Annotated in this window: 54 protein-coding genes, 1 tRNA gene and 1 pseudogene (1 of these 56 only partly in view); 30 read left to right on the top strand and 26 right to left on the bottom strand. The window is 64.7% G+C overall.

The window, feature by feature from the left end:
• Together uvrB and ACOI1H_RS08995 are read left to right on the top strand one after the other, a co-directional pair.
• Window positions 1-935: the 3' portion of an excinuclease ABC subunit UvrB gene (gene uvrB / locus ACOI1H_RS09000; protein WP_422436791.1), read on the top strand. It extends 1,276 nt beyond the left edge of the window; the window shows 935 of its 2,211 coding nt (coding positions 1,277-2,211); its start codon lies beyond the left edge, outside the window; the stop codon is at window positions 933-935.
• Between the two features lie 81 nt (window positions 936-1,016).
• Window positions 1,017-1,424: a DUF1428 domain-containing protein gene (locus ACOI1H_RS08995; protein WP_422436789.1), complete on the top strand. Its 408-nt coding sequence runs from the start codon at window positions 1,017-1,019 to the stop codon at window positions 1,422-1,424.
• A 55-nt stretch (window positions 1,425-1,479) separates the two neighbouring features.
• Here the strand turns inward: ACOI1H_RS08995 and ACOI1H_RS08990 are convergent, their stop codons facing one another.
• On the bottom strand, window positions 1,480-1,794 hold the full coding sequence (locus ACOI1H_RS08990) for a GlsB/YeaQ/YmgE family stress response membrane protein (protein ID WP_422436787.1): 315 nt from the start codon (window positions 1,792-1,794) through the stop codon (window positions 1,480-1,482).
• A gap of 109 nt (window positions 1,795-1,903) precedes the next feature.
• On the opposite strand from ACOI1H_RS08990, the gene ACOI1H_RS08985 reads away from it, so the two are divergent.
• Window positions 1,904-1,979 (top strand) — tRNA-Ala (locus ACOI1H_RS08985).
• Window positions 1,980-2,037: 58 nt separating this feature from the next.
• On the opposite strand, the gene ACOI1H_RS08980 is transcribed toward ACOI1H_RS08985, so the two are convergent.
• Window positions 2,038-3,759: a methyl-accepting chemotaxis protein gene (locus ACOI1H_RS08980; protein ID WP_422436785.1), complete on the bottom strand. Its 1,722-nt coding sequence runs from the start codon at window positions 3,757-3,759 to the stop codon at window positions 2,038-2,040.
• Window positions 3,756-4,058 (bottom strand): hypothetical protein, encoded by a 303-nt coding sequence (locus ACOI1H_RS08975; RefSeq protein WP_422436783.1) that lies wholly within the window; start codon window positions 4,056-4,058, stop codon window positions 3,756-3,758. Before ACOI1H_RS08975 ends, ACOI1H_RS08980 begins: the two co-directional genes overlap by 4 nt.
• Window positions 4,059-4,351: 293 nt before the next feature.
• On the opposite strand from ACOI1H_RS08975, the pseudogene ACOI1H_RS08970 reads away from it, so the two are divergent.
• Window positions 4,352-5,353 (top strand): annotated as a pseudogene (locus ACOI1H_RS08970) (hypothetical protein).
• An 89-nt stretch (window positions 5,354-5,442) separates the two neighbouring features.
• Here the strand turns inward: ACOI1H_RS08970 and ACOI1H_RS08965 are convergent.
• On the bottom strand, window positions 5,443-5,856 hold the full coding sequence (locus ACOI1H_RS08965) for a VOC family protein (protein WP_422436781.1): 414 nt from the start codon (window positions 5,854-5,856) through the stop codon (window positions 5,443-5,445).
• 79 nt (window positions 5,857-5,935) lie between these two features.
• Between ACOI1H_RS08965 and ACOI1H_RS08960 the strand changes: the two genes are divergently transcribed.
• Complete coding sequence (locus ACOI1H_RS08960) at window positions 5,936-7,228, top strand: O-acetylhomoserine aminocarboxypropyltransferase/cysteine synthase family protein (RefSeq protein ID WP_422436779.1); 1,293 nt, start codon at window positions 5,936-5,938, stop codon at window positions 7,226-7,228.
• 40 nt (window positions 7,229-7,268) lie between these two features.
• Here the strand turns inward: ACOI1H_RS08960 and ACOI1H_RS08955 are convergent, their stop codons facing one another.
• Window positions 7,269-7,997, bottom strand: a complete 729-nt coding sequence (locus ACOI1H_RS08955; RefSeq protein ID WP_422436778.1) for an SIMPL domain-containing protein — start codon at window positions 7,995-7,997, stop codon at window positions 7,269-7,271.
• A 146-nt stretch (window positions 7,998-8,143) separates the two neighbouring features.
• Between ACOI1H_RS08955 and ACOI1H_RS08950 the strand changes: the two genes are divergently transcribed.
• Together ACOI1H_RS08950 and ACOI1H_RS08945 are read left to right on the top strand one after the other, a co-directional pair.
• Window positions 8,144-10,831: a hypothetical protein gene (locus ACOI1H_RS08950; protein ID WP_422436776.1), complete on the top strand. Its 2,688-nt coding sequence runs from the start codon at window positions 8,144-8,146 to the stop codon at window positions 10,829-10,831.
• Between the two features lie 86 nt (window positions 10,832-10,917).
• Window positions 10,918-12,837 (top strand): cation:proton antiporter, encoded by a 1,920-nt coding sequence (locus ACOI1H_RS08945; protein WP_422436775.1) that lies wholly within the window; start codon window positions 10,918-10,920, stop codon window positions 12,835-12,837.
• Here ACOI1H_RS08945 and cobT read toward each other — a convergent pair.
• Window positions 12,834-13,850 (bottom strand): nicotinate-nucleotide--dimethylbenzimidazole phosphoribosyltransferase, encoded by a 1,017-nt coding sequence (cobT, locus tag ACOI1H_RS08940; protein WP_422436774.1) that lies wholly within the window; start codon window positions 13,848-13,850, stop codon window positions 12,834-12,836. The genes ACOI1H_RS08945 and cobT overlap by 4 nt on opposite strands.
• 77 nt (window positions 13,851-13,927) lie before the next feature.
• On the opposite strand from cobT, the gene ACOI1H_RS08935 reads away from it, so the two are divergent.
• A complete protein-coding gene (locus ACOI1H_RS08935; protein ID WP_422436772.1) occupies window positions 13,928-14,689 on the top strand; it encodes an adenosylcobinamide-GDP ribazoletransferase in 762 nt (253 codons plus the stop codon).
• On the opposite strand, the gene ACOI1H_RS08930 is transcribed toward ACOI1H_RS08935, so the two are convergent.
• Window positions 14,686-15,462, bottom strand: a complete 777-nt coding sequence (locus ACOI1H_RS08930; protein ID WP_422436770.1) for an FG-GAP repeat domain-containing protein — start codon at window positions 15,460-15,462, stop codon at window positions 14,686-14,688. The genes ACOI1H_RS08935 and ACOI1H_RS08930 overlap by 4 nt on opposite strands.
• Window positions 15,462-15,785 (bottom strand): 2Fe-2S iron-sulfur cluster-binding protein, encoded by a 324-nt coding sequence (locus tag ACOI1H_RS08925; protein ID WP_422436768.1) that lies wholly within the window; start codon window positions 15,783-15,785, stop codon window positions 15,462-15,464. The genes ACOI1H_RS08930 and ACOI1H_RS08925 overlap by 1 nt, the downstream gene beginning before the upstream one ends.
• A 154-nt stretch (window positions 15,786-15,939) precedes the next feature.
• Here ACOI1H_RS08925 and ACOI1H_RS08920 point away from each other — a divergent pair, with 154 nt between their 5' ends.
• Window positions 15,940-16,446, top strand: a complete 507-nt coding sequence (locus ACOI1H_RS08920; protein WP_422436767.1) for a peptidoglycan-binding domain-containing protein — start codon at window positions 15,940-15,942, stop codon at window positions 16,444-16,446.
• Between the two features lie 61 nt (window positions 16,447-16,507).
• Here ACOI1H_RS08920 and ACOI1H_RS08915 read toward each other — a convergent pair whose 3' ends face one another.
• From ACOI1H_RS08915 to rpiA, 6 genes are all read right to left on the bottom strand, one after another.
• The gene (locus ACOI1H_RS08915; protein WP_422436765.1) at window positions 16,508-18,088 is read right to left on the bottom strand and encodes a Do family serine endopeptidase; all 1,581 of its coding nucleotides are present in this window, start codon (window positions 18,086-18,088) and stop codon (window positions 16,508-16,510) included.
• Between the two features lie 78 nt (window positions 18,089-18,166).
• Window positions 18,167-18,364, bottom strand: coding sequence for a DUF2065 family protein (locus ACOI1H_RS08910; RefSeq protein ID WP_422436764.1), 198 nt, complete (start codon window positions 18,362-18,364; stop codon window positions 18,167-18,169).
• Window positions 18,365-18,369: 5 nt separating this feature from the next.
• A complete protein-coding gene (hflC, locus tag ACOI1H_RS08905) occupies window positions 18,370-19,350 on the bottom strand; it encodes a protease modulator HflC (RefSeq protein ID WP_422436762.1) in 981 nt (326 codons plus the stop codon).
• Complete coding sequence (gene hflK / locus ACOI1H_RS08900) at window positions 19,350-20,546, bottom strand: FtsH protease activity modulator HflK (RefSeq protein ID WP_422436761.1); 1,197 nt, start codon at window positions 20,544-20,546, stop codon at window positions 19,350-19,352. Before hflK ends, hflC begins: the two co-directional genes overlap by 1 nt.
• A 76-nt stretch (window positions 20,547-20,622) precedes the next feature.
• Entirely contained in the window at window positions 20,623-22,113 is a 1,491-nt protein-coding gene (locus ACOI1H_RS08895; protein ID WP_422436760.1) for an FAD-dependent oxidoreductase, read from the bottom strand.
• 161 nt (window positions 22,114-22,274) lie between these two features.
• On the bottom strand, window positions 22,275-23,063 hold the full coding sequence (gene rpiA, locus ACOI1H_RS08890) for a ribose-5-phosphate isomerase RpiA (protein ID WP_422436759.1): 789 nt from the start codon (window positions 23,061-23,063) through the stop codon (window positions 22,275-22,277).
• A gap of 153 nt (window positions 23,064-23,216) precedes the next feature.
• Between rpiA and ACOI1H_RS08885 the strand changes: the two genes are divergently transcribed.
• The 6 genes from ACOI1H_RS08885 to ACOI1H_RS08860 all read left to right on the top strand — a co-directional run bounded on the left by ACOI1H_RS08885 (window position 23,217) and on the right by ACOI1H_RS08860 (window position 28,897).
• Window positions 23,217-24,317 carry a type III polyketide synthase gene (locus ACOI1H_RS08885; RefSeq protein WP_422436757.1) on the top strand — a complete coding sequence of 367 codons (1,101 nt, stop codon included), beginning with the start codon at window positions 23,217-23,219 and terminating at the stop codon, window positions 24,315-24,317.
• A complete protein-coding gene (locus ACOI1H_RS08880) occupies window positions 24,314-24,832 on the top strand; it encodes an isoprenylcysteine carboxyl methyltransferase family protein (protein ID WP_422436755.1) in 519 nt (172 codons plus the stop codon). The genes ACOI1H_RS08885 and ACOI1H_RS08880 overlap by 4 nt, the downstream gene beginning before the upstream one ends.
• Window positions 24,833-24,882: 50 nt before the next feature.
• Window positions 24,883-25,551: a glutathione S-transferase family protein gene (locus tag ACOI1H_RS08875; protein WP_422436753.1), complete on the top strand. Its 669-nt coding sequence runs from the start codon at window positions 24,883-24,885 to the stop codon at window positions 25,549-25,551.
• Complete coding sequence (locus ACOI1H_RS08870; RefSeq protein ID WP_422436751.1) at window positions 25,551-26,924, top strand: L-serine ammonia-lyase; 1,374 nt, start codon at window positions 25,551-25,553, stop codon at window positions 26,922-26,924. Before ACOI1H_RS08875 ends, ACOI1H_RS08870 begins: the two co-directional genes overlap by 1 nt.
• A 69-nt stretch (window positions 26,925-26,993) precedes the next feature.
• The gene (locus tag ACOI1H_RS08865) at window positions 26,994-27,941 is read left to right on the top strand and encodes a DMT family transporter (RefSeq protein ID WP_422436749.1); all 948 of its coding nucleotides are present in this window, start codon (window positions 26,994-26,996) and stop codon (window positions 27,939-27,941) included.
• Window positions 27,938-28,897 (top strand): DMT family transporter, encoded by a 960-nt coding sequence (locus ACOI1H_RS08860; RefSeq protein WP_422436748.1) that lies wholly within the window; start codon window positions 27,938-27,940, stop codon window positions 28,895-28,897. Before ACOI1H_RS08865 ends, ACOI1H_RS08860 begins: the two co-directional genes overlap by 4 nt.
• Here the strand turns inward: ACOI1H_RS08860 and ACOI1H_RS08855 are convergent.
• Window positions 28,788-29,450, bottom strand: coding sequence for a thiamine diphosphokinase (locus tag ACOI1H_RS08855; protein WP_422436746.1), 663 nt, complete (start codon window positions 29,448-29,450; stop codon window positions 28,788-28,790). The genes ACOI1H_RS08860 and ACOI1H_RS08855 overlap by 110 nt on opposite strands.
• Before the next feature lie 139 nt (window positions 29,451-29,589).
• Between ACOI1H_RS08855 and ACOI1H_RS08850 the strand changes: the two genes are divergently transcribed.
• A complete protein-coding gene (locus tag ACOI1H_RS08850; protein ID WP_422436744.1) occupies window positions 29,590-32,034 on the top strand; it encodes a hypothetical protein in 2,445 nt (814 codons plus the stop codon).
• Between the two features lie 89 nt (window positions 32,035-32,123).
• Here ACOI1H_RS08850 and ACOI1H_RS08845 read toward each other — a convergent pair whose 3' ends face one another.
• Entirely contained in the window at window positions 32,124-32,360 is a 237-nt protein-coding gene (locus ACOI1H_RS08845; RefSeq protein ID WP_422436742.1) for a DUF2842 domain-containing protein, read from the bottom strand.
• Window positions 32,357-33,652: an adenylosuccinate synthase gene (locus ACOI1H_RS08840; protein WP_422436740.1), complete on the bottom strand. Its 1,296-nt coding sequence runs from the start codon at window positions 33,650-33,652 to the stop codon at window positions 32,357-32,359. Before ACOI1H_RS08840 ends, ACOI1H_RS08845 begins: the two co-directional genes overlap by 4 nt.
• Before the next feature lie 176 nt (window positions 33,653-33,828).
• Here ACOI1H_RS08840 and secG point away from each other — a divergent pair, with 176 nt between their 5' ends.
• Together secG and ACOI1H_RS08830 are read left to right on the top strand one after the other, a co-directional pair.
• A complete protein-coding gene (gene secG / locus ACOI1H_RS08835) occupies window positions 33,829-34,185 on the top strand; it encodes a preprotein translocase subunit SecG (protein ID WP_422436738.1) in 357 nt (118 codons plus the stop codon).
• 162 nt (window positions 34,186-34,347) lie between these two features.
• The gene (locus tag ACOI1H_RS08830) at window positions 34,348-35,991 is read left to right on the top strand and encodes a CTP synthase (protein ID WP_422436736.1); all 1,644 of its coding nucleotides are present in this window, start codon (window positions 34,348-34,350) and stop codon (window positions 35,989-35,991) included.
• Window positions 35,992-36,110: 119 nt separating this feature from the next.
• Here ACOI1H_RS08830 and ACOI1H_RS08825 read toward each other — a convergent pair whose 3' ends face one another.
• Entirely contained in the window at window positions 36,111-36,863 is a 753-nt protein-coding gene (locus ACOI1H_RS08825) for a MipA/OmpV family protein (RefSeq protein WP_422436735.1), read from the bottom strand.
• Between the two features lie 102 nt (window positions 36,864-36,965).
• On the opposite strand from ACOI1H_RS08825, the gene rlmJ reads away from it, so the two are divergent.
• The 9 genes from rlmJ (at window position 36,966) to ACOI1H_RS08780 (ending at window position 45,195) form a co-directional block, all read left to right on the top strand.
• Window positions 36,966-37,748 carry a 23S rRNA (adenine(2030)-N(6))-methyltransferase RlmJ gene (rlmJ, locus tag ACOI1H_RS08820; protein WP_422436733.1) on the top strand — a complete coding sequence of 261 codons (783 nt, stop codon included), beginning with the start codon at window positions 36,966-36,968 and terminating at the stop codon, window positions 37,746-37,748.
• Between the two features lie 45 nt (window positions 37,749-37,793).
• Window positions 37,794-38,228 carry a TerB family tellurite resistance protein gene (locus ACOI1H_RS08815; RefSeq protein ID WP_422436731.1) on the top strand — a complete coding sequence of 145 codons (435 nt, stop codon included), beginning with the start codon at window positions 37,794-37,796 and terminating at the stop codon, window positions 38,226-38,228.
• A 43-nt stretch (window positions 38,229-38,271) separates the two neighbouring features.
• Window positions 38,272-39,051: an ABC transporter ATP-binding protein gene (locus ACOI1H_RS08810; protein WP_422436729.1), complete on the top strand. Its 780-nt coding sequence runs from the start codon at window positions 38,272-38,274 to the stop codon at window positions 39,049-39,051.
• A 123-nt stretch (window positions 39,052-39,174) separates the two neighbouring features.
• Entirely contained in the window at window positions 39,175-39,900 is a 726-nt protein-coding gene (locus ACOI1H_RS08805; protein ID WP_422436727.1) for a transporter substrate-binding domain-containing protein, read from the top strand.
• Window positions 39,901-39,989: 89 nt separating this feature from the next.
• On the top strand, window positions 39,990-40,874 hold the full coding sequence (locus tag ACOI1H_RS08800; RefSeq protein WP_422436801.1) for an ABC transporter permease: 885 nt from the start codon (window positions 39,990-39,992) through the stop codon (window positions 40,872-40,874).
• Entirely contained in the window at window positions 40,871-41,677 is an 807-nt protein-coding gene (locus ACOI1H_RS08795) for an ABC transporter permease (protein ID WP_422436725.1), read from the top strand. Before ACOI1H_RS08800 ends, ACOI1H_RS08795 begins: the two co-directional genes overlap by 4 nt.
• A gap of 66 nt (window positions 41,678-41,743) precedes the next feature.
• Complete coding sequence (locus ACOI1H_RS08790) at window positions 41,744-42,427, top strand: type 1 glutamine amidotransferase (RefSeq protein WP_422436723.1); 684 nt, start codon at window positions 41,744-41,746, stop codon at window positions 42,425-42,427.
• Window positions 42,424-43,776 (top strand): glutamine synthetase family protein, encoded by a 1,353-nt coding sequence (locus ACOI1H_RS08785; protein ID WP_422436722.1) that lies wholly within the window; start codon window positions 42,424-42,426, stop codon window positions 43,774-43,776. Before ACOI1H_RS08790 ends, ACOI1H_RS08785 begins: the two co-directional genes overlap by 4 nt.
• A gap of 114 nt (window positions 43,777-43,890) precedes the next feature.
• Window positions 43,891-45,195, top strand: a complete 1,305-nt coding sequence (locus ACOI1H_RS08780; RefSeq protein ID WP_422436800.1) for an NAD(P)/FAD-dependent oxidoreductase — start codon at window positions 43,891-43,893, stop codon at window positions 45,193-45,195.
• A 12-nt stretch (window positions 45,196-45,207) separates the two neighbouring features.
• Here the strand turns inward: ACOI1H_RS08780 and phaR are convergent, their stop codons facing one another.
• The 3 genes from phaR to phaC all read right to left on the bottom strand — a co-directional run bounded on the left by phaR (window position 45,208) and on the right by phaC (window position 48,298).
• Window positions 45,208-45,753 (bottom strand): polyhydroxyalkanoate synthesis repressor PhaR, encoded by a 546-nt coding sequence (gene phaR / locus ACOI1H_RS08775; RefSeq protein ID WP_422436720.1) that lies wholly within the window; start codon window positions 45,751-45,753, stop codon window positions 45,208-45,210.
• Window positions 45,754-45,882: 129 nt separating this feature from the next.
• Window positions 45,883-46,332 carry a Phasin gene (locus tag ACOI1H_RS08770; RefSeq protein WP_422436718.1) on the bottom strand — a complete coding sequence of 150 codons (450 nt, stop codon included), beginning with the start codon at window positions 46,330-46,332 and terminating at the stop codon, window positions 45,883-45,885.
• 169 nt (window positions 46,333-46,501) lie between these two features.
• Window positions 46,502-48,298, bottom strand: coding sequence for a class I poly(R)-hydroxyalkanoic acid synthase (gene phaC, locus ACOI1H_RS08765; protein ID WP_422436717.1), 1,797 nt, complete (start codon window positions 48,296-48,298; stop codon window positions 46,502-46,504).
• A 67-nt stretch (window positions 48,299-48,365) separates the two neighbouring features.
• Between phaC and phaZ the strand changes: the two genes are divergently transcribed.
• The gene (phaZ, locus tag ACOI1H_RS08760) at window positions 48,366-49,733 is read left to right on the top strand and encodes a polyhydroxyalkanoate depolymerase (protein WP_422436715.1); all 1,368 of its coding nucleotides are present in this window, start codon (window positions 48,366-48,368) and stop codon (window positions 49,731-49,733) included.
• A gap of 54 nt (window positions 49,734-49,787) precedes the next feature.
• Here the strand turns inward: phaZ and ACOI1H_RS08755 are convergent, their stop codons facing one another.
• From ACOI1H_RS08755 to ACOI1H_RS08745, 3 genes are all read right to left on the bottom strand, one after another.
• The gene (locus ACOI1H_RS08755; RefSeq protein ID WP_422436714.1) at window positions 49,788-50,501 is read right to left on the bottom strand and encodes an alpha/beta fold hydrolase; all 714 of its coding nucleotides are present in this window, start codon (window positions 50,499-50,501) and stop codon (window positions 49,788-49,790) included.
• 75 nt (window positions 50,502-50,576) lie between these two features.
• The gene (locus ACOI1H_RS08750; protein WP_422436712.1) at window positions 50,577-51,923 is read right to left on the bottom strand and encodes an MFS transporter; all 1,347 of its coding nucleotides are present in this window, start codon (window positions 51,921-51,923) and stop codon (window positions 50,577-50,579) included.
• A 70-nt stretch (window positions 51,924-51,993) separates the two neighbouring features.
• The gene (locus tag ACOI1H_RS08745; protein WP_422436711.1) at window positions 51,994-52,734 is read right to left on the bottom strand and encodes an alpha/beta hydrolase; all 741 of its coding nucleotides are present in this window, start codon (window positions 52,732-52,734) and stop codon (window positions 51,994-51,996) included.
• A 210-nt stretch (window positions 52,735-52,944) separates the two neighbouring features.
• On the opposite strand from ACOI1H_RS08745, the gene thrS reads away from it, so the two are divergent.
• Window positions 52,945-54,927 (top strand): threonine--tRNA ligase, encoded by a 1,983-nt coding sequence (thrS, locus tag ACOI1H_RS08740; RefSeq protein WP_422436710.1) that lies wholly within the window; start codon window positions 52,945-52,947, stop codon window positions 54,925-54,927.
• 38 nt (window positions 54,928-54,965) lie between these two features.
• Here the strand turns inward: thrS and ACOI1H_RS08735 are convergent, their stop codons facing one another.
• Window positions 54,966-55,289: an arsenate reductase family protein gene (locus ACOI1H_RS08735; protein WP_422436708.1), complete on the bottom strand. Its 324-nt coding sequence runs from the start codon at window positions 55,287-55,289 to the stop codon at window positions 54,966-54,968.
• A gap of 147 nt (window positions 55,290-55,436) precedes the next feature.
• On the opposite strand from ACOI1H_RS08735, the gene ACOI1H_RS08730 reads away from it, so the two are divergent.
• Entirely contained in the window at window positions 55,437-55,643 is a 207-nt protein-coding gene (locus ACOI1H_RS08730; protein ID WP_422436707.1) for a cold-shock protein, read from the top strand.
• A 264-nt stretch (window positions 55,644-55,907) separates the two neighbouring features.
• Here the strand turns inward: ACOI1H_RS08730 and ACOI1H_RS08725 are convergent.
• Window positions 55,908-56,142, bottom strand: a 235-nt coding sequence (locus ACOI1H_RS08725; RefSeq protein WP_422436705.1) for a hypothetical protein, incomplete at its 5' end; no start/stop codon positions are given.

Genomic DNA, 56,142 nt, shown 5'->3' with positions numbered 1-56,142 from the left:
CGCCGGCGGCGTGGGAATTGGAACAGACCGGCGGCGTCTTTACCGAACAGATCATCCGCCCCACCGGCCTGGTCGACCCGGTGATCGAAATCCGCCCGGTCGAAATGCAGGTCGACGACCTGCTGGACGAGGTGCGCAAGGTCGCCGCCGATGGATACCGCACGCTTGTCACGACGCTGACCAAGCGCATGGCCGAAGATCTGACCGAATACATGCACGAACAGGGCATCCGCGTGCGCTACATGCACTCGGACATCGACACCATCGAACGGATCGAGATCCTGCGCGACCTGCGCCTTGGGGCCTTTGACGTGCTGATCGGGATCAACCTGTTGCGCGAGGGGTTGGACATTCCGGAATGCGGGCTGGTCGCCATTCTGGACGCCGACAAGGAAGGGTTCCTGCGGTCGGAAACGTCACTCGTGCAGACCATCGGCCGTGCCGCCCGGAACGCCGAGGGCCGCGTCATCATGTATGCCGACCGGATCACCGGGTCGATGGAACGCGCCATGAAGGAAACCGAACGCCGCCGCACGCGCCAGACCGCCTATAACGTCGAACACGGGATCACGCCGACGACGGTCAAGAAGAACGTCGAAGATATTCTCGCGGGCCTCTACAAGGGTGACGTGGACATGAACCGCGTCACGGCCAAGGTCGACCGTCAGGGGTCGAACATGAAAGCCGTGCTGGACGGGTTGCGCACCGACATGCGCAAGGCCGCCGAGAACCTGGAATTCGAAGAAGCCGCCCGCCTGCGGGACGAGCTGAAGCGCCTCGAAGCGGTGGAGCTTGCGATTGCCGACGATCCCTTGGCGCGCCAGCAGGCCGTGGACAAGGCGGTGGAGGACTCTGCAAAGGCGTCGGGTCGGTCGACGGGTGGCCGCGGCGGCATGCGCGGCGGCAAGTCGCGGTATGGCGGCAAGAAGCGGTAGTCCGGCACCTGTCGCGCAAGACCCGCCAGCAGTGTTAGGTCAAGGCAAGAATTTGCCTCTTGCGATGCGAGGAAGACGGTCATGCCATTCTGCGACATAACAGTCGTCCCCGTTCCGACAGACAAGAAGCGCGAATATCTGCAATTCACTAAGCGGATGGCAGAGGTCTACCGCGAATGCGGCGCGTCGCGCATCACCGATTACTGGCATGACGCGGACGCGAGCCATGCCGCGGATTTCCACGCCGAGAATGCGATGGATACCTATGATGCCTCTCGCCTTCCCGACTTCCGCAAGCTCGCAGGTGCACTGGACGGTCAGACGGTCGTGGTGTCGATCACCGAATGGCCAAGCCGCGAGCTGCGTGACCTCGGCGTCAAGGCAGTTGCCTCGGACCCCCGCATCTTGGCCACGACGGACGAGGACCCGATATTCGACGGCAGGGACCTGATCGCGGGAGGCTTCACCGTCGAGTTTGACACGACGTGAAAGCGAAAGCGCGGTATGGGCAGACTGATCCGCGCCGTTCTTTTGCTGGCTGGGGTCAGCGCGTTGGTCTGCCCCCGCGCCCTGTCAGTGCCTTGACCAGCACGACCACCAGCACGGCTCCGATCACCCCGATCGCCAAAATCGCCAACAACCCCGCTCCGATCGCAGCCGTCACGCCAAGCAGCGCCAGCACGAAAGGCAGCGCCACGGCACCGACAATCCCGGCCAGCATGAAGGCTAGCTTGTTGCCGCCCGTGATCACGGCCGCGATCAATCCGGCCACCAATCCGATTACCGCGAGGATCGTCACGGCACCCCAGCCAACCACCTGCAAGAACGTGTCCATCGTGCAATCTCCTGTCTGTTTCATGACCCAACCTGCCCCGTCCGCGCCGGTTCCGCAATTGCTCGATGAGGCGCATCGCGCAGACGGCCAATCTTGACAGCGCCTCTGCCGCGCGGCATCTAAGCGGCAAGGTGGGGACGTAGCTCAGTTGGGAGAGCGCGTCGTTCGCAACGACGAGGTCGTCGGTTCGATCCCGATCGTCTCCACCATTGCTGACGTCATCAGCAAGCTGAGACCATGCCGAACTCGGTGCGGGAACGGGGGCAGTCAGGCGACCCGACGGCCTGCTTTGGGCGGGTTTTCAGGCACGAAGGCCGCGATTGTCTGCACAAGGTTCTGCACATTGTGTGCGACGGACGCGCTTGCTGCGGTCGTCTCTTCGAAGGTCGCGGCGTTGCGTTGGGTGACCTGATCAAGCTGGATCAGTGACTTGTCGATGCCGTCGATGACTGCTGCCTGTTGTTCGGCAGAGGTCGCAATGGCCGTCACGCGGGCGGACATGGCGATGATCCGCCCGGTCACACCCTTTAGCGCCTCGCCGGTCCTCTGCACGAGGTCGACACCGCGGCCGACCTGTTGCCCGCTGTTCTCGATCAGGCCCCGAATTTCGCTCGCCGCGTTGGACGACCGTTGTGCCAATGCACGCACTTCAGATGCGACGACGGCAAATCCACGTCCCGACTCCCCTGCGCGCGCGGCCTCTACCCCGGCGTTGAGGGCAAGCAGATTGGTCTGAAAAGAGATGTCCTCGATCACCTTGATGATCGAAGTGACTTTCTGCGAGGAGGCCTCGATCTGACCCATGGCGTCGACAGCGGTGTCGACCAGGGCCGCACTCTTCTCTGTCTCGGCCTGAGTCAGGGCGGCCTCGCTGCTTGTGGTTCGCGCCAGCTTTGCATTGCCGCGGACGTTCTCATTGACCTGAGACACCTGTACCGCGACGCTGGCCAGCATCGTCGCCTGATTTTCCGTGCGGATGGCGAGGTCGGCAGTCGCCCGAGATATCTGGGCCGTCTCGACGCCAATCTGATGGGTGCCCTTCAGCACGGCTTCCATTGCCAGCCGGAGCGACGTCACCGCGCCGTTGAAATCGTGCCGCAGATCGTCGTAATCGGCGGAAAAGACCTGATCCATCTGCTGATCAAGCTGCTTGTCAGACAACTTGCGCAGACCGATCCGCAACTGCGCGACGACGAATGCCACTCGTTCAGCCTGCGCCCTGTCGCGTTCCGCTTCGGCGTGCTGTCGTTCCTGCTCGCGTTGGTTGGCCTGATCCAATTGGCCGATTGCAGTGGCGGATTTCCGCATTTCCACTTCGGCCCGTGCCGTCGCGTCTTCGGCCTGTGCACGCAACGCCTCGCTTTGCCGTTGGCCGTCCCGGGCCTGGCAAAGAGCTCTGTCAGCCTCGGCCATCGCGGCCAGAATGGCGGCCCGGTCGTTGATCGATTGCCGATCGAGCCGCTGACGCGTCAGTATGGCGCGCAGCAACGCAATCGTTTCCAACACGACGGCCAGGCCATGGAACAGGGTGCGTGCCACGTCGGCCGCAAGACCGAATGACGGATAGAGCAAGGCCGGCATCACGACCGAAAGTGCCAGGTGGTGCACGACGATCGCCGCCGCCGTGACAACCGTTGCCGCGCAATCGTTGACCAGCATGCTGCAGGCGAGGACGGCAAAGAACATCATGTGGCTGTCCAGCTGCCAGGCGTGTCCGGCAAGCGCTGCCGTCAGCAGGCTCGTCTGCCCGACAACCGCCAAGCAGACGACCACTGCGCCGGCGCGGTCCTGCATCCGCAGCGCAATCCACCCCATGATCGCGAAGACAAGACCGCCGATCAGGATCGGCAACAGTGGATTTCCGACCGCCCAGGCAACTGCGACTGGGACGGGTGAGGCGCACCATCCACCGATCGCGAGGACTGCTTTGGCCCGGTCGCGTTCCAGCATAATACTGTCGGTCAGGGTCATGTCGTTGGAATCGTTCAACTGAGGCCTCCACACAATGACGAAAACGCACGGCCATCCAGCACCATCACCGCCCCCGACGCGCGAAGTCGCGGCAAGAAGTGGGGGTCGTCGGACACGGCAAGGCTGGCCAGCGGAGCGGTCGACAATCCGATCAGCCGTCCGCCGCTTTGCGCAACAAGGCTTTCACGCGATTTCGCCCCACCCGCCGACAGGACAAGGACAGGTTGCCCGGTCACGGCGACGGACGAGGTCAGCGTGACCAGTCCACCGGTCCCGGTCACGAGCATGAAAAAGACAAAGGTCACAATGTTCTGCAAGATGCTGCCCTTGGACGGATGATGGTTCAGCAATAGGCTGCGAAGTTTTCGAAAGTCTTAACCAACGCCACGAAAATTGAAGACCCAAGGTCTCCGGCGAAAGCATCATGCGATTAGCCTCTGACGGGCAGCGATTGGCCACCGGTCACCGTGTGTCGGCCCGCCGATCAGGCCGAGCCGTTGCTTGCCGGCACGGGCGGCATGGCCACATCTTTGGGTCGCGTTTCCTTGCTGGCTACGCCTTCACGGTATCGTTATGGTCGCGTCAAAGACGCAATCGGGACGCAGTTTTCATGGCAAAGGTGCCGCCGGATGCCCGGCCCTTCAATATCATGATCGTCGGCCAAGGCGGCCGTCTGCAGTTCGAAGCCCTCGTCTTTCTGGCATCCCTGAGAGAGATGTCGCCCGCGTTTTCGGGTCGAGTCATCGTCGCCGAGCCACAGCCCGGTCCGCTTTGGGACCAGGACCCTCGCATGAGCCCTGCGATCCGTGACGCGCTAAACGACATGGGGGCCGAGATCCTGCCGTTCCAGTCGCGGTCCTTCGGCAGCGCCTATCCCTACGGCAACAAGATCGAAGGCCTGTCCGTGTTGCCACCCAAAGAGCCTTTCGTGTTCTTCGATACCGACACGCTGGTGACGGGCGAGATCACATCCGTTGCCTTCGATTTCGCACGTCCCGCCGCGTCGATGCGTCGTGAAGGCACATGGCCGCAAGAGGAACTGTACTGGCCCGGCTACACGGCCATCTGGAAATCGCTTTACGACCGCTTCGATCTCGATTTCTCGTCGAGCCTCGATCTGTCGCAGCCCGACGAATAATGGCAGCGGTATCTCTATTTCAACGCTGGCTGGTTCTTTGGGGCGGACCCTGTCGCGTTCGGCGCGCGGTTCCTCGACTATGCCGTCAGCGTGCGCGATGATACACCGCCCGAGTTGGTGATCCAGTCTCTTGATCCGTGGCTGGATCAGGTGGTGCTGCCGCTGGTCATTCACAGCTTTGGCGGCGGGCGGCCCGGTTCAGCGCTGGACGGTCTCGACGGCGACGTGACATGTCATTACCGCCTGCTGCCGTTGTTCTATGCCCGTGAAAGCGACCATGCGATCCAGGTGATGGAGGCCGTGACGGCACCCAACCGGATCAAGAAGCATCTCAAGGGACACGACGCCTTCAAGCGGATGATCTATCAGGAGCGTGGGCAGAAGGTGCGCGCGATGTTCGACCGCGCCGACCTGCCGAGACGCGAGGCCCAGATCCGCAACCAGATCAAGGCGGCGGGATTCTGGACGCGTTAGCCGATCGCCGTATCCCGTCGCACCGGCAGAACCGGGGGCCTGGCCCCAGACCCCGGGATATTTTCGACCAGAAGAAGCTGAAACCTGGCTTAGCGGGCAAAGATCGCCTCGTCGGCGGCGAAGCCCTTGATCTCGATCGGGTTACCCGCTGGGTCACGAAAGAACATGGTCCATTGCTCGCCCGGCTCGCCCTTGAAACGGACCGAGGGGGCGAGGATGAAGTCGGTCTGACGGTCCTCAAGCCGACCGGCGAGGACGGTCCACTCCTCCAGCGGCAGCACAATGCCGAAATGAGGCATCGGCACCAGATGATCGCCGACGCGGCCTGTCGGCGCGTTGGCGAAGGGCTCGCCCAGATGCAACGATAGCTGGTGACCGAAGAAATCGAGATCGACCCAGGTGTCGGTCGACCGCCCCTCCGTTGCGCCCAGCGCGCCGGTGTAGAACTCCCGTGCCTCGTCCAGATCGGTGACGTGATAGGCAAAATGAAAGGGATGCGGCATGGCAGGGTGTCCTTGGGCGTTGAGTGGCGCTGGCAAAGCACCTAGACCTGTGGTCGAGGAATTCAAAGGGAGAGAAATCATGTCCGACGGCCCAACCTACGGTTTCGACACGTTGCAGATTCACGCAGGTGCCCGCCCCGATCCGGCGACCGGCGCGCGGCAAGTGCCGATCTATCAGACCACCGCCTATGTCTTTCGCGATGCGGACCACGCTGCGGCGCTCTTCAATCTGCAAGAGGTCGGCTACATCTATTCGCGGCTGACCAACCCGACGGTCGCGGCCTTGCAGGAACGCATCGCCACGCTTGAAGGCGGTGCCGGAGCGGTCTGCTGTTCGTCAGGTCATGCGGCACAACTGCTGGCGCTGTTCCCGCTGATGCGGCCGGGCAAGAACATCGTCGCCTCCACCCGGCTTTATGGCGGTACGGTCACGCAATTCACCCAGACGATCAAGCGTTTCGGCTGGTCGGCGACCTTCGTGGATTTCGACGATCTGGACGCCGTGAAGGCCGCCATCGACGACGACACGCAGGCGATCTTTGGCGAGGCGATCGCCAATCCCGGCGGCTACATCATGGATGTGCGCGCGATCGCGGACATCGCCGATGGTGCGGGCATTCCGCTGATCATCGACAACACCACGGCGACCCCCTACTTGTGCCGCCCCATTGAACTTGGTGCCACGCTGGTCGTCCATTCGACGACCAAATATCTGACCGGCAACGGCACGGTCACGGGTGGCTGCGTCGTGGATTCGGGTAAGTTCGACTGGGCTGCCTCGGGCCGCTTCCCGTCACTGTCCGAACCCGAACCGGCCTACCACGGGCTGAAATTCGCGGAAACCTTCGGCCCGCTGGCTTTCACCTTTCACGGCATCGCCATCGGTCTGCGTGATCTTGGCATGACCATGAACCCGCAGGGGGCGCACTACACGCTGATGGGGATAGAGACGCTGTCCCTGCGCATGGCCCGCCATGTGCAGAACGCGGAAAAGATCGCCAAGTGGCTGGAGGACGACCCACGCGTCGACTACGTCACCTACGCGGGCCTGAAAAGCAGTGCGTACTTCGACCGCGTTGCCAAGGTCTGTCCAAAGGGGGCCGGCGGTCTGTTCACGTTTGCGGTGAAGGGTGGCTATGAGGCCTGCATCAAGCTGATCGACAGCCTGGAAATCTTCAGCCACGTAGCGAACCTTGGCGATACACGCAGCCTGATCATCCATCCGGCATCCACAACGCACCGCCAGTTGCAGGAAAACCAGCAGCGCGCGGCGGGGGCAGCCCCCGAGATCGTGCGCGTCTCGATCGGGATCGAGGATGCGGACGACCTGATCGCTGACCTCGATCAGGCGCTGTCGAAAGCCACGGCATGAGGCGCGGGGGCGGGGTTTCCCCCGCCCCTGGCCGAGTCGCCTATTCGCCCAGACCGTAGGCCAGGATCACATTCGCGGTGATCGTGATCTGGCCTGCGGCGACCGGCACCGATTCAGCGGCATCCATCGCCATGCGCATCATCGGCTGCGGCATCCCGTCGCCGACAACGCCTTCGGTCAGGGTCTTGATCGGGCCCAGCGTCACGCCGGCGGCGTCGGCATATAGCCCGGCCTTGTCGGCGGCATCTGCGACGGCGGCGCGGCGCGCCTCGTCCAATGCGGGCTTGCGGTCCTGCAGATCGAAGGTCAGGCCATTCATCTGGTTGGCACCGTCCTGCACCACCGCGTCAAGCGTCTGTCCCAGCGTCGAAAGATCCAGCACACGCACGCTGACATCCGTGACGGCCATGTAGCCGGTCACGCGCGACGACTGCGTCGCCTCGTCATAGGTCTGCTGTACATCGACGCGCAGGTTGCTTGTCTGGACGTCGTCGGAGGATACGCCCGCCGCCGTCAGGCTGGCCAGCACCTTCTCCATGTCGGCGCTCATGGCGCGTACGGCCTCTGCCGCCGTCGCCGCCTGCGCCAGCACGCCAAGCGAGATGCGGGCCATGTCAGGTGCGACCGACACTTCGCCGGTCCCGGTGACAGTGAGGGTTGCCGTCTGCATCTCGGCAGGTGCCGTGACAGGGGGTTGGACGATCTGTGCCGTGGCCGGCAGAGCTTGGGTGCAGAGGATCAGCGCTGCGGCGCTCAGGGTCGATCTCATGTTCTTGGACTTTCCAGAAGAGTTGAAACAGGCAAGCACACGCCGTCGGGATGTCGAACGCCTTGGCCCCGGCGGTTTTCTGCGCTAGCCTTCACCAAAGGAAATTCAGACTTTTCCCGTGATGCGCAGGGACGTATGGCCATTCGATGACACCCAATTTCGCTCTCTCGCTCTCATTCGACGGTATATCCCTGTTGCAGCGCGTGCCAGACGGCTGGCATCTCGTGGGCGAGGTCCCGCTTGACGCGCCCGACCTGCACGCCGCCCTTGCCGACCTGCGGACCAAGGGCCTCAAGCACGACCCGAACGGCCTGCACACGAAGCTCGTCATCCCCGGCGATCAGATCCGCTTCATGACGCTCGACACGGCAGAGGCCGACGATGCGGCGGTGCGACAGGCGCTGGACGGGGCCACGCCCTACGCGCTGGATGACCTCGTCATCGATACGCTGCACGTCGATGGTCGCACCCATATCGCCGCCGTCGCCCGCGAGACGCTTGACGAAGCGGAAGCCTTTGCGGTCGAGCATGACTTCAACCCGGTGGCTTTCGTCGCCGTGCCCGACAAGGGCACGATCACGCAGGAAATCTTCTTTGGCGCGACCAAGGCCGCCGGGGGAGCAAAAGTGGACCGCGACAACCGTCCGGTGATCAAGACCGGCGTGGCTGCGGACCCCGTGACCGGGACCGAAGCACCTGCGCCCGCCAAACCGGACATTGTGCCGGATGCGGTCACGGCATTGGACAGATCCACGCCCGTCTTCGCATCGCGCAGCAAGGTCGCAGCGCCGACCATTGAAGCGGTGCTCAGCCGCTCGAACCGTGCCACGTCGCTGGGCTCCGGCGCCATGCCGGGCGGGACTGCGCCGCAGTCGACCAATGCGCGATCCACACCGCCTGTGCCAGCGCGCACAGCGGCCCTATCGACGACCGGCGCGCAGGGTGCCGTCGTGACGCCGCTTGCCCCACCGGCAGAAGAACCATTGTTCACCCGCCGCAAGGAACCGCCCGCCCCGATCCTCGGCAAGGGGCGCGCCGCATCGCCGGCCGCCACACGGGCAGACAGCGCGACCGATGCACCGGTGTCCGCACTGACGGCTGCGGCGGCACCGATGATCTCGGCCACGCCCCGCACTCCGCCTTCCCAGACATCCTCACCCCAAGACTCCCTTTTGCGGACAGCGGACCGCAGAAAGACGGCTCCGACTGATGCCGCACTTGCGACCTCCGCACGTCGCGGCACGCCGCGCTATCTTGGCCTGATCCTGACCGCGGTTCTGCTGATAGCCCTGCTTCTGGTCGGGCTCTGGGCCTCGACCCTGACGACGGACGGCATTGCCGCATGGTTCCGGGGCGATGAACCGACCGTTGCGGTTACAAGCCCCGCCCCGACCGACACCACCACTGCCGTCGCCGTACCCGTGGCAGAGCCGGAGCCTGTCGCAGAGGCTGTCGCGGCACCGGTCGCAACCGAAGCGACCGCGCCGTCCGCCCTTGCGCCGCAAGAATCCACCGAGGCGCCCCCCCCGCTGCCCATCGTGCGCGCGACCGTCGGTCGCGTCCTGTCGCCGGACGAGGCGGACCGCGTCTATGCGGCGACCGGCGTCTATCAACGTGCGCCCCGGATCGCCACGACGCCCGACAGCACCCCACTCGAGGGTGTCGGAACGATCATCACCGTCGCGGCACCCGCCGAGGTTGCGCAACCGGACATGCCGCCGCTCGACACGGTGGCCCCTGATGCGGTAATCGCTGCGCAGGCGACGCCGCCCGGCCCGGATGTGGTGTTCGCACGCGACACGCGCGGCAACATCCTTGCGACGCCCGAAGGCATCACGACACCGCAGGGTGCGATCGTCGTCGCCGGGGCACCCGATGTACGCCCCGTCCTGCGCCCCGGCACCCCGCGCGTGCCGGCGGCGCCCGTCAGCCCCGTCCTGCGCCCTGCCGATCTCGTCCCTGCGCCGGACCCCGTCACGGACGCATCTCCAGAGGCCGAAGCTGCGACGGAAGCGGCAAATTCTGATCCGGCGGTGCCTGCCGTGGAAACGCCAGCCTCCGATGCCGCGCAAGCCTTTGCCGCCGGCCCGCCACCGCTGCGCCCCGTCCTGCGACCGTCAGAAGCAGCGGCGCTGGCCACCCCCGACGTCGCTGTCACCACTGCGGACTACACCGGCGTGCGCCCGCAGGTGCGCCCGGACGGGCTCGTCGCAGCCCCCGACATGCCCACCGCCGCCCAGACCGTGATCGCGGCCTATACGGGCGCGCGGCCGGTGCTGCGCCCCGCCGACCTTGCACCCGCCACGGCGGATGCCGAAGCCGCGACGGAGGCGGAGCCGGAACCCGTCATCGCCGACATCAACGCCGTGGCGGCAGCCATCGCGGCGGCGGCCCCCGCGTCGTCGTTCAGCAACCGGACGGCCCTTGCGGTCAGCGTCGCCCCGCGCCCGGCCCCGCGTCCACGCAATTTCAGTCAGGTCGTGGCCCGCGCCCAGCAGGCTGCAACGCCGCCGCCTGCCGCCGCCGCGACGCGCACTGCGGCCGTCGCCGCCACACCCGCACCGCCGACCATCGTCGCCCCCAGCGGCAACATCCCCGGCGGCGTGGCCCGGGCCGCCACGATGGACAATGCCATGAACCTGCGGCAGATGAACCTTGTCGGCGTTTACGGCAAACCCAACGCCCGCCGCGCGCTGATCCGCCTTGGCAATGGCCGCTATGTCAAGGTCGAGGTCGGCAGCACCCTCGATGGCGGTCAGGTCACGGCCATCGGGGATTCTGCCCTGAATTTCGTGAAACGTGGCCGGGTCTATGCCTTGACCCTGCCGGGCTGAAACCGCTGCCGCTCCGTGTCCGTTCCGACATGAAGCGTGATCGCCGCGCCATTGCCTAACCCGCGCCCCCTTGCAATAGAGCGGGCATGGAAACCTTTCTGCTTCAGGCGACGATCTACCTTGGTGCGGCGGTCATCGCCGTGCCGTTCGCAGCACGTCTGGGGCTGGGATCTGTTCTGGGCTATCTGGCTGCCGGGATCGTCATCGGCCCCCTGACAGGTCTGGTCGGAACAGAGGCAAAGGACATCCAGCATTTCGCCGAATTCGGTGTCGTCGTCATGCTGTTCCTTATCGGACTGGAGCTGGAACCGCGCGCCCTGTGGGACATGCGCGACCGGCTGATCGGGTTGGGCGGGCTTCAGATCGTGCTCACGACCGCGATCGTCACCGCCGCGGGTGTCGCGTTGAACTACGACCTGCCGACTTCGCTGGCCATCGGCCTGATCATGGCGCTGTCGTCGACCGCCATCGTGCTGCAGACCCTGTCCGAAAAGGGGCTGATGCAGACCGGCGGCGGGCGATCCATCTTTTCCGTCCTGCTGACGCAGGACATCGCGGTCATCCCGATGCTGGCCCTGCTTCCCTTGCTGGCCGTCTCGGGCAACCGCCTGACCATCGCGCCGGACGGATCGTTGCAGCGGACCGGGGCCGAAGACAGCCACGCCGCCCTGTCGCTGGTCGATGGGTTGCCGGGCTGGGGTGTCACGCTGGTCACCATCGGGGCGGTCGCGGCCGTCGTGCTGGCGGGCATCTACCTGACACGGCCGGTCTTTCGCTACATCCATCAGGCCAAGTTGCGAGAGATGTATACCGCCCTTGCCCTGCTGATGGTCGTGGCCATCGCCGTGCTGATGGGCATGGTCGGCCTGTCGCCGGCGCTTGGCACGTTCCTTGCGGGGGTCGTCCTCGCCAACTCCGAATTCCGGCACGAGCTGGAAAGCGACCTCGAACCCTTCAAGGGGCTGCTGCTCGGCCTGTTCTTCATTACGGTGGGCGCCGGCATCAACTTTACCCTGCTGGCATCGCAACCGGTGCGCGTGGCGTCCTATGTCATCGGCCTGATCGTCATCAAGGGCGCGGTGCTTTATGCCCTGTCGTTCCTGTTCAGGATGAAGGGCAAGGATCGCTGGCTGTTCACCCTGGGCCTGGCACAGGCAGGCGAATTCGGGTTCGTCCTGATCTCCTTCTCTTCGCAGCAAGGCGTCCTTCTGCCAGGCCTCTCCGAGATGCTGTTGCTGGTCATTGCCCTGTCGATGCTGGTCACGCCCCTGCTGTTCATCGGCTTCGACTGGCTGACCCAGCGTATGGACGACCAGGAGGATCACGAACATGACGAGGTCGATGAACAGGGCACGGTCATCATCGCGGGGATCGGCCGTTTCGGGCAGATGGCGAACCGGCTGATCCAGTCGGCGGGCTTTTCCACCGTCGTGATCGACAACGACCTGCCTGCTGTGCAAATGATGCGCAAATTCGGGTATCGCGGCTTTTTCGGCGACCCCACGCGGCCCGACCTGCTGGCCGCCGCCGGCATTCAGGATGCGCGCGTGATGCTGGTGGCCGTGGACGACAAGGACACGGCGACGAAACTCGTGGCCTATGTGCGCAAGGTGCGCCCCGACATCCACATCATCGCCCGCGCCCGCGACCGGGTGCATGTCTACGAGCTTTACGCCGCCGGGGCCAACGACATCGTGCGCGAGATGTTCGACAGCTCGCTCCGGGCCGGACGCTATGCCCTTGAAAACCTGGGCCTGACGGATTTCGAAGCGGCAGAGACAGAGACGATGTTCTATCATTCTGACCGGGACATGGTCCGCGAGCTGGCCGAACTGTGGAAACCCGGCGTCGCCGTGGCCGACAACCCGGCCTATGTCGCGCGGGCTCGGCAACTGGACAACGACCTCGAAATCGCCCTCGCCGCCCGCGTTCAGAACCGCGAGGACGAGGAGAACGCGCGCCTTCTGCCCCGCCGCCCCGGCGACACGTCCAACAACAATCGCTAGCCCGCGCTGACGCCCGCATCGGCAAAGGTGGACATGCCGGAATGACAGGCGACGGCGGCCTGCACGATGGCGATGGCCGTCGCGGCACCAGAGCCTTCGCCGAGTCGCATGTTCAGCATCAGCAGCGGTGTCTTGCCCAACCGGTCCAGCAATGCCCCATGCGCGCCCTCCACGCTCAGATGGCCGGCGACGGCATGGTCCAGCGCCCCGGGCACGGCGCGTGCCAGAACGGCTGCGGCAGCACAGCAGATGAACCCGTCGAGGATCACGGGTGTGTGGTCTACACGCGCCCGCGCCATGGCACCGGCCATCGCCGCGATCTCTCGCCCGCCAAGGCAGCGCAGCGCTTCGAGCGGGTCGCCGGTCGCATCGGGATTGGCGGCAAATCCGCGCGCCACGGCGTCGATCTTGCGCGCCAGCCCCGCGTTATCGACACCGGTGCCGCGTCCGGTCCAGTCGGCGGCAGCGCCACCGTACAGCGCGTGGGCCAAGGCGGCGGCGGCGGTCGTATTGCCGATCCCCATCTCGCCCACGACCAGCAGGTCGGTGTCAGCATCGACCGCCTCCCATCCGGCGATCAGGGCTGCGACGACCTCGGCTTCCGTCATCGCGGGGCCCGTGGTGAAATCCCGCGTCGGGGTGTCTAGATCCAGCGGCACCACATCCAACTTTGCACCGAAGGTCCGTGCCAATTGGTTGATCGCCGCGCCGCCAGCCTGAAAGTTGCCGACCATCTGCGCCGTGACCTCTGGGGGAAAGGCAGAGACGCCCTGCGAACACACACCGTGGTTGCCCGCGAAGATCACGATCTGGGGGGCTAGAATGCGGGGCCGGTCGGTGCCCTGCCAGCCCGCGACCCACTGCGCGAGATCCTCCAACCGGCCAAGGGCACCCGGCGGCTTCGTCAACTGCCCGTTCCGGGCAGCCGCCCCGTCGATCGCCACCTGATCGGCGGCGGTTGCCGACGATATCGTTTCGCGAAAGGTGGTCAGGCTGTCGAATGGGGCGGTCATGGGGGTCCTCGTTGCGGTTCGCGTGCGACCTGTCTAACCATGGGCAACGGAATGAAAAGCCTGCAAAGGACGCCTTCGTGGCCAAAGACGACGCCCTTGCGGTGCCATCCGACATTGCCGCGGCACTTGGCCTGCTGACGCGCCTGCCGGTCCGGGTCGACACGGGCCGTGCCATCGCGCGCGGCGCGCGGGCAGCCTGGGCTTGGCCGATTGCCGGTGTCGTCGTGAACGCGCTAGCGGCGGCGGCGGCAGGACTTGCCCTGTGGACCGGCCTGTCCGCCTCGGTCGCGGCGCTGGTGTTGGTCGCGGTTCAAATCACCGTAACCGGGGCCATGCACGAGGACGGTCTGGCTGACAGCCTCGATGGTCTGTGGGGCGGGTGGGACCGCGCGCGGCGGCTTGCGATCATGAAGGACAGCCAGATCGGCACCTATGGCGTGCTGGCGCTGCTGCTGACGATCCTGCTGCGCTGGACACTGTGGACGGCGCTGCTGGCCGTGACGCTGTGGCCGGTGGCGCTAACGGCGGGTGCGCTGTCGCGGCTACCGATGGTCGCGCTGGCATGGGCCCTGCCGCATGCGCGTGACAATGGGTTAAGCCGGGCGGTCGGGCGGCCAGCGGCCACGACACTGACCTTGGCGGGCAGCATCGCATTCGTGATTGGGGTCATCACGCTCGGCTGGTCAACATTGCCGTTGGTACTTGCAGTCGCGCTCGTCACAGGGATCTGGGGACTGATCGTCAAGACGCGGATCGGCGGGCAGACCGGCGACATTCTTGGGGCCAGCCAGCAGATCGCGGAGGTCGTGATCCTGTTGACACTGACCTTGCTGATCTAGGGACAGGTCAAGGCGGCGGCAAAGGCGGCAGGACCGGTATTCGGCCCCAGATCGCGCATCTGCGCCGTGCCGTCGACGATTCGGGTCGCGACGATGCGGGACCAGTCAGCGGTGGCCGTCACCGCCTCGGGCACGCCGCCGCAGGTGCGCAGGCCGCCACTGATCGCCGGGTCGCCGATCCGGTGGTTGGTCAGCCCGTCGACACGGTAGGCTTCGGTCAGTTCCGTGCCATCGAACCGCCAGACTCGCAGTTGTCGCACCAGATGCGGGCGATCGATGTAGGCGATCTCGACCCTGCCGTCGCCGTCGAGATCGCCCACGCCGATGGTCGCAAGCCAGCGGCGCGGCTCTCCGATGTAGGGAGTCGTCGCCAAAAGGGTCCACGCCGCGCCGCGCAGGCCGTAGATCGCAAGCTGCGCGCCCTGCGTCAGACTGGTACGGACGGCGATCACCTCGCCGATGCCGTCGTCATCCAGATCGGCGATGTGCGGAACCGTATCCTCGAAAACGTGACCTTCGCCGGCAGCGATGGTCCACGTCAGGCAGCGGTCCGCATCCATCGGAGTCGTCTCGAGGCGCAGAATCTCTGCCGTGGTAGTCCGGCCCAGAATGGCATGGTCGTAGATCGTCGTCGGTCTGGCATACCAGGCCCGGCTGACGGTCGGACCGGCTGAGACCGCGATTGCACCCACCAATGCCGGTGGCGGGTTGGCGCAGGCTGCCGCATGGGTCGCCAGACCGGTCAGAAGACCGGCCACGACCCATGCGCGCATCAGATCTGCTTTTCCGGCATCTGCACGCGCAGGCCATCCAACGCGTCGCTGACCTTCAACTGGCAGGTCAGGCGCGACCGTTCCGGATCGGGCTTGAAGGCGAAGTCGAGCATGTCTTCCTCCATCGCGTCCTTGGCGGGCAGCTTGTTCACCCAGGTCGCATCGACGTAGACGTGGCAGGTCGAACAGGCGCAGGCCCCGCCGCAGTCCGCCTCGATCCCCGGGATGCCGTTGTCGCGCGCGCCCTCCATCACGGTCATGCCATTGGCGACATCGACGACGTGTTCCTTGCCGCCGTGTTCCACATAGGTGATCTTGGCCATGCCTTCTGTCCTTTCGCGCGCATCCTTGGTTGGCGCATGTCTAAGGGAATGGGGATCACCCTGCCAGTCACAATTGCGCCGCCCTGCTGGCACCGGAACTTTGCGGTTTGACGCTGGCCTGCGACCCATTAAGATGGTCGGAACAGGAGCCCTGATGTCCCGCTTTGTCCCCTTTGCCGTCGCACTGGCGGCCTGCGCGCCGCAGGCCATCCCGCCTGCCAGCCCCCCCGCCGCGATCATCCTGTCCGTCGGCGCGATCGAGACGGACGCCGCCGGTCGCTGCTTTGCCCGGACCGCCGCACCGACGCAGACCAATATCGTCGAAGAGACGATCGAGGTCGTGCCAGAGCTGCGCGGACCCGACGGTGCGGTCGTCAACCCCGCCGTCTTTCGCACCGTCACCCGCCCGCGAACCGTGGTCACAGGCGAAGGCCAGCGGTTCGAGACCGTCTGCCCGCCAGTCTACACCGAGGCTTTCGTCGCCACGTTGCAACGGTCCCTGCTGATCCGGCGCGCCTATGATGGACCGATCACCGGACAATTCGACGATGCGACGCGCCTTGCGGTACAGCAGTTCCAGCGTGCCGACTCGATAGACAGTCCGCTGCTGGCGGTCCGGACCGCCCGCGCGCTTGGCATCCTGGCGGTCACGCGCGGCTAGGCGCAGGCAAGAACGCCGCCCCCTGCGAAGGGGACGGCGTTCATGATTTCTAACGACCGATTTATTGGTCGGCGGCCAAGTCTTCCAGCGACAGCGCAAGGAAGCGCGGGTTGCCGTCGCGCCGCACCAGTAGCAGCAGCGAGGTCTGGCCGGCCTCGACCGCGTTGTCGATGCGCGCCTTCAGATCGTCCAGAGTCGCGACTGCCTGCTGGCCGGCGTCGGTGATCAGATCGCCGGGTGCCAGCCCCTTGGACGCCGCGTCGGAGTCCGGGTCCACCGCGGTGACGACCAGCCCTTCGCGGTCGTCAAGGCTGTATTCTTCCGTCAGTTCCGGTGTCACCGGCGACAGGGTCAGGCCCAGCATATCACCGGTGGGATCAGGCGTTTCCGGCCCGGTGTCAGAGGCCGGGAAGGCTGTCGCCTCATCCGTCTCACGCCGGCCAAGGGTCACGTCGACGGCGACTTCCTCACCGTTGCGCAGCACCTGCAGGGGAATGGTGGCGCCGACCTCGGAATTGCCGACGCGGCGGACCAATTCGCGCGTGTCCGCGACGTCGGCACCGTCATAGGACAGGATCACGTCGCCGGCCAATAGACCCGCTTCCTCGGCCGGGCCGGGGGGCACATCGGTAATCAAGGCACCGCGCGCGCCGTCCAGCCCGTCAATGGCACTGACCATGTCCGGCGTCACGTCCTGGATTCGCACGCCCAGCCATCCGCGGCGGGTTTCCCCGAATTCGCGCAGTTGATCGACGACGTTGATGACCACGGCGGACGACATGGCAAACCCGATGCCGATGGACCCGCCGTTGGGCGACAGGATCGCGGTGTTCACCCCGATCACCTTGCCTTCCATATTGAACAGCGGCCCGCCAGAGTTGCCGCGGTTGATCGCGGCGTCGGTCTGGATGTAGTCGTCGTAGGTGCCCGACAAGGCGCGGTTGCGGGCTGACACGATGCCGGCGCTGACCGAGAAGCCCTGCCCCAGCGGGTTGCCCATCGCCATGACCCAGTCGCCCACCCGCAACCCCATGCCGTTGCTGTCGCCGAATTCGACGAACTTCAACGGCGTCGGGTATTCGACCTTCAGCACGGCGATGTCGACGTTGGGATCGGTGCCGACCAGCGTGGCGGGCAGTTGCTGCGGCGGTTGACCGTCACCCGGAAAGAACTCGACCTCAATTTCGTCAGCGCCTTCGATGACGTGGTTGTTGGTCACGATGAACCCGTCGGCGGAAATCACGAAGCCCGACCCCAGCGCCGACGACCGGCGCGGCTGACCGCCGGGCCCGTTTTCCAGATCGTTGAAGAAATCCTCGAACGGGGACCCTTCGGGCACGATACCCTGCGGCCCGGTGCGTTCCGCAACGGTGGTGGAGGTGGTGATGTTCACGACCGACGGGCTGACCTGCTCGGCAAGGTCGGCAAAGGTCAGCGGACGATCCGCGACGGAACCGGGCAACGCCTGAGTCGTCTCTGCCGTGGTCGTCTCCGGGTCGACCTGAGCCGCGCCGGGCAATGTCTGCGACAGGACCAGCGCGGTGGTCAGTGCAAGTCCCGTCAGCAAATGGCGGGGATCGGCTTGAATGACGGCTTTGGCCTGTGACCTCACGGGAGGGACTCCTTGGTATGTGGCGCGCATCGGCGTGTTCGGACTAGAACCTAGGCCGCAATGGGCGTCGCGCAAAGCCTGAATGTCGACAGTGACCGGATCGTGACATCATGTCCCGATCAGGGCGGCCAGCCAGAGCAGCGCCGCACCGGCCGCCAGCACGGCCAGTCCCACAATGCGCCTGTCACTGATCGACAGCGACCGCAAGGCGGCAAGCATGTCTTCGACAAGCGAAGGGGCCAGTGCGTACACCAGCCCCTCGATCAGCAGGACAAGGCCGAGGCCCGTCAGTGCATAGGCGATCATCGGCGTCAGTTCGAGGCATCCGCCGGCGTCGTCGGCAGCAAGCTTGCCTCCGGCTCTGGCTCCGCGGTGTCTTGCGCGGCCGCCGCGTCGTCCTGGCCTGTGATCGTCAGGTTTGCCACGCGGCCCTGGTCGGATTGCAGGTAATTGAAGAACTCTGAATCCGGGGACAGCACCATCGAGGATCGACCCTGCTCCGCAAAGCGCTCATAGGCCGCCATCGAGCGGTAGAATTCGAAGAATTCCGGGTCCGCCCCGAAGGCTTCGGCAAAGATCGCGTTGCGTTCCGCATCGGCCTCGCCTCGGGTGATCTCGGCGGTCCTCGCTGCTTCCGAGGTCAGTTCGACCACGGTCCGGTCGGCAGCGGCGCGGGTGCGCTGTGCCGCCTCGTTCCCGCGCGCCACCTCGTCGGCCGCTTCGCGTTCACGTTCGGCCATCATCCGTTCGTAGGTGGCATTCAGGTTTTCCGACGGCAGGTCGGTGCGCTTCAGCCTGACGTCGATGACCTCCAGGCCAAGGCTTGCGGCCTGCCGGATCGCGTCGTTACGGATGCGCAGCATCAATGCGGCGCGGTCGACCGACAGAATGTCGTTGCTGGACACGGTGCCCAGCACGTTCCGCGTCACGGTGCGCAGGATGCCGTCCAGACGCTGTGCGGCAAGCTCCTCTCCTCCGGCACCGACGGCCCGGCGGAACTGTTCCACGTCGGAAATTCGGTAGCGCGCAAAGGCGTCGACGATCAGACGACGGTCATCCGACGGCGTGACCTCAAGCGGTTCAAGGTCGCGCGACAGGATGCGGTCGTCATAGCGCGCAACATTCTGGATAAAGGGAATCTTGAACCCCAGTCCCGGAGCTTCCTGCACCTTCACGATCTGGCCGAATTGCAGGACAAGCGCTTTCTGCCGTTCGTCCACAAAATAGACGGACGAGACGCCGACCACGATGAAGACCAGCAGAACCGGCAATAGCAAAACGGATTTACGCATCAGTTCGTCCCTCCGGGTGTGGTCACATTGGTCGTCGCTGCGGCAGGTGCGGCAGATTGACCGGCGGCGCGGCCCGCGTTGCTGCCAAGCTCGTTCAGCGGCAGGTAAGGCACGACACCCTGCCCGGACTCGCCGTCGAGGACGATCGTGTCGATCCCCCCCAGCACGTCTTCCATCGTTTCGAGGTAGATACGCTTGCGGGTCACTTCGGGGGCCTTCTCATATTCGGACAGCACGGCGGCAAAACGGCTCGCCTCACCGGCGGCCTCGTTGACGACGCGGGCGCGGTAGCCTTCGGCCTGCTGGATCAACTGGTCGGCCTGGCCGCGGGCTTCCGCCTCGACCCGGTTGGCGTAGGCGTCGGCCACATTGCGCAGACGGTCGCGTTCCTGCTCGGCGTCCTGCACCTGACGGAACGACGCGATGACCGGCTCTGGTGGATCGGCGCGGTCGAAGTTGACCCGCACGATGTTGATGCCGGCTGCATAGCTGTCGAGCGTCGTCTGGATATCGGTCCAGAGCCTGCTTTCGATGCTGCCACGGTCCCGGTTCAGGATCGGTGCAAGGTCGGTCTGTGCGATGATCTCTCGCATGGCGGATTCAGCCACGGCCTGCACGGTCACGGCTGGATCGGCGAGGGTAAAGAGGAAATCCTCTGCATCCTTCACATTCCAGACCACCTGAAAGTCGATGTCGACGATATTCTCGTCGCCCGTCAGCATCAGTCCGGCCTCTTCTCCCGTGCGGCCTTCACCGACATCGAAGGACCGTTCCGTCGTGACCTGAATGACCTCACGCGTCACGAATGGCCAAGGTGCAAAATTCAGGCCGGGCCCGTTGGTGGACTGGTAGCGTCCGAACAACAGCTCGACCGATTGCTCGTCGGGCTTGACGGTATAAAACGATGCCACGCCCCACAGCACGACCGCTGCCAGCACGCCAAGGCCGATGGTCCCGCGTGTCAGCATCGGGCCGCCGCCGCCGCCGGTGCCGTTCGGTCCCTTGCCGCCCCGACCGCCCATCAGCACGCGCAATTGTTCACGGCCCCGGTTCATCAGTTCGTCGATTTCGGGAATCTGCGGTCCTTCACCCGGCCTGCGCGGTGGTCGCGGCGGAGGAGTCCCACCGTTGCCGCCGCCGTTGCCCCGATTGTCGTCGCCGCCGCCCCCCCAGGGGCCCCCGCCATTGCCTGCCATCGTGTGTCAGTCTTCCTTGATGCTACGACCCTGTTCGGGTCCGTCTTTGTTCAAATCGGGCCACCGGCCCGGAAATTCAAGTTGTGCGTACCGGCTTGCGCATGGTGACAAGCTCTTCGGCCATCGTCGGATGCACGGCACAGGTGCGATCGAAATCCTCTTTCGTTGCACCCATCTTGATCGCGATGGCCGCCATCTGGATCATTTCGGCCGCGTGGTCCGCGACGATGTGACACCCCAGCACCTTGCGGGATTCAACGCTGACGATCAACTTCATCAGCACCCGCTGCGGCGTATCAAGGAATGCGGTCTGCATCGGGCGGAAGGCGGTGGAATAGATCTCCACCTCTTCGCCGCGGGCGATGGCATCGTCCTCCGTCTCGCCCACGGTGCCGAGTTCGGGCTGGGTGAAGACGGCAGAGGCGATGAGGTCGTGATCCACCGGCGACGGGTTGCCCTTGAAGACGGTCTCGACGAAGGCCATGCCCTCGCGGATCGCCACGGGGGTCAGTTGCACCCGGTCGGTCACGTCGCCGATGGCATAGATCGAAGGCACGTTCGTCTGGCTGTATTCATCCACGACGATTTCGCCGTGACGGCCGATGGTCACGCCGGCGTCTGCCAGTCCGAGGCCGTCCGTGTTCGGCGCACGGCCCGTCGCGAACAGGACGTGATCGAAGACCGTCTCGTCCCCGTTCGTCGCCCGGGTCCAGATCGGCCCTGCCGCGTGGCCATCGGTAAAGCTTTTCGGATTGCCGGCCAGCGCGCTGGATTCTCCCGCGGGCGCGCCCATCGTAGCCGTGGCACCGGCGGCGGCGTCCGATCCGGCGGGGGTCGGTCCGCGCGGTGCCTGATCGGCCGGGCAAAGTTCGATCACCGTCGTGCCGGTGTGCAGGTCGATACCGCGATGACGCATGGATTCCGCCAGCAGGCCTCGCGCCTCGTCGTCGAAGCCTTTCAGGATCTGTGCGCCGCGGTGATACATCGTCACCTTCACGCCCAGCCCCGCCATGATGCAGGCGAATTCGCAGGCGATGTAGCCACCGCCGATGATCAACAGCGTTTTCGGCAATTTTTCCAACAGAAACATGTCGTTGGACACGATGCCCAGATCGCAGTTCTCCATCTCGGGGCGCGTCGGATGGCCGCCGGTCGCGATCAGGATATGCTTTGCCGTGACGGTTGTACCGTCGGCCACCGCGACGGTGTGGGCGTCCTTCAGCACCGCACGGCAGTCGTGGATATCGACCTTTGATCCGTTCAGCAGGTTGCGATAGACCTGTTCCAGCCTGTCGAGTTCCTTGTGCAGCTTCGACCGGAACCGGGTCCAGTCAAAGTCGCCGACCGTCGCATCCCAGCCGTAGCCCTGAGCCTCCACCACCTTTTCGGCGTAGCCCGACGCATAGACCATCAGCTTTTTCGGGACGCAGCCGCGGATCACGCAGGTGCCACCCATGCGGGATTCCTCGGCAAGGCCGACCTTTGCGCCCGTCTCGGCCGCCATGCGTGCGGCGCGCACCCCGCCAGAGCCGCCACCGATGACGAAAAGGTCGTAGTCGAAGGACATGAAGGGCTCCGTTCTTGCAAATGCCGCCGTCAACCTAGACGCATCGACCGGGAAAGGCCAACGCCCCTTGCGCAAACGTGTCCGGGGCGCTTTGGCCCATCAGTTGCCGGATCGTCGCCCCCGGTCCACTCATCCGCGCGTGTCATCGCGACGTGCAAACGCTAGTGGTCCGGATCGGCAAAGAGGTTGTCGTCGTCGAGGAAGTCGTAGCGCGTCTCGTCCGTCTGGCCCTTGTTGATGTCCTGCACCTCGACCCGCCCGTCGCCATAGCCGGTGATGACGATGTCGCAGATGTCGATGAACAGCCCGTTTTCGACGACGCCCGGTATCTGGTTCAGCACGAGGCTGAGCTGGCGCGCATTGCCGATCCGGTTGAGGTGCAGATCGAGGATGTGATTGCCTTCGTCCGTGATGAAGGGCGTGTGCCCGTTCATCCGCAGCGACGACGTGGTCCCCAGCACGTCCATGCCGATCAGCGCCTCCTCGACCAGCGCCTTGGATGTCTGCCAGCCGAAAGGGATCACCTCGATCGGCAGCGGGAAGGCCCCGAGCGTCTCGACCTTCTTGGAAATGTCGGCGATCACGATCATCTGATCCGAGGCAGTCGCCACGATCTTTTCCTGCAACAGCGCGCCGCCGCCGCCCTTGATCAGGTTCAGCGCGTGGTCGTATTCGTCCGCACCGTCGATGGTCAGGTCCAGCCACTTCGCCTCGTCCAGAGAGATCACCTGGATTCCCACGTCGCGGGCCAGTTGCGCCGTGCGACTGGAGGTCGGCACGCCCTGAATTTTAAGGCCTTCGTCGCGGACAAGCTCGCCCAGGCAACGCACCAGCCAGGCGGCGGTCGATCCGGTGCCCAACCCCAGCTTCATGCCGGATTGGACAAAGTCGCAGGCACGTTTTGCTGCGACGAATTTCGCCTTGTCGATGGGGGACAGATCTGCGGGCATGGGCTGGCTCCTTGGCTTGACGGGCGCGTTATAACGCAGGACGCGCACCGCGACAGGGGGAAACGGTTCGTGCGGCCAAAGCAGGGGACCGGTGGCACGGAACCCTTCGACTGCGGTTTTCGTTCATTGAACGACGGCCGAAAGGTTTTTTCAATGTTGCAGCAGGTTTCCACCGAGGACAGTGCGCGGGCGGGTGCGCGTCAAGTCACCGTCCTCAAGGGCATCGGCACCGCCGTTCCACCCCATGTGATGACCCAATCCGACGTGCTGGACCGGGCCCGCGCCCTGTTGGCCCCGACATATCCATTCTTCGAAAAATTGGTCCCGGCGTTCGAGAATGCCGGCGTCGACACGCGCTACAGCGTGATGCCGATGGACTGGTATGCACAGGATCACGGCTGGTCCGACCGCGGAGCCGCCTACATGACCGGTGCTGTTGCCTTGTTTGTCGCGGCTGCCAGCGATGCCTTGCAGGCCAGCGGCTTGACCGCCGATCAGGTCGACACCGTCGTGACCGTCTCGTCCACCGGCATCGCCACCCCGACGCTCGAGGCGCAGGCTTCCAAGGCGATGGGCTTTCGCCGCGACGTGCACCGGGTGCCGGTCTTTGGGCTGGGCTGTGCGGGTGGCGTGTCTGGCCTGTCGATCGCACGCCGCCTTGCCGCCGCCGATCCCGGCAGCACCGTTCTGATGGTCGCGGTCGAGACCTGTTCGCTCTCGTTTCGGTCCGATCGCCTGCAAAAGTCCGATGTCATCGCGACAGTCCTGTTCGGCGACGGTGCCGCCGCCGCGGTAATCGGTGCCGGCACCGGCAGCGCAGGCGAGGTTGCACTGCACGAGGGGCACGAGCATCTGTTTCCCGACACCTTGCCGATCATGGGATGGGACGTGGACGACACCGGCCTCGGCGTGATCTTCGACCGGTCCATCCCCGGTTTCGTCACCGCAGAATTCCGGCCCGCCGTCCTGTCCATGCTGCATGAGGCCGGGTTGGACGTGCACCAGGTCGACCGCTTCGTCTGTCACCCCGGCGGCACAAAGGTCGTCGAGGCGATCGAGGCGACGATGGACCTGACGCCCGGGACGCTCGACGCCGAACGGGCCACCCTGCGCGATTTCGGCAACATGTCCGCGCCGACAGCGCTCTTCGTCCTCAAGCATGTGCTGCAAGGCGGTCAGACCGGCCGACTGGCACTCTGCGCGCTCGGGCCGGGATTCACGGCCGCGCTGCTGCCCATGACGGTCGCCGCGTGACGACCGGCACCGTCCTGTTTCTGGCCTTCATCGTCCTGCAGCGGCTGGGCGAGCTGGTCATTGCCCATCGCAACACGGCCCGCCTGATGTCGCGCGGCGCGCGCGAGGTCGGCGCGGGCCACTATCCGGTCATGGTCGCGATGCACACCGCATGGCTGCTAGCGCTTCTCGTGTTCGGCTTTCATCAGACGCTGCACATGGGCTGGCTGGCGGTCTATGCCGTGTTGCAGGTGTTCCGGGCCTGGATCCTCGGCACGCTGGGGGCGCGGTGGACCACGCGCATCATCGTCCTCGACGCACCGATCGTGACGCGCGGCCCCTTCCGGTTCATCCGGCATCCGAACTATGCGCTTGTCGTGGCCGAGATCATCGTGGCCCCCCTGGTGCTGGGTCTCATCTGGGTCGCCGTCGTCTTTACGGTCCTGAACGCGGCGATGCTTTATCATCGTATCGGGGTCGAGGATGCCGCGTTGCGCAACAAGGGCCGTCACGCGGATGGCCAAGCGCGCATCTAGTGTGTCGCTTTCGGACTGACGCCACCGCCGTGGGCGGTTAGTGTCTGCGCATGGAATCCCTCCGCCTGCATTACGCCCCTGACAACGCCTCGCTCTGCGTCCGGCTGGCGCTCGAGTTCACAGCGATGCCCTATGCAACGACGCTGGTGGACCGCGCCAATGCGGGCCAGCGGGATCCCGAATATCTCGCCCTCAATCCCGCCGGCCTGATCCCCACGCTCGAAACACCGCATGGTCCGGTGTTCGAGACGGGTGCGATCCTCCTCTGGCTGGCGGATCAGCGGCCGGGCAAGCTGTTTCCGGCGGCCGATGCGCCTGACCGGGGCCAAGCGCTCAGCTGGCTGTTCTGGATGGCAAACACGCTGCATCCGACGCTGCGCACCCTGTTCCATCCTGAACGGTTCCTGCCGGCCGCACCCTCCAGCCTGCGACACGCCGCGCGGTACCGCATCGCCGAACACCTCGACCTGCTCGAGGCGGAATGGTCCCCGGACCACGTTCTTCAGATGTGCTACCTCGCGCCGATGCTGCGTTGGCCGGCGCTTTACGGCGGACCGACAGAATGGTTCGACCTGTCTCATTGGCCCCGCCTGCATCTGTTCGCGCAGGTGTTCGAGGCGATGCCTGCCGTCCGCCGCGCCGCCGCTGCCGAAGGCCTGGGTTCGACGCCTTTTTCCTACCCGCATCCTGCCGATCCGCCTGAAGGACGCCCCTGCTGATGTTTCTGTCCGTCTTCGACATGTTCAAGGTGGGGGTCGGTCCGTCGTCGTCGCACACCATCGGCCCGATGGTCGCCGCCGCGCGGTTCCTCGATCACCTGCGCGCGCAGCCCTTCGCGGTGGCGGGCGTGCGCGCCTCGCTGCACGGCAGCCTGGCCTTCACCGGGGTCGGCCATGCCACGGATCGGGCAGTCATCCTCGGCCTTGCCGGGATAAGGTCCGACACCTACGACGCCGACGCGGCAGAGGCCGCGCTGGCCGCGGTCAAAGACACCCATACCATCGCGCCCAACGGGCTGCCCGTGCTGCGGTTCCACCCCAAGGACGACCTGATCTTCGATTACGGTCCTGCCCTGCCTGGCCACGTGAACGGCATGATCTTCAAGGGGTTGGACGCGCAGGGTGATACGATTACCCAAGTGACTTACTATTCCGTTGGCGGCGGCTTCGTGTTGACGGACGCCGAACTTGCCGCCGGCAAGGACACCGATCACGGACCGCCGGTCCCCTGGCCGTTCAAGACGGCGGCCGAGATGGTGCAGATGGCTGAGACATCCAACAAGACCATCGCGCGGCTGAAGCGCGAGAACGAGTTGAGCCGTCGCACGGTCACCGACCTTGACGACGGGTTGCAGCGGATCTGGGCGGTGATGAATACCTGCATCGACCGGGGCCTTGCAACCGATGGAATCCTGCCGGGCGGGTTGAAGGTGCGGCGCCGGGCCAAGGGCATTCACGACGCCCTGTTGGCCGAACGCGGCCTGAATCAGCCCGCACCGCATACCATCAACGACTGGATGTCCGCCTACGCCATGGCGGTGAACGAGGAAAACGCCGCCGGCGGTCAGGTCGTCACCGCGCCGACGAACGGGGCGGCCGGCGTCGTGCCTGCGACGATCCGCTACTGGCTCGATCACGTGCCGGGGGCTGCGGCAAGCCGGGTCCCAGACTTCCTGTTGACCGCCGCCGCCATCGGTGGGCTGATCAAGTTCAACGCCAGCATATCCGGTGCCGAATGTGGCTGTCAGGCCGAGGTGGGGTCCGCTGCCGCAATGGCCGCCGCCGGGCTTTGCGCCGTGCTGGGTGGCACACCCGCGCAGATCGAGAACGCGGCGGAAATCGCGCTGGAGCACCACCTTGGCATGACCTGCGATCCGGTCCGGGGTCTGGTGCAGGTGCCCTGCATCGAACGAAACGGCCTGGGGTGCATCAAGGCGGTCTCTGCGGCCAGCCTTGCCCTGCGGGGCGATGGCGTGCATCTGGTGCCGCTGGATGCGGCGATCGAGACGATGCGCCAGACCGGTGCCGACATGAGCGAGAAATACAAGGAGACCGCCCTTGGCGGTCTGGCCGTCAATGTCCCGAATTGCTGAAGGCCCGCGCGGCACACGCGGCCTTGTCCTGAATGTTCGGCGTGGGTTCGGCAGGTGCGTGGCCGATCTATGACCCACACCGACCGCATCCTGCCCGGCATCGTGCTGATGCTCGGTTTCTGCGCCACGGCCCCGCTGATCGACGCGGCGTCCAAGCTAGCGGCGCAGACGCTGCCGGTCGGCCAGATCACGACCGCCCGATTTGTCGTGCAGGCAGCCCTGATGGCTCCGGTGTGTCTGGCGCTCGGTCAGTCACTGCGCTTGCCGCGCGGGTCGGGTTGGGCGCTGATCGCCCGGGCGCTCTGCCTCATCGCCTCGACCTACTGCTTCGTCGCCGCCCTCACCGTCATGCCCATCGCAGACGCGCTCGCCATCGCCTTCGTGGAGCCGTTCCTGCTGCTGATCCTCGGCAACCTGCTGTTTCGCGACCCCGTCGGACCGCGCCGGATCGCCGCCTGCGCCGTGGGGTTCGCGGGATCGCTGCTGATCATCCGACCGAGCCTTGCCGCCTTCGGCCCGCTTGCGCTGTTTCCACTGGGCACTGCACTGTTCTTCGCGCTTTACATGCTGGTCACGCGTAGCTTGTCGCGGCGGATGCATCCGATCGCCATGCAGTATCACACCGCCACGGTCGCCACCGCGATCTGCCTGCCGGTCATGCTGCTGGCCGCTGGACGCGACTGGCCGACGCTGTCGCCGATCATGCCGCAAGGCCTCGCCTGGGTCTGGCTGGCGGGCGTAGGCGCCGCATCGGCCGTGGCGCATCTGATGATGACCTACGCCCTGCGCGCCGCCCCCGCCGCTACACTGGCACCGCTCCACTACCTCGAGATCGTCAGCGCCGTCGCCCTCGGTTATCTGATCTTCGCCGATTTCCCGGACGTTCTGACATGGGTCGGCATAGCCGTGATCGTGGGGTCCGGCCTTTACATCATCGCACGCGAAAGACACACGGCCCGGCAACCCGCGACCGTCGCCATCGCGGTCGGCCTGACCCCGCAAGACCCCACCCCATGAAGCCGGATCGCCCGCTTGCCGGGATGGGGCTGATGCTGCTGTTCTGCCTCGCGGCTCCCTTGGGCGACGGCATGGCCAAGCTGCTGGGCGGCAGCATCGGCCTGCTGGTGCTGATGCTGGCGCGGTTCGCCACGCAGGCGATCCTGCTTGCACCGGTCTGCGTCCGCCACGGCACGTCCCTGCGTCCGCCGCCCGGCACCCGCGCGTGGGTCTGGTTGCGCAGCCTGCTGCATGTCGCCGGCATGGGGCTGATGTTTGCGGCCCTACGTGTCCTGCCGCTGGCCGATGCGCTGGCCATCGCCTTCGTCATGCCCTTCATCGCTCTGCTGCTGGGCTGGTTTCTGCTGTCAGAGGCGGTCGGTGCCCATCGCATCGGAGCCTGTGCCGTGGGCTTTGTCGGCACGCTGCTGGTGATCCAGCCGAACTTCAGCGCGGTCGGTGCGGCGGCGCTGTTGCCGCTGGGGGTCGCCGTAAGTTTTTGCGGGTTCATGCTGGTGACCCGGCATCTGTCGGGGCGGCTTGGCGCGATCCGGATGCAGGCGATCAGCGGCTGGCAGGGCAGCCTTGTCGTGGGGGCCGCACTGCTGGTCTGGCCGGGTCCGGGCCTGACAGCCCTGCCCGTCACCGGGTCCGACTGGACGCTTCTTGCCGTCATGGCCGTCTTGGGGGTCGGGGCCCAGCTTGCGATGACGGCCAGCCTGACGCTCGCCCCGGCGGCAACCCTGGCCCCAATGCAGTATCTCGAGATTCCGTTCGGCGTCGCGATCGGCTGGATCATGTTCCGCGATCTGCCGGACGGTGTGGCGCAACTCGGAATTGCGATCACCGTAGCCGCCGGGCTTTACGTCATCGCGCGCGAACGGCATCTGTCACGACAGCCCATGCCGCCCGTGGCAGGGTCAGCAGCACCGGGCCTGTCACGTCCAGACGCACGACAGGCCGCGCCACCGCGTTAGAACTGCTGACGACCCCGTCCGGTGCCATCCGCCGCGCCGCTAGGTCCCAGCGCAACCCGTCACTCGTCACGCGCGCCGGACCCAACGGCAGCAGGGCCGCGCGGTCGCCCGGCCTCAGATGCCAGACGCTGTTCCCTTCGGGCAACAGGACGCAGACGTCATCTCGCACGATCAGGACGACATGACAGGCCCGCAGCCGCGCCAGCACGCCCAGCACCGATAGCGTGTGATCCAGCCGTCCGCCCAGAAACCCCGCCGCCATGATCAGGGAGGCCTGGATCCGGGTCAGGCATTTCTCGAAATCCGTGGTGTCCTGTTCGTCGATCGGGTGCAGCACATCGGCAAAGGCCTGCCGCGCGGCAGGGCTGGCGGAATCCATGTCGCCGATCACCGCAAGCGGCTGCAATCCCTTGCGCAGGGCGTGATCAGCCCCGCCATCGGCGGCGACAACGGATGGTGCAACCTTTAGGCAGATGTTAAGGTCACTGTCGTCTAGATCGGCACCACCGATCAGCGTGACTGGGGATGCGACGTGAACAATCGTGGTGATCATGGTATATTGTCCCTTTGGGGACGACATTCCTTGAAAGTGACATGGAATCAACCCCTCGCGACCGTTGCACCGTTCCGGTTTGCGAACCAATTGCTGGTAAACAGGCTGTCACTGGGACTGGCAGAAAGCGAGCGAAAGCATGGTTGAGTCGAGCAAGATTCTTACCGTTTCCTACGGCACCTTCTCGTGCACGCTGGAGGGATTCGACGATTCCTTCTCAACGATGAAGGCGATCGCAGAATATTTCCGTGACCTGGCTGCGGGCGACCGGTATTTCGGAGCCGAGCCCCCCACGCCCGATGCCGAGATGTTGACCCGCATCGCAGAACGCGAGATCTCTCGCCGGGTCGAAATGCGGACCAGCGACACCGGGATCGTCCTGCGTGTGTCGGACGCAACACCGCAGACGCAGGTGGCGGCCCAGGCAACCCCGTCCACGGACCAACCGGTTTCGCAAGCTGCGCCACAGTCACAGACCGATCCGGCCGATCAAGCTGGGGCCGCCGATGATGGCGACGCCGCACCCGTCATGCCACCCGCCCCGCGCCGCCCGCAAGGGCGCGACGGGATTCGCGAACAGGCCCGTGCCGTGGCACAGGACGCCGATCTGACGCAGGATGAACCCGCCCGTCCCCGCGCAGAGGTGCCGGCCCACCCGGATTCGGAAAGCGTTGCAGCCAAGTTGCAGCGTATTCGCGCAGTCGTCGGCGGTGTGGTGCCACCCGTGGCGACACCTTCTCCGTTCGTGGAGGATCTGGAAGACCTGCCGGAGGCCGTCGATACGCCGGACACCGCCAGACCCATGGCCGACGCCGTGGCCGATCCCGCAAACTCCGACTCGCAGATGGCCGATGCTGGACAGGACACGGCGCAGGATGCCGATCCAGACGTCACGACGACCGATGACGTGGACGACCGTCCTGAACTGGATGCTGCCCCGTCCTCTGCGCCCTCGATGTCAGACAGCGAGACCGATGCGGTCATCGCGCGGGCGATCGCCGTTTTCGATGGTCTGGACGACGTCGCCAAGACCGAGCCCACGCAGGCGGAGGCCGACGATCAAGCGGTGCTCGCGGAGGACGACGACGACGATGCCGGCACCGACGCAGAAGCGCCGACGCGGGATGCGGATGCGGATGAGACCGACGATCAGATCAGCGCGGTTCTGCGCAATCTGCAGCGCGCCGGCCTGCGGTCGCCTCATCGGGATGCAACGCCCTCCGCTGCGCCAGAAGCCGAGTCTTCCGTCGCAGACCGAACGGTAGATGCGCAGCCCCCGGCGCAGCCGGCACCACGCGGCCGCATCCTGCGGGTGACCCGTCGTCCGCGTCCTATGAATGACGCCGAGGACCAGGCCGCTGCTGCGGAGCCGACACCAGCCGCCGTGCCGGAGCGGGAGACGGCACCGCGCGACGACGCGGCCACCACCACCGCCTCGATCTCGGCAATGCTTGCGAAGAGCCGGCAAACGCAGGGTGACATGGATGCAGCCGCGCCTTCACATGATGCATCCGACCCATTGGATTTCGACACCGCGGGCATCGATTTCGACGACGAAGCCGACGGCCCTATGATCGACGGCCAGATCATCGATGGCCCGATCATCGACGGCGAAGCCGACGGACCGGCCATCGCCAAAGACCAGCCCGAAACCGACCTTGATACCGGCTCTGCGGCGACGACATTCGAGACGTCTGTCGCGGCCCTCGATGGTGCTTCGGACCTGCCCGAATTCGATCGCACCCCTGCCGGCAGCACGTTATCTGAAGAGGACGAGGCGGACCTGCAGCGTACGCTTGCCGCATTGAAGCACGAGGCAGAGATCGTCGTATCGACCGCCGCGCCCTTGGCGACGTCTGCCACGCCACCATTCGATGCGGCCGAGCAGTCACCGAAGATGCGTCGCGACCCGCTGCCCGATCCGTCAGAGGCCGAGATGACGCGGATCATGTCGCAGGCCAACGAAGAGCTTGCCGATCCCGAAGCGAGCCGCCGCCGCAACGCGATCGCGCACCTGAAGGCCGCGGTTGCCGCCACGGAAGCGGCACGGCAGTTGGGCGACAAGGCCGTCACGCCGGTCGCACCTGAAGGAGTCTTTCGTGACGACCTCGAACAGGTGGTGCGCCCCCGTCGCGCACCGCGCGCCGATGCCGCCGTCGAACGCAGCGAACGCCCGCGTCCTGCCCCGTTGAAGCTGGTCGCAAGCCAGCGCATCGATTTGGAAGACGCACCGGCCCCCACACCGGTCCAACCGCGGCGGGTCGCGATGACCAGTCCGGCACCGGCGGAGGATGCGGACAACTTCGCCGCATTCGCTGAAAGCATGGGGGCGACCAGCCTTCAGGATCTGCTGGAAGCGGCTGCCGCCTACACGGCCTACGTCGAAGGGTCGGAGGATTTCTCTCGGCCGCATATCATGCAGAAGGTGCGTCAGACCGTGACCGAGGACTTCAGCCGCGAAGACGGGCTGCGGTCGTTCGGCACCCTGCTGCGGCAAAACCGGATCGAACGATCCCGCAACGGCCGCTTCACGGTGACCGACGGCAACCGGTTCAAGCCCGAGGCGATCGCTGCAGGGGCTTGAGCGCGGGACACCGCAAAACGAAAGGCGAGGGGATATCCCCTCGCCTTTTTGCGTGCCGCCATGACGTCAGACCGGTCCCGGACGAAGGATCAGTCCCGGTCGTCCGGGTCCGGCTGGCCAATGCCCTTGAAGATGCTGCGGAACGGATAGGCCCACAGGACACCCAGCCCGACATAGATGGCAAGTTCCGTCAGGAACGACGGACGATCCAGCGTCGATGTGACCGTCACCGCGACGATGATATAGGCGGGCAGTCCCAGCACGAGGATGATCAGCGCCCACCGCTTGCGGGCCTTGTAGCTGAGGTTCGCGAACCAGCCCTTCATCGCGCGGCGAAGGGATCGGTGACGAGGATCGTGTCCTCGCGTTCGGGCGAGGTCGACACCAACGCCACCGGGCAGTCGATCAACTCCTCGATCCGGCGCACGTATTTGATTGCCTGGGCCGGCAGGTCGTTCCAGCTTCGCGCGCCTTCGGTCGATTCGGACCAGCCGGGCATTTCCTCGTAGATCGGCTTGCAGCGGGCCTGCTGGTCGGCGGCCGTGGGCAGATAGTCCAGCACCCGCCCGTCCAGATCATAGCCGGTGCAGATCTTCAGTGTCTCGAACCCGTCCAGCACGTCAAGTTTGGTCAGTGAAATGCCCGACACGCCCGAGGTCGCGCAGGTCTGCCGCACGAGCGCTGCATCGAACCAGCCACAGCGTCGCTTGCGGCCCGTCGTGGTGCCGAATTCATGGCCGCGCTGGCCCAGTTTCTCTCCGTTGTCGTCCAGCAATTCGGTCGGGAAAGGGCCTTCGCCGACGCGGGTGGTGTATGCCTTCACGATGCCGAGGACGAAATCGATGGCGCCCGGCCCGACACCCGTGCCCGTCGCCGCCTGCCCCGCGATCACGTTGGATGACGTGACGAAGGGATAGGTGCCAAAGTCGATGTCCAGCAGCGCGCCCTGCGCGCCTTCGAAAAGGATGCGCTTGCCGGCCTTGCGGGCATCGGCCAGCACTTTCCAGACCGGGGCCGCGTATGCGAGGATCGCCGGCGCGATCTCTCTCAACCGCGCCAGCAGGTCGTCGCGGTCGATGGGATCGAGGCCAAGGCCCCGGCGCAAGGCATCATGGTGCACCAGAGCGCGATCGACGCGCAGTTCCAGCGTGGCGGCATCCGCCAGATCCGCCACGCGGATCACACGACGGCCGACCTTGTCCTCGTAACATGGCCCGATGCCGCGCCCAGTCGTGCCGATCTTGGCCACGTCGGCCTGATTTTCGCGGGCGCGGTCCAGCTCTCCGTGGAAGGGCAGGATCAGCGGAGTGTTTTCCGCGATCATCAGGGTTTCTGGCGTGATCTCGACCCCCTGCCCACGGAGACCCTCGATCTCTTTCAGCAGGTGCCAGGGGTCGAGGACGACGCCATTGCCGATGACACTCAGCTTGCCGCCGCGCACGACACCGGACGGAAGCGCGTGCAGCTTGTAGACCTTGCCGTCGATGACCAGCGTGTGGCCGGCGTTGTGACCGCCCTGAAAGCGCGCGACCACGTCGGCCCGTTCGGAAAGCCAGTCCACGATCTTGCCTTTTCCTTCGTCGCCCCACTGGGCGCCGACGACGACAACGTTTGCCATGATATCAGGTCCTATGTCGGAAAATCCGTTGCCCGCTATATGCTTCTCTGCCCCGGCATGAAACCGAAAAAGCGCGCGCCGTCACGCACCGGGTCCGGGCCGCCCTTTGGGGTTGCGGCAAGGGGGCGTAGGGCATAGATAGCGCCGAACCGCAGACAACCGCCAGGCCAGCCGTCATGCAATACGAAAACATCGTCCTCGTCATCCACCTGATCCTTGCGTTGACGCTGATCGGCACCGTGCTGCTGCAGCGGTCCGAGGGCGGTGGCCTTGGCATCGGCGGCGGTGGCGGTGCGACGACGGGTCGCCCGGCCCCCACGGCGATGGGCAAGGTGACGTGGATCCTGGCCATCGGTTTCATCGCGACCTCGATCGCATTGACGATCATCGCGGCGGAAAACGCGGCCGGTGCGTCGGTCGTCGACAGGTTGCAGGACGCACCCGCCGCCGAGGCCCCGGTGTCGCCCGACCTTGGCGACAATCTGCTGCCGCCTTCGGCCACGGATGCGCCGCTGGTCCCGTCGGGCAACTAGGGCGCCGTTACCACAACAACTGGCTGCCCTGCGGGGCGGCACACCACGATCTTGCGTCATGGGTTGCGCAGGCTGGCTGTTCTCGGCTATCCTTAAACCCCGTGATGATGCGATTCCAAGGGGTCGCAGGTCGACAATATTGACACGCACGGGGGCCCTTCCATGGCACGTTTCATCTTCATCACGGGCGGGGTTGTGTCCTCTCTCGGCAAGGGATTGGCGTCCGCGGCGCTGGGTGCTTTGTTGCAGGCGCGCGGCTACACGGTCCGCCTTCGCAAACTCGACCCCTACCTGAACGTCGATCCCGGCACGATGTCCCCGTTCGAGCATGGCGAGGTTTTCGTGACCGACGACGGCGCGGAAACCGACCTCGACCTGGGCCATTACGAACGCTTCACCGGCGTCGCGGCCCGGATGAGCGATTCCATCAGTTCCGGCCGGGTCTATTCCACGGTGCTGGAAAAGGAACGGCGCGGCGATTACCTCGGCAAGACGATCCAGGTCATTCCGCACGTCACCAATGAAATCAAGGACTTCATCCGCATCGGCGAGGATGAGGTCGATTTCATGCTGTGTGAGATCGGCGGCACCGTGGGCGATATCGAAGGGCTGCCCTTCTTCGAGGCGATCCGCCAGTTCGCACAGGACAAGCCGCGCGGCCAGTGCATCTTCATGCACCTGACCCTGCTGCCCTATCTGGCCGCCAGTGGCGAGTTGAAGACCAAGCCGACCCAGCACTCCGTCAAGGAATTGCGCAGCATCGGTCTGGCCCCCGACATCCTTGTCTGCCGGTCCGAACATCCGATCCCGGAACGCGAGCGCGAGAAGATCGGCCTGTTCTGCAACGTCCGCAAGGATGCCGTGATCGCCGCCTACGACCTGAAGTCGATCTACGAGGCACCGCTAGCCTATCACGCGCAGGGTCTCGATCAAGCGGTGCTGGATGCCTTCGGCATCTCGCCCGCACCGAAGCCTGATCTCACGATCTGGCACGACGTGGCCGACCGCATCCACAACCCCGAAGGCGAGGTGCGCGTCGCCATCGTCGGCAAATACACGCAACTGGAAGACGCCTACAAATCCATTGCCGAGGCGCTGACCCACGGCGGCATGGCGAACCGGGTCAAGGTGCGGATCGACTGGGTCGATGCGGAACTCTTCGACCGCGAGGATGCGGCCCCCTATCTGGAAGGGTTCCACGCGATCCTGGTCCCCGGCGGCTTTGGCGAGCGTGGCACCGAAGGCAAGATCAAGGCCGCGCAATTCGCCCGCGAAAAGGGCGTGCCCTATCTTGGCATCTGTCTTGGCATGCAGATGGCGGTGATCGAGGCGGCGCGCAACGTTGCAGGCCTGACGACCGCAGGGTCAGAGGAATTCGACCACGAGGCCGGCGTCAAGCGGTTCGAGCCGGTGGTTTATCACCTCAAGGAATGGGTACAGGGCAACCAGACCGTCGCGCGCAGATCGGATGACGCCAAGGGCGGAACAATGCGTCTGGGGGCCTATGATGCCGTCCTGCGCGAAGGCTCAAAGGTCGCAGGTGTCTATGGCACCACCGCGATCGAGGAACGCCACCGCCACCGCTACGAGGTCGACACCAAATATCGTGAAAAGCTCGAGGCGAAGGGCCTGTGCTTTACCGGCATGTCGCCCGACGGCAAGCTGCCCGAGATCGTCGAATGGTCGGACCATCCGTGGTTCATCGGCGTGCAGTTTCACCCCGAGCTGAAATCGAAGCCCTTCGCGCCGCACCCCCTGTTTTCCGATTTCGTGCGCGCCGCCGTGGTAAATTCGCGACTTGTCTGACCCTTCTTCTGGTCGGAAATATCCTGGGGGTGTGGGGGCAAAGCCCCCGCGACACAGACCGTTCAGACGAAAATGGCGCACCGAACCGGCGCGCCATGTCTTCAATCAAGCGCCCAATGTCAGAAGTTGAAGCGCCGCGTGACCAGAACGCTGGCTGTGGTCGCTGAATCGCTGCCCTGTGTCACGATGGGGCTGTCGGCCGCGTCATTGGTGAATTCGTCGTAGCGCAGCTTGCCCTGCAACCCCCAATCCTCAGAAAAGGCGTAGGATGCGCTGGCCTCGATCCCGCGCGACAGCATGCCGCCGGATGCATCGAAGGCCGTCAGCGTATTTCCATTGCCGGCCTCGGCAGCGGTGACGCCGAAATAGGTCTGCGCGTAGTCGTCATCACCGTAGAACAGACGCGGGCCGACCCGCAGTTCGACCGGATCGGAGGGGCGGAAGATGAGGTCGGCACCGACTTCTCCGACCAACGATTCGTGACCGGTGACGCCGTAACGGGCCAGACCGAACACCTGGAAGTTCTGGGTCGCATAGGTCAGGCCGCCGCCGAGTTCGAGTGCCGCGTCGATCGGCGTTGTCCCGGCCAGTTCACGATACTTCACGCCATCGCGTTCACCGATGAACCGGACCGATCCGGAAAAGCCAAAGCCTTCGGGCGCGCCGCCTTCGGCCCCGCCAAAGCGCAGCGGACCGAAGTTCAGTTCCTGCACGGCAAAGGTGCCGCTGACCCCGACCTCATTTTCATCCGAACCGAAATAGCCGGGAGCGGACTGCGGGCCGATGCCGACGATGAATGTGTTCTGCGCGAAAGCCGCCACAGGCAAAGAAGCTGCGAAAATCGCTGCGGGCAGCAGGCGGGTCAGGGACATGGTGAGACTTTCCGGGATTTTGAAGCTGTCGTTTCGACTTTAGCACCAAAGCCCGGCGCCGCAAGGCTTCCCGCGCCGCGCACAACAGGTTAGGGCAATGAGATGCTGTCCTATCAACACGCCTATCACGCCGGGAACCTGGCCGATGTCCACAAACACGCCCTGCTGGCGTGGATGCTGGACTACATGGTGCAAAAGCCCAAGGCGCTGTCCTACCTCGAAACCCACGCCGGACGCGCCGTCTATGACCTGTCGGGGCCAGAGGCTGCCAAGACCGGCGAGGCGGCCCAAGGCATCGCACTTGCACAAGGTTGGTTCGCCGCCGACCATCCCTATGCCCGTGCGCTGGCAAAGACCCGCGCCGATCACGGCGCGCAGGCCTATCCAGGCAGCCCCCTGATTGCGTTGAACACGCTGCGGTTCGAGGACGAGGTGACGCTGGCCGAATTGCACCCGGCAGAGGCGGAGGCGCTACGCGCCGCCCTGCCCGGCGTGACCGTCAGCCAGACAGACGGCTTCGCGATGGCACTGTCCCGCTGCCCGCCCGATCCGCGCCGCGGCCTGCTGCTGTGCGACCCAAGCTGGGAGGTGAAAACCGACTACGACGATGTGCCGGAATTCCTGCGCAAACTGCACCGCCGCTGGCCTGTCGGCGTGCTGGCCCTGTGGTATCCTGTGCTGACCGATGCGCGGCACAGGCCGATGCTGCGCGCGCTGCACCGGCAGTTTCCCGACGCAGTCTCTCATACGGTCAGCTTTCCGCCGGCCCGGCCCGGCCACGGCATGGTCGGATCGGGCCTCTTCGTCGTGAACCCGCCCTTCGGATTCGTGGACGAAGCCAACGCCCTGTCACGGCTTTTTGCGCGCGTGGCACCGCAGACCTGACCGCGCACCCTTTCCGCATGGTCAGGGCCGCCCTATAACAGGGTCATGTTCGCAGACCTCCTCCGGCGCATGACCGCCCCCGCCCCCGACCGCATCCCCGATGCCGATGCCCGCCTGGCGCTTGGTGCGCTGCTGGTCCGCCTTGCCCGCGCCGACGGCCATTATGACCCGGTCGAGAAAGACCGGATCGAGGCGATCCTGCGCTGCCGCTACGACCTGACCGACGCCAGCGACCTGCGCCTGCAATGCGAGGGGCTGGAGGCGGAGGCCCCGGACACCGTGCGCTTCACCCGCGCCATCAAGGACGCAGTGGACTACGAGGACCGGCTTGGGGTGATTGCCGCGATGTGGCAGATCGTGCTGGCCGACGGGTCCCGCGACGCGCAGGAAGACAGCATCATGCGCATGGTCGCCCCCATGCTGGGCGTGACCGATCAGGACAGCAACGCCGCCCGCCGCCGGATCGAAGGGTCCGCATAGAACCCGTTGCCTTTGCACGCAATCTGCGGTCTGATCGCGCCTCATGAACCAGACAGCCACACCCGTCATCGCGATCCGCAACCTGCACAAGGCCTATGGCACTCTCGAAGTGCTGAAGGGCGTCGACATCACGGCCCATGCGGGCCACGTCGTGTCGCTGATCGGATCGTCCGGCTCTGGCAAATCGACGCTGTTGCGCTGCGCCAACCTGCTGGAGGACAGCCAGCAAGGTGACATCGTCTTCGACGGCGAACCGGTGAAGTGGAAGGGCGAGGGTCTGCACCGCCGCCCCGCAGACCACGCGCAGATGATCCGCATCCGCACGAACTTGTCTATGGTGTTCCAGCAGTTCAACCTTTGGGCGCACATGACGATCCTGCAAAACGTGATGGAGGCGCCGCTGACCGTCCTGAAACGCGACCGGACCGAAGTCGAGGACGCCGCGCGCCGCTATCTGGCCAAGGTCGGGATCGACGACAAGGCCGACGCCTATCCCGCCCAATTGTCGGGTGGCCAGCAACAGCGCGCCGCTATCGCACGCGCACTGTGCATGGAGCCCAAGGCGCTGCTGTTCGACGAACCGACAAGCGCGCTGGACCCAGAGCTGGAGCAGGAGGTCGTCCGCGTCATCCATGCGCTGGCCGAGGAAGGCCGCACCATGCTGATCGTGACCCATGACATGCGCATGGCAGGCGACGTTTCGGACCACGTCGTGTTCCTGCATCAGGGTGTGATCGAGGAACAGGGTGCGCCCGGCGATCTGTTCACCCATCCACAGACCGACCGGCTGCGCGGCTTTTTGTCGGCGAGCCTACCCGCCTGAAAGGCACATGCACCGCGACTGCCGCTGCGTCATCCCAACACCTCTTGCCATCGGCGCTTTTTCGCATAACCCTTTCGCGATCAACGGGGCCGCAACGTCGGTCCGACCAACCGGGAGACGACAATGAAGACACTCACACTGACGACCGCAGCGCTGGCGCTGTTCGCAGGGGCCGCTGCAGCGCAGGACGTCGTGCGGCTGGGCACGGAAGGTGCCTACCCTCCGTACAACTTCATCAACGACGCAGGCGAAGTCGACGGGTTCGAACGGGCGCTGGGCGACGAGCTGTGCGCGCGCGCGGAACTGACCTGCACCTGGGTCACGAATGACTGGGACAGCATCATCCCGAACCTCGTGTCAGGCAACTACGACGCCATCATGGCCGGCATGTCGATCACGCCAGAGCGGGAAGAGGTCATCGCCTTCTCCGACCCCTACACTCAACCAGATCCCAGTGCGTTCCTCGGGATGGATGACAGCGCCGACCTGAGCACCGGTGTCATTGCCGCACAGACCGGCACGATCCAGGCGGGCTATGTCGCCTCCGAGATGCCGGGCGCCACGTTGCTGGAATTCGCCACGCCCGAGGAATCCGTTGCCGCCGTCCGCAATGGCGAGGCTGATGCGGTGCTGGCCGACAAGGCATTCCTCGACCCCGTCGCCGCAGCGGACGATGCGCTGTCGCTGGTGGGTGAAGACGTTCTGATCGGTGGCGGCATCGGAGTCGGCCTGCGCCAGACCGATACAGAGCTGAAGGCCAAGTTCGACGCGGCGATCCAGTCGATGAAGGACGACGGCACCCTGAACACCATGATCACCGACCTGCTGCCGGGATCGGCCACCTTCTAGGCCACACGCACCGCGCCTTCGTGATAGGCGCGGTGCATCCCTTTCATCTGGCAAAATAAACTCAATATCCAGCGGCAAGGAACGCGCCCATCTTCCAGTATTGCGCAGACCCGGCCAGCCTGTCTGGCGTGACGTGGCTCTCCTGCTACCTGACGACGGGCAAGCACATGGGGATCTACTGGTCCGTCGGCGTCGTGCTGCTGCTGCTGGCGATCACCGCCCCGCTGGCATTGCTGTTCGGCTATGGCGGTGCATCCGCCGCGCGCAGTCCCTTCGCGCCGTTGCGGTGGTTCGGCAAGACCTACATGGCGATCGTGCGCGGGGTGCCGGATATCGCGTTCTTCCTCTTTTTCGTCATCGCACTGGATCAGGCCGTCGAATACCTGCGCCACAAGGCCATGTGCCCCGGCTGGGACATGCCTGTGCGACAAGGCAACGATTTCGTCGTCTGCCCGCAGGCCAAGCTGCCGCTGGGCAATGCAGCGCAATGGGTGCATGAATCCTACGGCTTCGGGCTGGCGGTCATCACCTTCGCCATTGTCTTCGGGGCCTTCGCGGCCAACGTCCTGTTCGGCGCGATGAAGGCCGTCCCACGCGGCCAGCTTGAAACCGCAGAGGCCTACGGCATGTCGCGCCGGCAGGTCACGCGCCGCATCCTCGTGCCGCAGATGTGGGTCTATGCCCTGCCCGGTCTGTCGAACCTATGGATGGTGCTGATCAAGGCGACGCCCTTGCTTTTCCTGCTCGGGGTCGAGGATATCGTCTATTGGGCGCGCGAACTGGGCGGCAGCAAGACACCGACCTTTACCGACTACCCGCACGGCGACTGGCGCATGTGGTATTTCGCGGCGCTGCTGATCTTCTATCTGCTGTTGACCAAGGTGTCAGAGGTCGTGCTGGGCCGCGTCATGAACCGTCTGACGTTGGGCCAGGCGACGGCGGGTGGCGAAGCGCAACGCAAGGCCGCCGCATGAGTTGCTGGCAGACCATCGCGGACTACGGGTTGCGCAGCCTCGGCATCGGGGAACGGCTGCTACCGCGGAGTGATTTCACGCTGTGCCAGCAATTCACCCTGATCGGGTCGGGCATGATCTGGAACATCTACTTCGGCATCCTGGCATTGGCCGCCGGATTCCTGCTGGCGACCGCGCTGGCGCTTGGCAAGGCGTCGCGCCACACCGGTCTGCGCAAACCCTCCGAATGGTTCATCTTCATCTTCCGGGGCTCGCCCCTGTTCATCCAGTTCTTCTTTGCCTACTTCCTGTTTCTGTCGCTGAAAGTTGTGGCACCGGTCTTCGGCCTCTTCACCTCGGCCTGGGCGGGGGCGTTGGTCGTGCTGTTCTTCAACACCGCCGCCTATTCAGCCGAAATCTTTCATGGGGCCCTGCTGTCGATTCCCAAGGGCGATACCGAGGCCGCCGACGCCTATGGCCTGTCCGGCTGGTCGCGCTTCCGCCGGGTGATCTGGCCGACGATGCTGCGCCTCGCCTGGCCCGCCTATACGAACGAGGCGATCTTTCTGTTTCATGCCACCACGCTGGTCTTCTTCTCTGGCTTTCCCGCGCTGCAACAGCGCGGCGACGCGCTGTATTATGCCAACTACTTTGCCGACAAGACCTTCAATCCCTTCGTCCCCTATCCGATCCTTGCGGGCTATTTCATCATCCTGACGCTGACGGTCATCACCTGCTTCGGTGTCGTCAACGCGCGGCTGAACCGCCATCTGCCGCAGGATCAACGCCGGCGGCTGCGTATCCGTCCGCAGATCATCCGCTGACCCAAGGGGCAGGTTGCCCTGCCCGACGGCCCGTCCTAGATTGCGCCCATCAAACGCAGGTGATCCATGAAAATCGGAATATTGCAGACCGGTCACGCGCCAGATGCGCTGCGGCCCGAGACGGGCGACTATGCGGATCTGTTCAAGCGGCTGCTGGGCGATCACGACTTCCAGTTCGAGGTCCATGACGTCGTCGACATGCAGTTCCCCGAGGATGTCCACGCCGCCGACGGCTGGCTGCTGACCGGATCGAAGCACGGGGCCTATGAGGATCACCCGTTCATCGCCCCGCTGGAAACCTTCATACGCGACGCCTATGCTGCTGCTGTGCCGATGGTCGGCATCTGTTTCGGCCACCAGATCATCGCGCAGGCGCTGGGTGGGCGCGTCGAGAAGTTTGCGGGGGGCTGGGCTGTCGGACGCCAGACCTATGACTGGCAAGGGCAGACTATCGCCCTGAACGCCTGGCACCAGGATCAGGTGACGGCACGCCCGGACGGAGCCAGGGTCGTTGCGACCAATGACTTTTGCGAGAATGCGGCGCTGGTCTACGGCGATCGCATCCTGACCGTGCAGGCCCACCCGGAGTTCGACAACGACTTTACCCGGCAACTGGGCGACGCGCGCGGCGAAGGGGTCGTACCAGACGCCATCCTCGCCGCCGCGCGTGCAACCCAGTACGAACCCATCGACAACAGAAGCATTGCTGACCAGATGGCGCGGTTCTTCAAGACCCGGAGCCTGACATGAGTTGGATGGACGAAATCCCCGAGGCCGCGCGCATCTATCTCGAGAACAATCGCCTGGACGAGGTCGAATGCGTGATCGCCGACCTGCCCGGCATCGCGCGCGGCAAGGCGGTGCCTGCGGCCAAATGGGACAAGCAGCCGCATTTCCATCTGCCCAACAGCATCTTTTTCCAAACCATCACCGGCGAATGGGGCGAGGCGGCGGGACCGGAAGGCTTTCTCGAGCCCGACATGATCCTGCGCCCTGACCTGTCCACCGCGACAGCAGCCCCCTGGACCAAGGACGGCACCTTGCAGGTGATCCACGACGCCTACGATCAGAAGGGCCGCCCGGTCGGGTGCAGCCCGCGCAACGTCTTGAAAAGGGTCTGCGACCTTTACAAGGCCGAAGGCTGGACACCCGTGGTCGCGCCAGAGATGGAATTCTATCTTGTGGGCCGCAACATCGACCCGGCCAAGCCGATCGAGCCGATGATGGGTCGCACCGGCCGTCCCGCCGCCGCACGGCAAGCCTATTCCATGTCCGCCGTGGACGACTACGGCCCGGTGATCGACGACATCTACGAATACGCCGAAATCCAGGGAATTGAGATCGACGGCATCACTCAGGAAGGCGGCGCGGGCCAGTTGGAGATCAACCTGCGCCACGGCGATCCGGTGAAGCTGGCGGACGAGGTGTTCTTCTTCAAGCGGTTGCTGCGCGAGGCGGCATTGAAGCACAATTGCACCGCAACCTTCATGGCCAAACCGATCGAGGGCGAACCGGGGTCCGCGATGCATGTGCATCACTCTGTGCTAGACGCCAAGGGGCGCAACATTTTTACCGGCCCGCAGGGCGGCGAAACCGACGACTTCTTTCACTTCATCGGCGGTTTGCAGGAACACATGCCTAGCGTGATCGCCGTCATCGCGCCCTATGTGAACAGCTTTCGTCGCTACGTCCGTGACCATGCGGCACCCATCAACCTGGAATGGGGCCGCGACAACCGCACGACGGGCATCCGCATCCCGATCAGTCCGCCAGAGGCGCGGCGGGTGGAAAACCGGCTGGCGGGGATGGATTGCAATCCCTACCTGTGCATCGCGGCCAGCCTCGCCTGCGGCTATCTTGGCATGAAGAACGAGATCTGGCCGGACAAGCGGTTCCGGGGTGACGCCTACACTTCGGAAGACGAGATTCCGCAGGGCCTTTACGCCGCTCTTTCCCTGTTCGACGGTGCCAAGGACATCCACGCGGTGCTGGGCGAAGAATTCGCCCGCGTCTATTCCATCGTGAAGCACGCCGAATATAACGAGTTCCTCCAGGTCATCAGCCCCTGGGAACGCGAACACCTGCTGCTCAATGTCTGAGCGGGCCAGACGCAACGCGTTGGCGGCCTTGGGCTTTGCCTTCTGCCTGTTGGCGGTCACGCTGGCGGTGGGACGGACGTGGCAGGACATGCAACCACCGGCAACGGTGTCGGAATGAACCCGCTGTACCGCAATGACGCGCCCGGTCAGTTTCCCGACAGCTGGTATGCCGCCACGACGACCCTGCCGCCGCAGCGACCCGCCCTGCGTGGCACATATCGCGCGGACGTCTGCATTGTCGGCGCCGGCTATACCGGCCTGACCGCTGCGCTGCGGCTGGCGCAGGCCGGTCGCCGGGTCATCGTGATCGAGGCGCACCGTGCCGGGTTCGGCGCATCCGGGCGCAATGGCGGGCAGGTCGGATCGGGCTACAACTGGCACCAGATGGACCTGGCCAAGAAACTGGGGCCCGCCCATGCCCGCGCGCTTTGGGACTGCTCTGAACAGGCAAAGGCCGACCTGCACGATCTGGTTAATCGTCACGCGCCCGAGGCGCGCTGGACACCCGGCGTCGCGTTCGGCACCTACAAATCCGCGGAGCGGCACGCCCTTCACGCCGAGGCAGAGTATCTGGAGCGTCACTACGGATATGACCGCATCACGCCGCTGGATCGCGACGGCCTGCGCGACATCGTGCACACTGGTGCATATGTGGGGGGGTGGCTCGATATGGGGGCGGCGCATATTCATCCGCTCCGCTATGCAGTGGGATTAGCCTGCGCTGCCGAAGCGGCGGGGGTCACGATCCACGAAGGCTCTGAAGTGCATCACATCCAGCGCGGCACTCCGGCCAGCGTGCAGACCGCGCGCGGGATGGTCACGGCCCATCACGTGATCCTGGCAGGAAATGGCTATCTGCCCGACCTGAGCAGGAAGGTCGCGGCGCGGGTCATGCCGATCAATTCGTTCATCGGTGCCACGCAGCCATTGGGCGATCTGGCCGACAAGGTGCTGTCGCGCGATATCGCGGTGGCGGATTCGAAGTTCGTCGTCAACTACTACCGGCTGTCAGAGGACCGTCGCTTGCTGTTCGGTGGTCGCGAAAGCTACGGGCTTGGATACCCTGCGGATATTTCAGGTGCGCTTCACGCGCGAATGGTGTCCCTGTTCCCGCAACTGCGCGAGGTGGCCTTCGATCATGTCTGGGGCGGGACACTTGGCATCACGATGACACGGCTGCCGGCCCTGCAGCGCCTTGGCCCGAACATGCTGTCCGGTGCCGGCTTTTCCGGTCACGGTGTCGCGCTGTCCGGCTTTGTTGGGCGCGTGATGGCCGAGGCGATCGTTGGACAGACCGACCGTTTTGACATCATGGCCGGGCTGCCGGTGCCGAACTTTCCGGGCGGTGCCCGCTTTCGCCCGCCCTTGCTGACGCTGGCGATGACATGGTTTGCCCTGCGCGACCGGCTGGGGGTCTGACGGAAGGCGAGGCTACTTCCCCATCTTGGACAGCTTGTCCTGCATCTCGGCCAGTTGGGCCTTGATCGTTTCCAGGTCGTCGGCTGGCTTTCCCTTCTGCGGCTCGCGCGAGACGCCGGGAATCAATCCGCCGGTCATGGCCTTGAAAAAGGCCTCTTGCTGCGTGCGCATCGCCTCGAACCCCGGCATCTTTAGCAGGGGGTTCGTCTTGGTCATGTTCTCCATCGCCTTGCTTTGCCCGTCGCGCAGCATCTCGAAGCTGGCGGTCAGGAACTGCGGCACGACGGAGGCCGCCTGCGAGGTGTAGCTGCGCACGAGGTCGGTCAGCAGATCGACGCCCAGCACGCTTTCACCACGGCTTTCGTGTTCTGCAATGATCTGGAGGAGATATTGCCGCGTCAGATCATCGCCGGATTTGAGGTCGACGATCTGCACCTCGCGCCCGGCACGGATGAATGTCGCGATGTCGTCCAGCGTGACGTAGTCGCTGGTCTCGGTGTTATAAAGCCGCCGGCTGGCGTAACGCTTGATGAGCAACGGTTTGTCGGTGGCGGCCATGGTCTGCCCTCTCAAGCATGATGCAGTGCAGCGATGCTATGCCGCGACTGCACGACAAACAACTGAAAACCCGCGCAGCAAAAAGGCGCACCCCGAAAGGCGCGCCTGAATGTCGATCAGCGGGTCCGCTTACTTGGCAGCGGTGGTCGCTTTTTTCGCGGCGTTGGTCATTTCGTCCTGCGCCTTCTTCGCGGCGGCGGTCATGTCCTCGGACATGTCCTTGCCAGCGGCCATCATCAGTTCCAGCGTCTGGGTCTGGACCTTCTTGGCGATCTCGGCGAAGGCGGCCATGTGCTCGGCGGCGGACTCTGCGGTGGCCGACGCGAAGTCGGTCATCGACTTGGCATAGTCAGCAGGCTCGGCCTTGGCTTTGGTCATGTCCTGCATCTTGGTCAGGGTGTCCTGTGCCCACTTGGCGGACAGTTGCGCGGATTCCTGAGCGGCGGACAGCGACACGGTCGACATCTTCTCGGCCAGCGTGGTCTGCGACTTGTAGGCGTCTTCCATCGCCTTCGTGTCGACCGGGAAAGAGCCCATCATGTCCTTGAAGATGGTCGTGAAGTCCTGTGTCTTAGCCATGGTATATTCCTTTGCAGTGTTTGACGGCAGAGGGTTCAACCGTCGTTTCGTTCTGAGCAGGATATACATGCTGCACCGCAGCATTTCAAGGTTTTTCTGCGGCGCAGCATAAAAATTTCCGCACGTGGGCAATGCGTTGAACTGGCACCTAAAACAGGCACAAGCTGGGCTAGCCGCCGGTGACGTAGGTGCCCGGGGCCGGCACGAGGGCGGGAAATTTTCGCGTTCCGGGTGTACGGGCGGGAATCATGTCGCCCGATCTGGCGGCCAGCCATTCCTCCCACACCGGCCACCAGCTGCCCTCTCGCTTTTCGGCTGCGTCTTTCCATGCATCAGGTTCGAGGCCGAGGTCCGCATTGACCCAGTGCCCGTATTTCTTCTTGGCCGGCGGGTTCACGATGCCGGCGATATGGCCCGATCCGGACAGGATGAAGGTTTTGTCGGCCGATCCCATCTTCTGCACACCGCGAAAACTGCTTTTCCAGGCTGCGATATGGTCGGTTTCGCAGGCGATGGCACAGATCGGCACGTTGACCTCCTCGATCCGCACCGTCGCCCCCGCCACGACGAACCCCGTCGTCGCGAACAGGTCGGACTGGCACAACCCGCGCAGATACTCCCTTGCCATCTTGCCCGGCAGGTTGGTGGCATCACCGTTCCAGAAAAGCAGGTCGAACGCCGGTGGGGCCTTGCCCATCATGTAGCTCTTGATCGCGGGTCCGTAGATCAGGTCGTTGGACCGCAGGAAGCTGAAGGTCCGGGACATGTAATACTTGTCGAGGATGCCGGTCTCTGCCACCTCACGCTCGATCCCATTGACAAAATCCTCCTCCAGAAAGACGCCGACTTCGCCGCGATCGGAGAAATCGGTCAGTGCGGTGAACAGCGTCGCAGCATTGACCGAGGTATCACCGCGTTGTGCCAGCAATGCGAGGGTCAAAGACAGCGTGGTGCCCGCGATGCAGTATCCGATCGTGTTGACCTGAGGCACCTCGCAGATCTCCTTCACGACCGAGATCGCGCGCAGGAAGCCGTCCTCGACATAATCCGTCATCGTCGTATCGGCGTAGGAGGCGTCCGGGTTCACCCAGGACACGACGAACAGCGTGTAGCCCTGATCGACGACCCACTTGATCAGCGAATTCTCGGGCTTCAGGTCGAGGATGTAGTACTTGTTGATCCAGGGCGGAAAGATCAGCAGCGGCGTCGCGTGGACATCGTCAGTCGTCGGCGCATACTGGATCAATTCGAACAGGTGATTGCGAAAGACCACCTCTCCCGGCGTGGTGGCCAGGTTTTCGCCCACGGTAAAGGCGTCCTTGTCGGCCAGCGTCACCACGAGGTCTCCGTTGTTCGCTTCCAGATCGCGGACGAGGTTCTCGAGGCCCCTGACAAGCGACTCGCCGTCCGTTTCGACTGCAAGGCTTAGCGCCTCGGGGTTGGTGGCCAGAAAATTGGTCGGGCTGAACAGGTCCACGATCTGCTGGCCGAAGTAGCGCAGACGCTTTTTCTCGCCCGCATCCAGCGTGTCCACGTCCTCGATCGCCTGCGTGATCGCCTCGGCGTTGATCATGTATTGCTGCTTGACGAAGTTGAAGAACGGGTTGGTCTTCCACAGTTCATGACTGAAACGGCGGTCGTCTGGAGTCTTGTCCACGGGGGCAGCGATCTTGCCCTGCGCCAGCAGCGCCTGTGCCTCGACGAAATGAGTGACGGATTTCGACCAGAACGACAGCTGATGTTCGATCAGCTTGGCGGGGTTGTTGATCATCTCGGTCCAATAGGCACCGGCAGCCTTGGCATAAAGGTCCTGACTCGGGCCTTGCAAGGCGGTCGGCACTTGACGGCCCCTGGATAGTGCGGCGACCAGACGTTGTGTCAGCGCGTCCACACGGGCCAGATTCTTTTCCAACGTGTCAAGATTTTTACGAGCCGTTTCAGCTTCGACCTTATCATCGGTTGTCATACGCGTCCCCCCGCCCTACCTTCGCAGCTGCAGCATTTTTGCGCGACCACCTCAGGAGCTTTCCACCATGAAGTATATGATGACCTACGACATGATGGAAAGCATGCGTAACACGAACCAATGGCTCGGGTCGACCGCGCGCGCCTTCGCCAGTTACCCGGCGATGGCGATGACGGCCAATCCCTTCATGGACTGGCTGGGTGCCTGGGGCGAGGTGACGGAGCGCGCGTTCAGCCGCATGGTCGTGAAACCGGACTGGAACATCCCCGTCCAGACCATCGCCGACGGCACCGATCACATCGTGCATGTCGAAACCGTTCTGGAGAAGCCCTTCGGCAATCTGATCCACTTCAACGTCGGCGGTCGCGCGCCATTGAAGCGGCGCGTGCTGCTGGTGGCACCGATGTCCGGCCACTATGCCACGCTGGTCAAGAAGACAGTCATTTCGCTGCTGCCCGACTGCGAGGTCTATGTCACCGATTGGCATAACGCCCGCGACATTCCCGTCAGCGCGGGCAAGTTCGATATCGAGGATTCGACGCTTTACCTCGTGGACTTCATGAAGAAGCTGGGCAGCGACCTGCATGTCATCGCCGTGTGCCAGCCGGCACCGTTGACGCTGGCTGCCGTCGCCTATCTCGCGGCAGAGGACCCCAACGCGCAGCCCCGGTCCATGACCCTGATCGGCGGGCCAATCGACCCCGATGCCAATCCGACCGCCGTCACGGATTTCGGCCGATCGGTGACGATGGGCCAGTTGGAACAATCGATGATCCAGCGCGTCGGATTCAAGTACAAGGGTGTGGGTCGTCAGGTCTATCCGGGTCTGCTGCAACTGTCGTCCTTCATCTCGATGAACGGAGAGCTGCACGCCAAGGCGTTCCGCGACCAGATCATCGCGACCGCGAAGGGCGAGGCATCTGAACACGACAAGCACAACCAGTTCTACGATGAATACCTGGCCGTCATGGACATGCCGGCCGAATTCTACCTGTCCACGGTGGAACGGGTGTTCAAGAACCGCGACATCGCACGCAACGCCTTTGTCGTCGACGGCAAGAAGGTCGATATCGGCGCGATCACGACGGTCGCCGTCAAGGTAGTCGAGGGTGAAAAGGACGACATCTCGGCACCCGGTCAATGCCTCGCCGCACTCGCGCTGATGACCGGTCTGCCCGATTCCAAGAAGGCGTCGCATCTGGAACCGGGGGCCGGTCACTACGGCATCTTTGCCGGTGCCAAATGGCGCCGCAACATCCGCCCCCTTGTGCTTGCCTTCATCGATGCGAACTCCGGCGACGAGGCATCGGTCAAGAAACCTGCTCCGGCACCGCAAAAGGTCGACACCGGTCCTGTCGACAAGGTCGGCAAGAACGAAACGCAGACGGCCCCGAAGAACGTCACCGAGATGAGGCCGAAGACCGGCACGAAGTGATCCGTCCCACAGCAAAGCCCCGTCCGGTTTACACCGGGCAGGGCTTTTCGCTGTCTAGCGCAGCACGAGAGGCTGGCGCAGCCAGTCGCGCACCACATCGACCGTCGACTCCGGTTGTTCAAGCGTCGGCAGGTGGCCGGCCCCGGCGATGACCTCCAGCCGGGAATATGGGATCATCTCGGCCATGAACTGGTGGCGGCGGACGGGATGCACGGGGTCTTCCTCGCCACAGATGACGACGGCGGGCTGCCGGATCTGGCGCAGAGTCGCGGATTGATCCCGGCGTCGTTGCATCGCGCGGGCCTGCGCGACATAGGCCTCCGGTCCCATCGCCCACGCCATGTCGGTGATGGTTTCCAGCGTGTGACGCCGGTGCGGGCCATGCGCGAAGCAGGCCGCCGGCATTTCCTGCGCCACCACATCCTTGAACCGTCCCGCGCGGGCCGCGACGATCAGCGGTTCGCGCGCGGCGGCAGTCTGCGGCGTCTCGGCCTGCGACGTGCAGTCCATCAACGCGATGCGCAGCACGCGGGTCGGCGCGCGTCGGATGATTTCCAGCGCGACCGCACCACCCATCGACAGGCCCAGCAACGCAAACTTTGCCGGTGCCCAGTCAAGGATGCGGCTTGCGATCTCCTCCATCCTGTCGGCCCCGCGGGTGGGCATGATGCAGATGGCGTGATCGGGCGACAAGGCGGCGGTCAGCGGCGCAAAGACCCGCGCGTCGCACAGCATCGGTGGGATCAGCACCAGCGGTTCGCGCGTCATCGGTCGGCCCTGCCCTTGGGGATTTTGACCTTCATGGCATTGGCGCGGGGCCGGTGCAACCGCAGGATCCGCGCCTTAACGGTGGCTGGCCACATGCCGCGCGCGGGGGCGATAGACCCACCACAGGCCCGCAGCGCCCAGAATGAAGATGGCCGCCGGCACCAGCGTCAGGGCGATGCGCAGGGCCGCCAGCGCCTGCGGCGACTGTTCCACCACGCCCTGTGCCGAGGGCTGCCAGCCCGCCGCCTGAAGGATCAAGCCCAACGCGAGCGGAGCCAGCGCATTTGCGATCTTTTGCCCGAACAGCCAGACTGCGCTGAAGGCTCCCTCGATCGCCGCACCGTCCCGCGCGCGGGTCACGTCCATCAGGTCGGGATACATCGCCCAGGGAATCTGCTGATAGGCACCATTCGCGACGCCTGCCAACAGAAACAGCCCCGCCATCAGGGACACGCCCGTCGCGGGCAGGCTGACCCAGACGCAGACCAGCACCACGACATAAAGCCCGAGGCCCAGCATCAGGGCCGAGACCTTGCCGCACCGCGCACCGGCCCAGACCCACGGAAACTGCGACAGCACAGAGCCCAGGATGAACATCGCGAACAACGTCGAGAAAATCCCCAGCGCCCCGGTCAGCCCCGACAGCGGTCCGCCGGTGTTGGTCATCAGATACAGCGCCGCCAGTTGCAGCCCTGCCGCGATCAGCGCCACGCCAAGCGTGAGGACACCGTAAAGCAGCACCATCAACGCGAAAGGGCGGTTGCCCAGCACCATCGCCAGCACAGTGCCAAAGCCTTCGGTCGCGGGAGCCGCGATCTGTGGTGCGCGGCGGGTGGCCAGCAACATGCCCCAGATCGTCAGCACGACGACGGGGGCCACGACCAGCACCGCCCGCGCATAGCCCGCCCGGCTGTCGCCTGCCAGCGCCGGAACCAGCGCCCCCGCCAGCAACAGGCCAAGCGAGGCGAAGGTCATGCGAAATGCCATCATCGTGGATCGCTCTGCCGCGTCCTGCGTCATCTCGCCCGCCATCGCGCCATAGGGGATCGCGACGAAGGTGAACCCGACAGAGGCTAACCCGAAGAACAGCGCGACCCACAGCGCGTTGGCCTGCCAGCCCAGTCCCACCGGCACTGCGAACATGGCGACGACGGACAGGGAGAGAATCACCGCGCCACTGGCGATCCACGGCACGCGGCGCCCCCAGGGGCTGTTGGTCCGGTCCGACAGGTAGCCCACGATGGGGTCCGTCACGACGTCGAAGGCCAGCACGGCAAATGTCACCAGCCCCGCGACGCCCGGCGGCACGCCCAGGAAAGTGGTCAGGAAGGTGAAGACCAGCAATTGCTTGACCACGACAAAGACGTTGACGCCCATGTCGGCCAGCCCCCAGCCCGCCATCTGTGCCTTGGTCAATGCCATCGCGCGCTTCCTGCGACCCCTCGCGCGACGCTAGTGGGCGGCGGGGGAATTCCAAAGCGGAACGTGGCGATCAGGCACGCGAAAGGACCTCTGTCACCTCAGCGGAGATCAGGTCGAGGCAGGTCGCGTCTGAGAAGCGATGATCCGCCCCCTTCACCAGCGTCAGCCGCATGTCCAGTCCGGTTGCGTGATCCAGCAGGCGCAGGGCCGTGCCGACATCGACATCGGCGTCGGCGGTGCCTTGCAGGAACCTGACCGGGAACGGCAGGTGAAGCGGCGCGCGCAGCACGAGGTTTTCGCGACCCTCTTCGATCAGGCGGCGCGTGATGATGTAGGGTGCGCCGTAATCCGATGGCAGCGCGACCTGCCCGTCGCGCATTATGGCGTCGCGCTGGTCAACATCGAAATCTGCCCACATGCTGTCCTCGGTGAAATCCGGCGCTGCGGCGATGGTGACGAGGCCCGCGATCCTGTCCGGCATGGCGCGGGCGCAGAGCAAGGAAATCCATCCCCCCATGCTGGACCCGACCAGCACCAGCGGCCCCTCGATCAGGTCCAGCGCCGCACGGGCATCCGCAAACCAGTCGCCGATGGACCCGTCGGTGAATGCCCCCTCGCTTTCGCCATGCCCGGAATAGTCGAACCGCAGGAACGCGCGGCCTCGCGCCTGCGCCCACCCCTCCAGATGCACCGCCTTGGTGCCGCCCATGTCGGATTTGAACCCGCCCAGGAACACGACCGTCGGACCCTGCCCCGCCGTCCGGTGGTAGGCGATCCGCCGCCCTTGCGGTGTCGTCAGCATGTCAGGCATCGCCCTGCACCTCTTGCATCCCCACGGCCCCTGCCGCCAGCGCCCAGCACATCACGGCGGCGATGCCAATGACAAGGGGGCAACCTGCGGCACGCCGCGCCCGGCATCGGCGAGTCCCCCTTGACCCCTCGCGGGCCGCACGGCAAGTAAGCGTCACACATATCCCGCAACCGGGCGTTCCGTGGGCGCCAAACCGATGAGGAGCCAGACATGGCCCAGATTTCCCTGACCTTCCCCGATGGCAATGCGCGCAGCTATGACGCAGGCGTGACGCCGGGCGACGTGGCCGCCGACATCTCCTCCAGCCTGCGGAAAAAGGCGATCTCGGCCACCGTGAACGGCCAGCACTGGGATCTGCAGTGGCCCATCGACGCGGACGCCTCCATCGCGATCAACACGATGAAGGACGCAGGCCCGGCACTGGTACTGGTGCGTCACGACCTTGCCCACATCATGGCCCGCGCCGTGCAGGAGATCTGGCCCGACACGCAGGTTACGATCGGGCCGGTCATCAAGGACGGCTGGTATTACGACTTTGACCGCAAGGAACCCTTCACGCCAGAGGATCTGGCCGTCATCGAGAAGAAGATGAAGGAGATCATCAACGCCCGCGACGAGGTCCGCACCGAAATCTGGGACCGCGACCGCGCGATCCGGCACTACACCGACCGGGGCGAGCCCTACAAGGTCGAGCTGATCGAGAGCATCCCCGGCGATGAGCCGCTGCGCATGTACTGGCACGGCGGTTGGCAGGACCTGTGCCGCGGGCCGCATCTGCAGAACACGGGACAGGTGCCCGCCGACGGCTTCAAGCTGATGTCCATCGCCGGGGCCTACTGGCGCGGCGACAGCAGCCGCCAGATGCTGCAACGCATCTACGGCACGGCCTTCACCAACAAGGACGACCTCAAGGCGCATCTGCACATGCTGGAGGAGGCCGCCAAGCGCGACCACCGCAAGCTGGGCCGCGAGATGGACCTTTATCACATGCAGGAAGAAGCACCGGGTCAGGTGTTCTGGCATCCGAACGGCTGGACGATCTACACGACGCTGCAGGACTACATGCGCCGCAAGCAGCGCACGGACGGCTATGTCGAGGTGAACACACCGCAGGTCGTGAACCGGGTGCTGTGGGAAAAATCAGGCCACTGGGAAAACTATCAGGACCACATGTTCATCGTCGAGGTGGACGAGGATCATGCCCGCGAAAAGACCGTGAACGCACTGAAGCCGATGAACTGCCCCTGCCACGTCCAGATCTTCAACCAGGGCCTGAAGTCCTACCGCGACCTGCCGCTGCGCATGGCGGAATTCGGGTCGTGCAACCGCTACGAACCCTCCGGCGCGCTGCACGGCATCATGCGGGTGCGCGGATTCACGCAGGACGACGCGCATATCTTCTGCACCGAGGATCAGATCGTCGCCGAGACCGAGAAGTTCATCAAGCTGCTGGCATCGGTCTATGACGACCTCGGCTTTCACAACTGGACGATCAAGCTGTCCACGCGGCCTGAAAAGCGGATCGGGACGGACAAAAGCTGGGACCGGGTGGAAAAGGCGCTGGGCGATGCCTGCAACGCCGCCGGTTACGGGTTCGACCTGCTGCCGGGCGAAGGCGCCTTCTACGGACCAAAGCTGGAGTTCACGCTGACCGACGCCATCGGGCGGGAATGGCAGTGTGGCACCCTGCAGGTGGACCCGAACCTGCCCGAACGACTGGACGCAAATTATGTGGCGCAGGACGGCGACAAGCATCGCCCCGTCATGCTGCACCGCGCCGTGCTGGGCAGCTTCGAACGCTTCATTGGTATCCTGATCGAGGAACACGCCGGCAAGCTGCCGTTCTGGCTGGCCCCGCGTCAGGTCGTCGTGGCGACCATCGTGTCGGACGCGGACGATTACGCCGCCGAAGTCGTCAGCGCCCTGCGCGCGCGCGGCATCCGGGCCGAGGCGGACACCCGCAACGAAAAGATCAACTACAAGGTCCGCGAACACTCTGTCGGCAAGGTCCCCGTGATCCTGGCGCTGGGTGGGCGAGAGGTGGAGGAGCGCACCGCCTCTGTCCGCCGTCTGGGCGAACAGCAGACCCGCGTGATGACGCTGGACGAGATCGTGACGCAATTGGCCGATGAGGCGACAGCACCGGACCTGCGCCCCACTCCCAAGCCTCTGACCCTGGGCGACGTGATGTAGCGACCACCCAGACCGGCGGCCCGCGTCAGGTGGGCCGCCTACAGATGCTCCGCCTGCGCGTCTTCCTTCCAGCCGATGGTCCAGACCTCGCCGTTCTGGATCACCGGACGCTTCATCAGCTTCGGATACATCGTCAGCAGCGACCGGATCGGCATGGTCTTTTCCGCCTCGTCCAGGTCGCGCCACGTAGTCGACGACTTGTTCAGCGCGGCCGTGTCGAACTTCTCGACGATGGTGTCGAGGTCGCCGTCCGCGATCCCGTCGGCGCGCACGTCGATGATGTCGGGGTCATGGCCCGCGTCCCGCAGCGCCTTGATCGCTTTTTTGCAGGTGTCGCAGGATTTCAGGGCAAAGATGCGCATGGCGGGTGTCCTTCGGTAAACTGGTTTTGCTTTTCACGCTTTTCGCGCGGGTCGGCGTTTGCCTTTTTCAATGTGGCGTTAAAATCCGGATGACAAGGGCCGGGTCGGACGACCTGCGATTGCCAGTATGCTCACGAAGGACACGCCATGCCGACCGGAAAAGTGAAATGGTTCAACACCACCAAGGGCTTCGGCTTCATCGCCCCTGACGAAGGCGGCCCCGACGTCTTCGTCCACATCACCGCCGTGGAACGCGCCGGCCTGACGGGTTTGGCCGACGACCAACCGATCGGCTATGAGCCGATCGAGGGGAGAGACGGCCGGAAGATGGCGGGGGAGTTGGAGCGGATTTGATTATTGAATTATGAGAATAAATATGGTTCCCTCAAAGAGCAGATCGCAAGACAAATAAAGGGCTTTCAGAAATTTCATTTTTGAGCACACTGACGTTGGGAATTGTTGCCGCCGTTATCGGTGCTGCTCTTCAGCAACGCTCTTGGAAACATAGAGCCCTAGCGGAACTCTATGAGAAAGAGCTGATTTAAGCTCGAGGAATAGTTGACGAAATATCGAAGCAGTTAGACAGACGCCTCGCTGCCCAGCGCCGCTACATGAACGCTATTCTAGCTGACAATTCCACAGCAGAAGGAGTGGAGCGATATAAGGAGGCGATTGACACATGGATGGGAAACTTTTCTTCAAATAAATCCAAAATATTTCATGTCTTTGGACACCAAGATGTCTTAAAGTTTGAGAACAAAATCCAGCACCTGCTTCAACGTCACGCTGCAATTTTACGATTTCATAGGAGCCCTGGAATTGACCGATTAAATACTTCAGATAAGAGCTTGCT

This window comes from Loktanella sp. DJP18 (genome assembly GCF_049310965.1).
Taxonomy (GTDB): domain Bacteria; phylum Pseudomonadota; class Alphaproteobacteria; order Rhodobacterales; family Rhodobacteraceae; genus Loktanella.
This window is presented reverse-complemented; position numbering and strand designations above follow the sequence as displayed.

Coding starts and splice junctions, on each gene's coding strand:
- ACOI1H_RS08745 (WP_422436711.1), bottom strand. CDS start 52,734: ATGCCTGACATGCTGACGACACCGCAAGGGCGGCGGATCGCCTACCAC.
- phaC (WP_422436717.1), bottom strand. CDS start 48,298: ATGACAACCGATGATAAGGTCGAAGCTGAAACGGCTCGTAAAAATCTT.
- ACOI1H_RS08995 (WP_422436789.1), top strand. CDS start 1,017: ATGCCATTCTGCGACATAACAGTCGTCCCCGTTCCGACAGACAAGAAG.
- ACOI1H_RS08830 (WP_422436736.1), top strand. CDS start 34,348: ATGGCACGTTTCATCTTCATCACGGGCGGGGTTGTGTCCTCTCTCGGC.
- ACOI1H_RS08825 (WP_422436735.1), bottom strand. CDS start 36,863: ATGTCCCTGACCCGCCTGCTGCCCGCAGCGATTTTCGCAGCTTCTTTG.
- secG (WP_422436738.1), top strand. CDS start 33,829: ATGCAATACGAAAACATCGTCCTCGTCATCCACCTGATCCTTGCGTTG.
- ACOI1H_RS08920 (WP_422436767.1), top strand. CDS start 15,940: ATGTCCCGCTTTGTCCCCTTTGCCGTCGCACTGGCGGCCTGCGCGCCG.
- ACOI1H_RS08755 (WP_422436714.1), bottom strand. CDS start 50,501: ATGACGCGCGAACCGCTGGTGCTGATCCCACCGATGCTGTGCGACGCG.
- ACOI1H_RS08790 (WP_422436723.1), top strand. CDS start 41,744: ATGAAAATCGGAATATTGCAGACCGGTCACGCGCCAGATGCGCTGCGG.
- ACOI1H_RS08955 (WP_422436778.1), bottom strand. CDS start 7,997: ATGAGATCGACCCTGAGCGCCGCAGCGCTGATCCTCTGCACCCAAGCT.
- ACOI1H_RS08770 (WP_422436718.1), bottom strand. CDS start 46,332: ATGGCTAAGACACAGGACTTCACGACCATCTTCAAGGACATGATGGGC.
- ACOI1H_RS08805 (WP_422436727.1), top strand. CDS start 39,175: ATGAAGACACTCACACTGACGACCGCAGCGCTGGCGCTGTTCGCAGGG.
- ACOI1H_RS08910 (WP_422436764.1), bottom strand. CDS start 18,364: ATGATCGCCTATGCACTGACGGGCCTCGGCCTTGTCCTGCTGATCGAG.
- phaZ (WP_422436715.1), top strand. CDS start 48,366: ATGAAGTATATGATGACCTACGACATGATGGAAAGCATGCGTAACACG.
- phaR (WP_422436720.1), bottom strand. CDS start 45,753: ATGGCCGCCACCGACAAACCGTTGCTCATCAAGCGTTACGCCAGCCGG.
- ACOI1H_RS08960 (WP_422436779.1), top strand. CDS start 5,936: ATGTCCGACGGCCCAACCTACGGTTTCGACACGTTGCAGATTCACGCA.
- ACOI1H_RS08885 (WP_422436757.1), top strand. CDS start 23,217: ATGTTGCAGCAGGTTTCCACCGAGGACAGTGCGCGGGCGGGTGCGCGT.
- thrS (WP_422436710.1), top strand. CDS start 52,945: ATGGCCCAGATTTCCCTGACCTTCCCCGATGGCAATGCGCGCAGCTAT.
- ACOI1H_RS08735 (WP_422436708.1), bottom strand. CDS start 55,289: ATGCGCATCTTTGCCCTGAAATCCTGCGACACCTGCAAAAAAGCGATC.
- cobT (WP_422436774.1), bottom strand. CDS start 13,850: ATGACCGCCCCATTCGACAGCCTGACCACCTTTCGCGAAACGATATCG.
- ACOI1H_RS08915 (WP_422436765.1), bottom strand. CDS start 18,088: ATGCGCGCCACATACCAAGGAGTCCCTCCCGTGAGGTCACAGGCCAAA.
- ACOI1H_RS08815 (WP_422436731.1), top strand. CDS start 37,794: ATGTTCGCAGACCTCCTCCGGCGCATGACCGCCCCCGCCCCCGACCGC.
- ACOI1H_RS08750 (WP_422436712.1), bottom strand. CDS start 51,923: ATGGCATTGACCAAGGCACAGATGGCGGGCTGGGGGCTGGCCGACATG.
- ACOI1H_RS08865 (WP_422436749.1), top strand. CDS start 26,994: ATGACCCACACCGACCGCATCCTGCCCGGCATCGTGCTGATGCTCGGT.
- ACOI1H_RS08795 (WP_422436725.1), top strand. CDS start 40,871: ATGAGTTGCTGGCAGACCATCGCGGACTACGGGTTGCGCAGCCTCGGC.
- rpiA (WP_422436759.1), bottom strand. CDS start 23,063: ATGCCCGCAGATCTGTCCCCCATCGACAAGGCGAAATTCGTCGCAGCA.
- ACOI1H_RS08990 (WP_422436787.1), bottom strand. CDS start 1,794: ATGAAACAGACAGGAGATTGCACGATGGACACGTTCTTGCAGGTGGTT.
- ACOI1H_RS08845 (WP_422436742.1), bottom strand. CDS start 32,360: ATGAAGGGCTGGTTCGCGAACCTCAGCTACAAGGCCCGCAAGCGGTGG.
- ACOI1H_RS08855 (WP_422436746.1), bottom strand. CDS start 29,450: ATGATCACCACGATTGTTCACGTCGCATCCCCAGTCACGCTGATCGGT.
- ACOI1H_RS08730 (WP_422436707.1), top strand. CDS start 55,437: ATGCCGACCGGAAAAGTGAAATGGTTCAACACCACCAAGGGCTTCGGC.
- ACOI1H_RS08840 (WP_422436740.1), bottom strand. CDS start 33,652: ATGGCAAACGTTGTCGTCGTCGGCGCCCAGTGGGGCGACGAAGGAAAA.
- ACOI1H_RS08925 (WP_422436768.1), bottom strand. CDS start 15,785: ATGGCCAAGATCACCTATGTGGAACACGGCGGCAAGGAACACGTCGTC.
- ACOI1H_RS08965 (WP_422436781.1), bottom strand. CDS start 5,856: ATGCCGCATCCCTTTCATTTTGCCTATCACGTCACCGATCTGGACGAG.
- ACOI1H_RS08895 (WP_422436760.1), bottom strand. CDS start 22,113: ATGTCCTTCGACTACGACCTTTTCGTCATCGGTGGCGGCTCTGGCGGG.
- ACOI1H_RS08850 (WP_422436744.1), top strand. CDS start 29,590: ATGGTTGAGTCGAGCAAGATTCTTACCGTTTCCTACGGCACCTTCTCG.
- ACOI1H_RS08870 (WP_422436751.1), top strand. CDS start 25,551: ATGTTTCTGTCCGTCTTCGACATGTTCAAGGTGGGGGTCGGTCCGTCG.
- ACOI1H_RS08810 (WP_422436729.1), top strand. CDS start 38,272: ATGAACCAGACAGCCACACCCGTCATCGCGATCCGCAACCTGCACAAG.
- ACOI1H_RS08945 (WP_422436775.1), top strand. CDS start 10,918: ATGGAAACCTTTCTGCTTCAGGCGACGATCTACCTTGGTGCGGCGGTC.
- ACOI1H_RS08780 (WP_422436800.1), top strand. CDS start 43,891: ATGAACCCGCTGTACCGCAATGACGCGCCCGGTCAGTTTCCCGACAGC.
- ACOI1H_RS08860 (WP_422436748.1), top strand. CDS start 27,938: ATGAAGCCGGATCGCCCGCTTGCCGGGATGGGGCTGATGCTGCTGTTC.
- hflK (WP_422436761.1), bottom strand. CDS start 20,546: ATGGCAGGCAATGGCGGGGGCCCCTGGGGGGGCGGCGGCGACGACAAT.
- rlmJ (WP_422436733.1), top strand. CDS start 36,966: ATGCTGTCCTATCAACACGCCTATCACGCCGGGAACCTGGCCGATGTC.
- ACOI1H_RS08930 (WP_422436770.1), bottom strand. CDS start 15,462: ATGCGCGCATGGGTCGTGGCCGGTCTTCTGACCGGTCTGGCGACCCAT.
- ACOI1H_RS08950 (WP_422436776.1), top strand. CDS start 8,144: ATGACACCCAATTTCGCTCTCTCGCTCTCATTCGACGGTATATCCCTG.
- ACOI1H_RS08875 (WP_422436753.1), top strand. CDS start 24,883: ATGGAATCCCTCCGCCTGCATTACGCCCCTGACAACGCCTCGCTCTGC.
- hflC (WP_422436762.1), bottom strand. CDS start 19,350: ATGCGTAAATCCGTTTTGCTATTGCCGGTTCTGCTGGTCTTCATCGTG.
- ACOI1H_RS08785 (WP_422436722.1), top strand. CDS start 42,424: ATGAGTTGGATGGACGAAATCCCCGAGGCCGCGCGCATCTATCTCGAG.